Origin of the sequence: Streptomyces sp. NPDC051740, assembly GCF_044453165.1 — a bacterium.
In the GTDB taxonomy this organism is placed as follows: Bacteria; Actinomycetota; Actinomycetes; order Streptomycetales; family Streptomycetaceae; genus Streptomyces; species Streptomyces atrovirens.
Map to the genome: position 1 here is coordinate 279,703 of NZ_JBITCL010000007.1, position 55,776 is coordinate 335,478.

58 protein-coding genes and 2 pseudogenes (1 of these 60 only partly in view) are annotated in these 55,776 nt (G+C 71.3%); 31 read left to right on the top strand and 29 right to left on the bottom strand.

Annotated elements, in window-relative coordinates; all coding sequences use genetic code 11:
• Positions 1-29: 29 nt before the first annotated feature.
• Positions 30-662, bottom strand: coding sequence for an aerial mycelium formation protein (locus ACIA6T_RS14915; protein WP_399446904.1), 633 nt, complete (start codon positions 660-662; stop codon positions 30-32).
• Positions 663-839: 177 nt separating this feature from the next.
• Between ACIA6T_RS14915 and dtd the strand changes: the two genes are divergently transcribed.
• Positions 840-1,265, top strand: a complete 426-nt coding sequence (gene dtd, locus ACIA6T_RS14920; protein WP_399446905.1) for a D-aminoacyl-tRNA deacylase — start codon at positions 840-842, stop codon at positions 1,263-1,265.
• A 51-nt stretch (positions 1,266-1,316) separates the two neighbouring features.
• Here the strand turns inward: dtd and ACIA6T_RS14925 are convergent, their stop codons facing one another.
• The 6 genes from ACIA6T_RS14925 to ACIA6T_RS14950 form a co-directional block, all read right to left on the bottom strand.
• Positions 1,317-2,282, bottom strand: coding sequence for a YgfZ/GcvT domain-containing protein (locus ACIA6T_RS14925; RefSeq protein WP_399446906.1), 966 nt, complete (start codon positions 2,280-2,282; stop codon positions 1,317-1,319).
• 10 nt (positions 2,283-2,292) lie between these two features.
• Positions 2,293-2,730 (bottom strand): Fur family transcriptional regulator, encoded by a 438-nt coding sequence (locus tag ACIA6T_RS14930; protein WP_399446907.1) that lies wholly within the window; start codon positions 2,728-2,730, stop codon positions 2,293-2,295.
• 56 nt (positions 2,731-2,786) lie between these two features.
• Positions 2,787-3,362 carry an FABP family protein gene (locus ACIA6T_RS14935; RefSeq protein WP_399446908.1) on the bottom strand — a complete coding sequence of 192 codons (576 nt, stop codon included), beginning with the start codon at positions 3,360-3,362 and terminating at the stop codon, positions 2,787-2,789.
• Positions 3,363-3,588: 226 nt separating this feature from the next.
• Entirely contained in the window at positions 3,589-4,470 is an 882-nt protein-coding gene (locus tag ACIA6T_RS14940; RefSeq protein WP_399446909.1) for a hypothetical protein, read from the bottom strand.
• Entirely contained in the window at positions 4,467-5,285 is an 819-nt protein-coding gene (locus ACIA6T_RS14945; protein ID WP_399446910.1) for a hypothetical protein, read from the bottom strand. The genes ACIA6T_RS14940 and ACIA6T_RS14945 overlap by 4 nt, the downstream gene beginning before the upstream one ends.
• Positions 5,282-5,962: a hypothetical protein gene (locus ACIA6T_RS14950; protein ID WP_399446911.1), complete on the bottom strand. Its 681-nt coding sequence runs from the start codon at positions 5,960-5,962 to the stop codon at positions 5,282-5,284. The genes ACIA6T_RS14945 and ACIA6T_RS14950 overlap by 4 nt, the downstream gene beginning before the upstream one ends.
• Positions 5,963-6,251: 289 nt before the next feature.
• Between ACIA6T_RS14950 and ACIA6T_RS14955 the strand changes: the two genes are divergently transcribed.
• Entirely contained in the window at positions 6,252-6,614 is a 363-nt protein-coding gene (locus tag ACIA6T_RS14955) for a DsrE family protein (protein WP_385050533.1), read from the top strand.
• Between the two features lie 10 nt (positions 6,615-6,624).
• Here the strand turns inward: ACIA6T_RS14955 and ACIA6T_RS14960 are convergent, their stop codons facing one another.
• From ACIA6T_RS14960 to ACIA6T_RS14995, 8 genes are all read right to left on the bottom strand, one after another.
• On the bottom strand, positions 6,625-6,885 hold the full coding sequence (locus ACIA6T_RS14960) for a DUF3099 domain-containing protein (protein WP_399446912.1): 261 nt from the start codon (positions 6,883-6,885) through the stop codon (positions 6,625-6,627).
• Positions 6,886-6,972: 87 nt separating this feature from the next.
• Positions 6,973-7,260: a DUF1416 domain-containing protein gene (locus ACIA6T_RS14965; RefSeq protein WP_004986406.1), complete on the bottom strand. Its 288-nt coding sequence runs from the start codon at positions 7,258-7,260 to the stop codon at positions 6,973-6,975.
• A 42-nt stretch (positions 7,261-7,302) separates the two neighbouring features.
• Positions 7,303-8,148, bottom strand: coding sequence for a sulfurtransferase (locus ACIA6T_RS14970; RefSeq protein WP_399446913.1), 846 nt, complete (start codon positions 8,146-8,148; stop codon positions 7,303-7,305).
• A gap of 128 nt (positions 8,149-8,276) precedes the next feature.
• A complete protein-coding gene (locus ACIA6T_RS14975) occupies positions 8,277-8,384 on the bottom strand; it encodes a putative leader peptide (RefSeq protein WP_399446914.1) in 108 nt (35 codons plus the stop codon).
• A 197-nt stretch (positions 8,385-8,581) separates the two neighbouring features.
• Positions 8,582-9,325, bottom strand: coding sequence for a DUF2993 domain-containing protein (locus ACIA6T_RS14980; RefSeq protein ID WP_399446915.1), 744 nt, complete (start codon positions 9,323-9,325; stop codon positions 8,582-8,584).
• Positions 9,326-9,462: 137 nt separating this feature from the next.
• Positions 9,463-10,482 (bottom strand): hypothetical protein, encoded by a 1,020-nt coding sequence (locus ACIA6T_RS14985; RefSeq protein WP_399446916.1) that lies wholly within the window; start codon positions 10,480-10,482, stop codon positions 9,463-9,465.
• A gap of 3 nt (positions 10,483-10,485) precedes the next feature.
• Positions 10,486-10,740 (bottom strand): MoaD/ThiS family protein, encoded by a 255-nt coding sequence (locus tag ACIA6T_RS14990; protein WP_030864179.1) that lies wholly within the window; start codon positions 10,738-10,740, stop codon positions 10,486-10,488.
• 39 nt (positions 10,741-10,779) lie between these two features.
• On the bottom strand, positions 10,780-11,625 hold the full coding sequence (locus ACIA6T_RS14995) for an alpha/beta hydrolase (protein ID WP_399446917.1): 846 nt from the start codon (positions 11,623-11,625) through the stop codon (positions 10,780-10,782).
• A gap of 226 nt (positions 11,626-11,851) precedes the next feature.
• Between ACIA6T_RS14995 and ACIA6T_RS15000 the strand changes: the two genes are divergently transcribed.
• From ACIA6T_RS15000 to ACIA6T_RS15030, 7 genes are all read left to right on the top strand, one after another.
• Positions 11,852-12,619 carry a response regulator transcription factor gene (locus ACIA6T_RS15000; RefSeq protein WP_399446918.1) on the top strand — a complete coding sequence of 256 codons (768 nt, stop codon included), beginning with the start codon at positions 11,852-11,854 and terminating at the stop codon, positions 12,617-12,619.
• 42 nt (positions 12,620-12,661) lie between these two features.
• The gene (locus tag ACIA6T_RS15005) at positions 12,662-13,684 is read left to right on the top strand and encodes a LacI family DNA-binding transcriptional regulator (protein ID WP_399446919.1); all 1,023 of its coding nucleotides are present in this window, start codon (positions 12,662-12,664) and stop codon (positions 13,682-13,684) included.
• 132 nt (positions 13,685-13,816) lie between these two features.
• Entirely contained in the window at positions 13,817-14,956 is a 1,140-nt protein-coding gene (locus tag ACIA6T_RS15010) for a trypsin-like peptidase domain-containing protein (RefSeq protein ID WP_399446920.1), read from the top strand.
• Positions 14,957-15,025: 69 nt separating this feature from the next.
• Positions 15,026-15,760, top strand: a complete 735-nt coding sequence (locus ACIA6T_RS15015; protein WP_399446921.1) for a response regulator transcription factor — start codon at positions 15,026-15,028, stop codon at positions 15,758-15,760.
• Positions 15,757-17,214, top strand: coding sequence for a sensor histidine kinase (locus tag ACIA6T_RS15020; RefSeq protein WP_399446922.1), 1,458 nt, complete (start codon positions 15,757-15,759; stop codon positions 17,212-17,214). Before ACIA6T_RS15015 ends, ACIA6T_RS15020 begins: the two co-directional genes overlap by 4 nt.
• Before the next feature lie 76 nt (positions 17,215-17,290).
• A complete protein-coding gene (locus ACIA6T_RS15025; protein ID WP_399446923.1) occupies positions 17,291-19,369 on the top strand; it encodes a pectinesterase family protein in 2,079 nt (692 codons plus the stop codon).
• 38 nt (positions 19,370-19,407) lie between these two features.
• Entirely contained in the window at positions 19,408-19,587 is a 180-nt protein-coding gene (locus ACIA6T_RS15030; protein WP_399446924.1) for a DUF1737 domain-containing protein, read from the top strand.
• 66 nt (positions 19,588-19,653) lie between these two features.
• On the opposite strand, the gene ACIA6T_RS15035 is transcribed toward ACIA6T_RS15030, so the two are convergent.
• Positions 19,654-21,471, bottom strand: a complete 1,818-nt coding sequence (locus tag ACIA6T_RS15035) for a bifunctional metallophosphatase/5'-nucleotidase (protein WP_399446925.1) — start codon at positions 21,469-21,471, stop codon at positions 19,654-19,656.
• 148 nt (positions 21,472-21,619) lie between these two features.
• Between ACIA6T_RS15035 and mshD the strand changes: the two genes are divergently transcribed.
• Positions 21,620-22,546, top strand: coding sequence for a mycothiol synthase (gene mshD / locus ACIA6T_RS15040; RefSeq protein ID WP_399446926.1), 927 nt, complete (start codon positions 21,620-21,622; stop codon positions 22,544-22,546).
• Here mshD and ACIA6T_RS15045 read toward each other — a convergent pair.
• The 5 genes from ACIA6T_RS15045 to ACIA6T_RS15065 all read right to left on the bottom strand — a co-directional run bounded on the left by ACIA6T_RS15045 (position 22,506) and on the right by ACIA6T_RS15065 (position 27,493).
• The gene (locus ACIA6T_RS15045; RefSeq protein ID WP_399446928.1) at positions 22,506-23,183 is read right to left on the bottom strand and encodes an ABC transporter; all 678 of its coding nucleotides are present in this window, start codon (positions 23,181-23,183) and stop codon (positions 22,506-22,508) included. The genes mshD and ACIA6T_RS15045 overlap by 41 nt on opposite strands.
• Positions 23,180-24,703: an ABC transporter permease gene (locus tag ACIA6T_RS15050; RefSeq protein ID WP_399446929.1), complete on the bottom strand. Its 1,524-nt coding sequence runs from the start codon at positions 24,701-24,703 to the stop codon at positions 23,180-23,182. The genes ACIA6T_RS15045 and ACIA6T_RS15050 overlap by 4 nt, the downstream gene beginning before the upstream one ends.
• Positions 24,700-25,569: an ABC transporter ATP-binding protein gene (locus ACIA6T_RS15055; RefSeq protein ID WP_399446930.1), complete on the bottom strand. Its 870-nt coding sequence runs from the start codon at positions 25,567-25,569 to the stop codon at positions 24,700-24,702. Before ACIA6T_RS15055 ends, ACIA6T_RS15050 begins: the two co-directional genes overlap by 4 nt.
• 509 nt (positions 25,570-26,078) lie before the next feature.
• Entirely contained in the window at positions 26,079-26,954 is an 876-nt protein-coding gene (locus ACIA6T_RS15060) for a zf-HC2 domain-containing protein (RefSeq protein WP_399446931.1), read from the bottom strand.
• Positions 26,951-27,493 (bottom strand): RNA polymerase sigma factor, encoded by a 543-nt coding sequence (locus ACIA6T_RS15065; RefSeq protein ID WP_399446932.1) that lies wholly within the window; start codon positions 27,491-27,493, stop codon positions 26,951-26,953. The genes ACIA6T_RS15060 and ACIA6T_RS15065 overlap by 4 nt, the downstream gene beginning before the upstream one ends.
• A 109-nt stretch (positions 27,494-27,602) precedes the next feature.
• Here ACIA6T_RS15065 and ACIA6T_RS15070 point away from each other — a divergent pair, with 109 nt between their 5' ends.
• From ACIA6T_RS15070 to pstB, 10 genes and pseudogenes are all read left to right on the top strand, one after another.
• The gene (locus ACIA6T_RS15070) at positions 27,603-28,028 is read left to right on the top strand and encodes a GntR family transcriptional regulator (RefSeq protein ID WP_399446933.1); all 426 of its coding nucleotides are present in this window, start codon (positions 27,603-27,605) and stop codon (positions 28,026-28,028) included.
• Positions 28,025-28,519, top strand: a pseudogene (locus ACIA6T_RS15075) (ATP-binding cassette domain-containing protein); the annotation flags it as partial. The gene ACIA6T_RS15070 and the pseudogene ACIA6T_RS15075, both read left to right, overlap by 4 nt.
• A 383-nt stretch (positions 28,520-28,902) precedes the next feature.
• On the top strand, positions 28,903-29,892 hold the full coding sequence (locus tag ACIA6T_RS15080) for an ABC transporter permease (RefSeq protein WP_399446934.1): 990 nt from the start codon (positions 28,903-28,905) through the stop codon (positions 29,890-29,892).
• 268 nt (positions 29,893-30,160) lie between these two features.
• Positions 30,161-32,395, top strand: coding sequence for an RNA degradosome polyphosphate kinase (locus ACIA6T_RS15085; protein WP_399446935.1), 2,235 nt, complete (start codon positions 30,161-30,163; stop codon positions 32,393-32,395).
• Positions 32,376-33,599 carry a CHAD domain-containing protein gene (locus ACIA6T_RS15090; protein ID WP_399446936.1) on the top strand — a complete coding sequence of 408 codons (1,224 nt, stop codon included), beginning with the start codon at positions 32,376-32,378 and terminating at the stop codon, positions 33,597-33,599. The genes ACIA6T_RS15085 and ACIA6T_RS15090 overlap by 20 nt, the downstream gene beginning before the upstream one ends.
• Before the next feature lie 32 nt (positions 33,600-33,631).
• Positions 33,632-34,084 carry an NUDIX hydrolase gene (locus tag ACIA6T_RS15095; protein ID WP_399446937.1) on the top strand — a complete coding sequence of 151 codons (453 nt, stop codon included), beginning with the start codon at positions 33,632-33,634 and terminating at the stop codon, positions 34,082-34,084.
• A 256-nt stretch (positions 34,085-34,340) separates the two neighbouring features.
• Positions 34,341-35,465 (top strand): phosphate ABC transporter substrate-binding protein PstS, encoded by a 1,125-nt coding sequence (gene pstS, locus ACIA6T_RS15100; RefSeq protein ID WP_399446938.1) that lies wholly within the window; start codon positions 34,341-34,343, stop codon positions 35,463-35,465.
• Between the two features lie 104 nt (positions 35,466-35,569).
• Positions 35,570-36,568: a phosphate ABC transporter permease subunit PstC gene (pstC, locus tag ACIA6T_RS15105; RefSeq protein ID WP_399446940.1), complete on the top strand. Its 999-nt coding sequence runs from the start codon at positions 35,570-35,572 to the stop codon at positions 36,566-36,568.
• Complete coding sequence (gene pstA, locus ACIA6T_RS15110; protein WP_399446941.1) at positions 36,565-37,620, top strand: phosphate ABC transporter permease PstA; 1,056 nt, start codon at positions 36,565-36,567, stop codon at positions 37,618-37,620. The genes pstC and pstA overlap by 4 nt, the downstream gene beginning before the upstream one ends.
• Positions 37,621-37,674: 54 nt before the next feature.
• Positions 37,675-38,451, top strand: coding sequence for a phosphate ABC transporter ATP-binding protein PstB (pstB, locus tag ACIA6T_RS15115; protein WP_399446942.1), 777 nt, complete (start codon positions 37,675-37,677; stop codon positions 38,449-38,451).
• Positions 38,452-38,771: 320 nt separating this feature from the next.
• Here the strand turns inward: pstB and pitH are convergent, their stop codons facing one another.
• On the bottom strand, positions 38,772-39,770 hold the full coding sequence (gene pitH, locus ACIA6T_RS15120; protein WP_399446943.1) for a low-affinity phosphate transporter PitH: 999 nt from the start codon (positions 39,768-39,770) through the stop codon (positions 38,772-38,774).
• Positions 39,771-39,777: 7 nt separating this feature from the next.
• Positions 39,778-40,398 (bottom strand): DUF47 domain-containing protein, encoded by a 621-nt coding sequence (locus ACIA6T_RS15125; RefSeq protein WP_006136311.1) that lies wholly within the window; start codon positions 40,396-40,398, stop codon positions 39,778-39,780.
• 239 nt (positions 40,399-40,637) lie between these two features.
• Here ACIA6T_RS15125 and ACIA6T_RS15130 point away from each other — a divergent pair, with 239 nt between their 5' ends.
• Positions 40,638-40,997 (top strand): metal-sensitive transcriptional regulator, encoded by a 360-nt coding sequence (locus tag ACIA6T_RS15130; protein ID WP_385057388.1) that lies wholly within the window; start codon positions 40,638-40,640, stop codon positions 40,995-40,997.
• Between the two features lie 9 nt (positions 40,998-41,006).
• On the opposite strand, the gene ACIA6T_RS15135 is transcribed toward ACIA6T_RS15130, so the two are convergent.
• From ACIA6T_RS15135 to ACIA6T_RS15155, 5 genes are all read right to left on the bottom strand, one after another.
• Positions 41,007-41,192 (bottom strand): hypothetical protein, encoded by a 186-nt coding sequence (locus tag ACIA6T_RS15135; protein WP_078914047.1) that lies wholly within the window; start codon positions 41,190-41,192, stop codon positions 41,007-41,009.
• Positions 41,193-41,297: 105 nt separating this feature from the next.
• A complete protein-coding gene (locus ACIA6T_RS15140; RefSeq protein ID WP_399446944.1) occupies positions 41,298-42,134 on the bottom strand; it encodes a hypothetical protein in 837 nt (278 codons plus the stop codon).
• Between the two features lie 432 nt (positions 42,135-42,566).
• The gene (locus ACIA6T_RS15145; RefSeq protein ID WP_399446945.1) at positions 42,567-43,271 is read right to left on the bottom strand and encodes a phosphatase PAP2 family protein; all 705 of its coding nucleotides are present in this window, start codon (positions 43,269-43,271) and stop codon (positions 42,567-42,569) included.
• Between the two features lie 211 nt (positions 43,272-43,482).
• Entirely contained in the window at positions 43,483-44,430 is a 948-nt protein-coding gene (locus ACIA6T_RS15150) for an NlpC/P60 family protein (RefSeq protein WP_399446967.1), read from the bottom strand.
• 156 nt (positions 44,431-44,586) lie between these two features.
• On the bottom strand, positions 44,587-45,030 hold the full coding sequence (locus tag ACIA6T_RS15155) for an ATP-binding protein (protein ID WP_399446946.1): 444 nt from the start codon (positions 45,028-45,030) through the stop codon (positions 44,587-44,589).
• Between the two features lie 174 nt (positions 45,031-45,204).
• Between ACIA6T_RS15155 and ACIA6T_RS15160 the strand changes: the two genes are divergently transcribed.
• The 8 genes from ACIA6T_RS15160 (at position 45,205) to ACIA6T_RS15195 (ending at position 53,925) form a co-directional block, all read left to right on the top strand.
• On the top strand, positions 45,205-46,077 hold the full coding sequence (locus tag ACIA6T_RS15160) for a helix-turn-helix domain-containing protein (RefSeq protein ID WP_399446968.1): 873 nt from the start codon (positions 45,205-45,207) through the stop codon (positions 46,075-46,077).
• A gap of 11 nt (positions 46,078-46,088) precedes the next feature.
• Positions 46,089-46,481: a DUF397 domain-containing protein gene (locus ACIA6T_RS15165; RefSeq protein WP_399446947.1), complete on the top strand. Its 393-nt coding sequence runs from the start codon at positions 46,089-46,091 to the stop codon at positions 46,479-46,481.
• A 224-nt stretch (positions 46,482-46,705) separates the two neighbouring features.
• A complete protein-coding gene (locus ACIA6T_RS15170) occupies positions 46,706-47,014 on the top strand; it encodes a hypothetical protein (protein ID WP_004929725.1) in 309 nt (102 codons plus the stop codon).
• A 200-nt stretch (positions 47,015-47,214) separates the two neighbouring features.
• A complete protein-coding gene (locus tag ACIA6T_RS15175) occupies positions 47,215-48,027 on the top strand; it encodes a hypothetical protein (protein WP_399446948.1) in 813 nt (270 codons plus the stop codon).
• Complete coding sequence (locus ACIA6T_RS15180; protein ID WP_399446949.1) at positions 48,017-49,348, top strand: hypothetical protein; 1,332 nt, start codon at positions 48,017-48,019, stop codon at positions 49,346-49,348. The genes ACIA6T_RS15175 and ACIA6T_RS15180 overlap by 11 nt, the downstream gene beginning before the upstream one ends.
• Positions 49,345-50,904, top strand: coding sequence for an SCO6880 family protein (locus ACIA6T_RS15185; RefSeq protein ID WP_399446950.1), 1,560 nt, complete (start codon positions 49,345-49,347; stop codon positions 50,902-50,904). Before ACIA6T_RS15180 ends, ACIA6T_RS15185 begins: the two co-directional genes overlap by 4 nt.
• A gap of 13 nt (positions 50,905-50,917) precedes the next feature.
• Positions 50,918-52,327, top strand: coding sequence for an ATP-binding protein (locus ACIA6T_RS15190; RefSeq protein ID WP_399446951.1), 1,410 nt, complete (start codon positions 50,918-50,920; stop codon positions 52,325-52,327).
• A gap of 11 nt (positions 52,328-52,338) precedes the next feature.
• Entirely contained in the window at positions 52,339-53,925 is a 1,587-nt protein-coding gene (locus tag ACIA6T_RS15195) for a type VI secretion protein (protein WP_399446952.1), read from the top strand.
• 31 nt (positions 53,926-53,956) lie between these two features.
• Here ACIA6T_RS15195 and ACIA6T_RS15200 read toward each other — a convergent pair.
• Positions 53,957-54,425, bottom strand: a pseudogene (locus ACIA6T_RS15200) (GNAT family N-acetyltransferase).
• Positions 54,426-54,519: 94 nt separating this feature from the next.
• Here ACIA6T_RS15200 and ACIA6T_RS15205 point away from each other — a divergent pair.
• Both ACIA6T_RS15205 and ACIA6T_RS15210 read left to right on the top strand, forming a co-directional pair.
• Entirely contained in the window at positions 54,520-55,440 is a 921-nt protein-coding gene (locus tag ACIA6T_RS15205) for an ABC transporter ATP-binding protein (RefSeq protein ID WP_399446953.1), read from the top strand.
• A protein-coding gene (locus ACIA6T_RS15210) for an ABC transporter permease (protein ID WP_399446954.1) crosses the window boundary here: on the top strand, positions 55,437-55,776 show its start. The gene runs 446 nt beyond the window's last position; the window shows 340 of its 786 coding nt (coding positions 1-340); it begins with the start codon at positions 55,437-55,439; its stop codon lies off the right edge, out of view. Before ACIA6T_RS15205 ends, ACIA6T_RS15210 begins: the two co-directional genes overlap by 4 nt.

Below are 55,776 nucleotides of genomic sequence, written 5' to 3' on the forward strand. Positions count from 1 at the left end.
GGGTGTCGAAGAGGTTTCCCCCGGCCCGCTCACACGAGCAGGTCGTCCACCTGCGCCTCCCCGTCCCGGTACCGGCGCGCGATCTCCGCGCCGCACTCGTCGGCCGTACGCTGCAGCCGCTGCCGCCGCCGGGACACCTGCTGCTCGTACCGCACGAGCCGCCCCATCGCGGTGCTCAGCTCCCCGTCCGTGCGGGCGCCCAGGTCGGACAGCTCCACCTCGGCGAGCGTCTCGGCCGCCAGCCGCCGGTACTCCTCGCCCCGCGGCGTCCCCAGCGTCACGTGCCGGGCGGAGGAGCGGTGCCGGGCCGGGGTGTCCCGCAGGATCTCCCCCAGCCGCTCCACGACGGACACCTCCCCCGGCGCGACGACCGAGGGCGCCTCCTGAGGGAGGCGCCGGGCCAGCTCCGCCCGCAGGATGTCGATCCGCCCCTGCAGCAGCCGCCGTACGTAACTGAGGTCGGCCTCGTCACGCTGCGCGTCGCGCCGCACCGTCCGCAGCTCGGGCAGGCTGAGCACGATCAGATCGTGCACCGCCCGGTCCTCGGGCAGCACCGGGCTGTCCGTGCGCTGTGCGGGCGGTCGGCAGAACTCCCGTTCCCCGATTCCCGCCTGGGCCGACGGGACAGCCCCGAGCGGCTGTCCGATCCCTGGTGTGCTCATATGCCTCAACCGTCCCCTCGACCGGCATGTGCCAGCATCGTGCCACCCCTAGCGGCCACATTGTGAGCGAGTGCCCCCGATCCGCCCCAGATGGGCGTTAAGGAGTAAAAATAGCCCGGCCGGGGCCCTCCGTGGGCCGCCGTCGGCCGCCTGTTCGCCGACCGGCATGATGGTCGTATGCGAGCAGTGGTGCAGAGGGTCGACGGCGCGAGCGTGGTCGTGGACGGCGAGACGGTGGGGGCGATCGAGGGCGAGGGGCTGTGCGTCCTCGTCGGCGTCACCCACGAGGACACCGAGGAGAAGGCGGCGCAGCTCGCCCGCAAGCTCTGGTCGGTCCGGATGCTCCAGGACGAGAAGTCGTGCAGCGACCTCGACGCCCCGCTGCTGGTGATCAGCCAGTTCACCCTTTACGGCGACGCCCGCAAGGGCCGCCGCCCCACCTGGAACGCCGCCGCCCCCGGCGACGTCGCCGAGCCGCTGGTCGACGAGGTGGTCGCGCAACTGCGCGCGCTGGGCGCGACGGTGGCGACGGGCCGCTTCGGCGCGAAGATGAGCGTGTCGCTGACCAACGACGGCCCGTTCACCGTCCTGCTGGAGATCTGAGCCGTACGGCTCGGGGCTGAACCATATGGCTCGGGACTGAGACCGTACGACTCAGGGCTCGACGACGGTCTCCTGCGCCGCCGCCGTCTCCCCGGCGAGCAGCCGCGCGTCCACCGGCACGTTCCGCTTCACCAGCGCCAGCGCGACCGGCCCCAGCTCGTAGTGGCGTACGGACGTGGTGACGAACCCGATCTTCCGCCCGTCGGAGCCGTCGTCCGCGACCCGCAGCTCGGTCCCCGCCACCGGCAGGTGCACCTCGCTGCCGTCCAGGTGCAGGAAGACCAGCCGGCGCGGCGGCTTCCCCAGGTTCTGCACCCGGGCGACCGTCTCCTGCCCGCGGTAGCAGCCCTTCTGCAGGTGCACGGCGGTGCCGATCCAGCCCAGCTCGTGCGGGATGGTGCGGTGGTCGGTCTCGAAACCGAGCCGCGGCCGGTGCCGCTCGACCCGCAGCGCCTCGTACGCGAGGATCCCGGCGGCGGGGCCGGCCTTCTCCGCGTACGACTCCAGCTCGCCGCGCGGCAGGAACAGGTCCCGCCCGTACGGCGTCTCGCGGACGGCGGCCCCCTCGGGCACCTCCGTGATGGACCCGGCCGGCAGGTGCACCACCGCGATGTCGGCGGTGCGGTCGGCGACCTCGACCCGGTAGAAGAACTTCATCGACTCCAGGTACGCGATCAGCGCCTCCTGGGTGCCGGGCTCGACGTGCGCCCAGACCGTCTCCCCGTCGTCGACCAGGTACAGCGCGTGCTCGATGTGGCCGTTGGCGGAAAGTATCAGCGCCTCGGTGGCCTGGTGCGGCGGCAGGTCGCTGACGTGCTGGGTGAGCAGCAGGTGCAGCCAGGCCAGCCGCTCCGGACCGGTCACGGTGACGACCCCGCGGTGGGACAGGTCGACGAAACCGGTGCCGTCGGCGAGGGCGCGCTGCTCGCGGAACAGGTCGCCGTAGTGGGCGGCCACGCCTTCGTCCACGCCCTCGGCGGGAACGGCGCCGGGCAGGGTCAGCAGGGGGCTCTTCATACGCCTAAGCCTACGACTCGGTACTTGAAGCCTTCAGGGAGCAGTCCTCGCACCGGCCGAAGATCGCGAAGTGCCTCATGTCGGTGTCGAACCCGAACTGCTCGCGCAGCTTGGCGGTGAACTCGGCGGCCACCGAGAGGTCGGCCTCGATCACGTTCGTGCAGTCCCGGCAGACCAGGTGGATGTGGTGGTGCCGGTCGGCGAGGTGGTACGTCGGAGCGCCGTGCCCGAGGTGGGCGTGGCTGACCAGCCCCAGCTCCTCGAGGAGCTCCAGCGTGCGGTACACGGTGGAAATGTTGACCCCCGACGCCGTCTTCCTCACTTCGCCGAGGATGTCGTCGGGGGTCGCGTGTTCCAGGGTGTCCACGGCTTCGAGCACCAGCTGCCGCTGCGGGGTCAGCCGGTAGCCGCGCTGCCTGAGGTCGCTCTTCCAGTCGGTGCTCACCACACCCACGAGTCTAGGGGGTGTCGTCCGGATCGGGCCGGAACCTCTTGGACGGGGGCCTACTTGAAGAAGGCGATCCCGTCGTCGGGCATGTCGTCGGGCAGGGCCTTGGCCCAGCGCTCGACCTCCTCCGGGGTGACGACCTTCTTCAGGTGCGCCGACATGTAGGGGCGCAGCTCGACCTCGGGGGTCTGCTTCTCGCCGACCCACATCAGGTCGCTCTTGACGTAGCCGTACAGCCGCTTGCCGCCGTTGTAGGGGCCCGAGGCGGCGGTGCGCGCGACCGCGTCCGTCACCAGGTCGATCTGCGGCTTCTGGTGGGCGAGCTCGCCGTACCAGATCTCGATGACGCCGTCGTCGCGGGTCATCGTCACCTCGACCTTGCGGTCCGCGTCGATCCGCCAGAAGCCGTGCTCCGACTCCAGCGGGCGGACCTTGTTGCCGTCGCCGTCCAGCACCCAGGTGTGGGAGGCGTACTCCAGGAAGTCCCGGCCGTCGTGGGCGAACGTGACCTCCTGGCCGAAGTTGCACTTCTCGGCACCGGGGAAGTCGTGCACGCCCGCGCCGGCCCAGTCGCCGAGCAGGAAGGCGAGCGGGACGAGGTCCTTGTGCAGGTCGGACGGGATCTCGATCATGAGCGGAACTTCCTGGCGTCGGTGATCAGCGCTGGCCCTGGTACAGCTTCTTCACGGTCAGCCCGGCGAAGGCGAGGACGCCGACGGCGACCAGGACCAACAGAATGCTGAAGAAGAGTTCCACGGAGTGCTCCTTGGGCGGGGGTGCGGTGGTGTGCACAGGGCCGGACCCCAGCTTACGCGGCCGGGTCCGGCCCCTGTCGTGCGAGGTGGTGCCTGCCGTGCCTCAGCCCAGCAGCTGGCTCTGCAGCACGACCGTCTGCCGGAACGGCACGGCGGGCGCGGTGCCCTTCCGGGACTGCAGCACGACGGCGAGGACGTCACCGGCGGCGAGGTAGGCCTGGCGGTCCTGTTCCTCCCCGTACGGCTCGGTCTCGACCTGGGCCGAGCGCTGGACCCCCGCGACCTCCGACTCCACCGGGAACGACTCGTCGTTGTCGGTGAAGTCGGCGCCCTTCACCGAGTAGGCCGAGGTGTACGAGAAGTGGGGCTTGAAGAAGGCGTCCTCCACCACGGCCGCGGTGTCGAACCGCAGCAGGTAGATCCTCGTCCGGGTGCCGTCCCCGGTCGTCCAGCCGCGGGCCGCGATGTGCCGCAGCCCGGCGTCGACGAGTTCCTGCCGGAAGGTGTCCCGGTCGTCGTCCTCCGCGTACTCCTCGAGGAAGTCGTCCGTCGCCAGCCAGCCGTCCTCGCCGCGCAGCGCCTTGTTCTCCTCGGCGCCCGCCGGGGCGGGCAGCAGGAGGGCGCGCAGGTCGGCGTGGTGGGTGCCGGCCGGGTTGGACTCCGCCTGCGGTCCGGGGCTGCCGGCGGGCAGCGGCGGCTTCGTCAGCTCCGGGTAGTCCCACCGCCCGTCGGACGCGGTCGCCAGGCCGGGTACGTCCGTCCGTTCCATCCGGGTGATCCCGTACGCCGTGCCCGCGCCGGCCACGGCGAAGACCACGACGGCGGCGGTCCAGCGCAGGGCGGCACGCAGCACCCGGCGGTCCTTGCGCGGCGGCGGCCCGGGATCGGCCACCGCCTCCGGTACATCCGGTGCGGCCGGTACATCCGGTGCGGCCGGTGGCTCCGTGGGCGGGGCGGGTACGAGGCTCTGCGGCTGCTCGGTCATACGGCCTTCCCCGGTTCGTCGATACGGTCGAGCTGCTCGCGGAACAGTGCGGCGACACTCTTGGTGTCCAGCGGCTTCGCACCGTCCGCGGTGAGGGTGACCAGGACGTTCCCGACACGGGCGGAGCACTGCATCATGTCGAGGTCGGTCTCCGCGTCCGCGGGCGGCAGGAAGCACCGGGCGTCCTTGTGGCCCTTGATCTCCGGCCCCTCGCGGAAGATGTCGAGGGCCTCGAGGAACTCGGTCTGGAACCGCGCGAAGTCCCGCACGGCCGCCTTGTTCTCCATCCGGGCGAGCACGATGCCCACGGTGAAGATCTCGTCCTCCTGGTAGATGCTGACCGACCCGCTGGTGTAGCTGCGCATCGCCATGCCCTCGATGCGCCAGCTGTCGATCTCCTTCTCCAGCCGCTTGCGCTGGGAGCGCGGCAGATCGCTCAGCGACTCCTTCTGCAGCGCCGTGGCCCGGCCGCCGCTGAGCTGCGCGTCCGAGCCGAACTCACCGAGGTCCGGTCCTCGAAGCCAGTTGTCGTGCCCGTACGGCACGAGCGTCCCGGCCAGCCCTTCCGGCTCGGCCTTCCTGTCCTCGGCCGCCGCCTCCTTCGGGAACTCCCACTCGGGCGCGGCGGCGTCGCGGTCGGCGCCGTCCACGGTCACGACGGTGTACCCGACGCCCGTGACGACGGCCCCGGCCAGCAGCACGGAGCCGACGACGGACGCGACACGGCCCCACCGCACGGGCCGCTTCAAGAGGGCCGCGGCGGGGGTGTCATCGGGGACGGGCGGAACGGGTGCCGGGCTCTGTGTCTCGTTCACAGCCGCTCCATCTGCCGCTCGGCCAGGTCCATGATCATTTTCTTGGGGACGGGCTTGATTCCGTACACCCAGACCTCCATGGCGATGTCGCCTCGCCAGGCGTGCGCCTCCGCGCCGTACAGGGGTTCGTAGCCGGGTTCGGCGTCGGGGCTGTGGTGGACGTACGCCCGGCCCTCCTTGGTACCGGGGACGGCCCAGCTGTCCGTGTCCTCCACGTCCTCCGCCCAGTACTGGCCGTTGGCGACGCTGTCCGCGGCCGCCAGGACCTCCTCCTGGCGGAACTGGACCAGCCGGATCTCCACGCTGTAGTCGTCGTCGAGCCAGCCGACGACGGCCGCCCTTCGGAACTCGTCCGTGGCCATCCCTCCGAACGTCGAGCCGGGCGTCTCGTAGTTACCGGCGTACTCGGCAAGGTCCATCCAGCCGTCCTCGCCCATCGGCCAGGGGGCCTCCTGCGTCCCCCGGGGCTTCTTCAGCAGCAGCTCGCGCAGGTCGCCGTCGGTCTTCACACGGCGGTCCCGGGCTGCCGACAGCGGCTCGGGCGCCTCGCCCTTCGACTGCGCGAGCACCGGCTGCGACAGCGACGGCAGCCTGGTGGGCTCACGGTCGGCCTGGACGAGGTAGCCGGTGCAGGTGCCGGCGACCACGCCGAGCACGGCCGCGGCGGCGATCAGCACGGCCGTCCGCCCCCGTCGGCGTTTCCGGGGCGCACCCGGAGCCGGGACCTCCGGCGTTTCCGGAGTCTCGCCCACCGGTGTTTCCGGGACCTCGATCACCGGTGTTCCCGGAGCCGGGACGGCCTCCGGTACGTCCTCGGTTCTCGGTGCATCCGGGGCGTCGGCTGCTTCTTCGGGTTGTTCCAAGACGTCCCCCCCACAGAAGGTGAAGCGCGCATTCCGTCCACGCGCGCACAGGAGACCCACAGGCGTCGGCCGAAGTTGTAGCGATCATGATTACGATTCGGTCATGGCGAAGAAGCTTGTGATCAAAGTGACCGCGGGAACCGACGCACCCGAGCGCTGCTCGCAGGCGTTCACGGTGGCGGCGGTGGCCGCGGCCAGCGGTGTCGAGGTCTCCCTGTGGCTCACCGGCGAGTCCGCGTGGTTCTCCCTGCCGGGCCGCGCGGCCGAGTTCGAGCTGCCGCACGCCGCCCCGCTGCCCGACCTGCTGGACACGATCCTGGCCACCGGCCGGGTCACCCTGTGCACCCAGTGCGCGGCCCGCCGCGACATCACCGAGAAGGACGTCGTCGAGGGCGTACGGATCGCCGGCGCGCAGGTCTTCGTACAGGAGGCGATGGCGGACGGGACGCAGGCGCTCGTCTACTGAGCGGCCCGCCCTACCGGGGCCGCTTCCTGCCGTCCAGCTCGTCCCACCACTCGTCGGACTTCGGGTCGCCGGACGGATCGTCCCACCAGCGGTCCTCCGGCCCCCGCCGGTTGGCGACCATCGCGGCGACCGGCGGGATGACCATGGCCACGAAACACATGCCCACGGCCGCCGGCACCGACCACAGCCGCACCACGCCCCAGGCCAGGACGAACAGCCCGATGCAGGTGCCCATCATGGCGAAGTAGACGTGCCGCCTGCGCGCGTACATACGTCCAGCGTAGGTCCGGGCACGCCGAAGGGCCGCACCCCGGGCGTCCAACCCGTGGGGTGCGGCCCCTCGGCCGTTCCCGTGTCCTCAGACCGCGATCGCGACCTCGGCCAGACCGCCCTGCTGGGCGACGACCGTGCGGTCGGCGGTGCCGCCGGGCACCAGGGCGCGGACGGTCCAGGTGCCCTCCGCCGCGTAGAAGCGGAACTGTCCGGTGGCGGAGGTCGGGACCTCCGCGGTGAACTCGCCGGTCGAGTCCAGCAGACGGACGTAGCCCGTCACCGGCTCCCCGTCGCGGGTCACCTGACCCTGGATGGTGGTCTCACCGGGCTTGATCGTCGAGGCGTCCGGGCCGCCGGCCTTCGCACCGCACATGTCTTACTCCTGAAGGGGTCTGGAAAGGTCGGTCGGGAGGGACTACTTGCCGGAGCCGAGCTCGATCGGCACGCCGACGAGGGAGCCGTACTCGGTCCAGGAGCCGTCGTAGTTCTTGACGTTCTCCACGCCGAGCAGCTCGTGCAGCACGAACCAGGTCAGCGCGGAGCGCTCACCGATGCGGCAGTAGGCGATGGTGTCCTTGGCCAGGTCGACCTGCTCGGCCTCGTAGAGCGCCTTGAGCTCGTCGTCGGACTTGAAGGTGCCGTCGTCGTTGGCGTTCTTCGACCACGGGATGTTGGCGGCCGACGGGACGTGACCCGGACGCTGCGACTGCTCCTGCGGCAGGTGGGCCGGGGCGAGCAGCTTGCCGGAGAACTCGTCGGGCGAGCGCACGTCGACCAGGTTCTGGCTGCCGATGGCGGCCACGACGTCGTCGCGGAAGGCGCGGATGGACGCGTCCTGCGGCTTGGCCTTGTAGTCGGTCTTCGGGCGCTCCGGCACCTCGTCGCCGGGGACCAGCTCGCGGGCGTCGAGCTCCCACTTCTTGCGGCCGCCGTCGAGGAGCTTGACGTTCTCGTGGCCGTACAGCTTGAAGTACCAGTAGGCGTACGAGGCGAACCAGTTGTTGTTGCCGCCGTAGAGGACGACCGTGTGGTCGTTGCCGATGCCCTTGTCCGACAGGAGCTTCTCGAAGCCGGCCTGGTCGACGAAGTCACGGCGGACCGGGTCCTGCAGGTCCTTGGTCCAGTCGATCCGGATCGCGTTCTTGATGTGGTTCTTCTCGTAGGCGGACGTGTCCTCGTCCACCTCGACGATGGCGATGGTCGGGTCGTCCAGGTGCTCCTGGACCCAGTCGGCGTCGACCAGGACGTCGCTGCGGCTCATGCTTGTTCTCCTCCGGGGCAGTTGCGGCGGGGCGTGCGGGTGAGAGGGTGCGCGCGGCCTCACGGGGTCGGCGCACGGGTGCCCTCAGCGGGGGGGGGCGGGGCGGGAACGCGGACGTCGACGTCCGCTCAGAAGGAACGACAGAGCATGGCGGCGACACGGCACAGGTCCACTGCCCGCCGCTTCGTGAGATCCGCCTGTCCTCGCGACCGGAGGACGCTCGTCTGATGCTGCATGGGTCCGATCGTAAGGAGGGAGGGGCGGGCATGTCACCGGCGTGTCGCATGGTGAGACGGGATCGTCCACCATGCGGGATGACGCATCGCGGAAGCGTCCCTCCACGCTCCGCGGTCCCTTCGCGCCCCTCTCTCACATCTGCTCTACGGACGTCCCCGTCTCGCCTGTCGGACAGCTTCCCCCGTCAAACCACTCCCTACCCGACCAGACGGACGTCGGAACCCTTCACCGTGATGTCCACGCCGTTCTCCGCCGCCTCGACCTTGTCCAGCCGGATGCCGCCGGGCAGTCCGTCGATCCTCTGCTCGAAGTCGGTGACCCGCCGCACGCCGGACTCGACGATCTCGACCCCGCCGAACGCCGGTACCGCGTCGGCCTTCACGCGCACGGTGTCGCCGTCCACGACCGTCACGGAGCTGAGCACGGAGACCGGCTCGGGCAGCTCGGCGCCCAGCACGGTGGCTTCCAGCTCGACCTTGATCTTCCCGTTGCCGCCGTCGGACAGGCCGACGACCCCGGCGGTGACGCCGGGGGCCACCCGGCCCGGCTCGGACTTGCCGGCCGCCTTCAGCAGCTCGTCGTAGGCGATGGTGGCCGTGCCGGTGGCGCTGTCGGCGACGGCGGAGCTGAAGTCGGTGGAGAAGTCGACGCCGTGCATGTCCGCGCGCAGGTCGGCGATGCGGATCCGCTCGGCGCCGTCGCCGGTACCGGCCTCGTAGTCCTGGATGCCCACTTCCACCTCGTCGAGGGTGCCGTCGGCGAGCTGGGTGAGGAAGGGGAAGCCGTTGATCGACACGTCGGGGGTGCTCGCCAGGTTCTCGGTCGCCTTCAGGCGGTCCGCCGCCTCGCCCTCGGCGAAGTCGACGGCCACGCGGTCGACGATGACGAGGATTCCGCCGAGTATCACGATGACGATGAGCAGTATTCGCAGTGCGCGCATGCGGTGGCCCCCACCTGGCGTTTGACGACGGCGTTCGTCGACGACCGGGCGGCCGTCCCTGCGTGAGGGTAATGCCGAGGAAGGCGGGGGCCGGGGGATTGTGGATCACTTGTGACAGGAGGCCCGCCCGGCAGCCGTCAGGTGAGTACGCGGGCCAGGGCGTAGACCGCGGGGGCCGCCGCGGCCAGCGGCAGGGCCACGCCGGCCGTGAAGTGGACGAAGCGGGACGGGTAGTCGTAGGAGGCCACCCGGTGGCCGATCAGCGCGCAGACCGCCGCGCCCGCACCGAGCACCGCCCCCGCCGGACCGTCGACGGCGTACCCCGCCCCCGCCGCCGCCAGCAGCGCGACCACCACGGACACCGGCGTCGGCAACGGCAGCGCCCGTGCCACCACCCCCGCAGCCACGGCCACCGCGCCCACGGTCACCGCGGACGCGTCCGCCGCCAGGTACCCGCCCGCCGCGATCGCCAGCGCCGCCGCCACGACCGTCGCCATCAGGCCGTACATCCGCTCGTCGGGATCCGCGTGCGACCGCAGTTGCAGCATCAGCGACAGCAGCACCCACACCCCCAGCGTCCCCAGGATCGCCCCCGGCGACCGGTCGGACACCAGCAGCGCCGCGTCCGCGGCCAGCGCGCCGAGGAACCCCAGCGCGATGCCCTGCCGCGCCGGCCACATCCCGTTCAGCCGGAACCAGCCCGCCGCCGTGAGCCCCTGCAGCACCACCAACGGCACCAGCAGCGCGTACGTCCCCAGCGCCGCCCCGCCCGCCAGCAGCAGCCCCAGCAGCGCGGTGAGCGCCGCCGGCTGCATCCCGGGCTCGATGATCGGCGACCGCCCCTCGGCCCGCGCCCGCTGCGCGTCGGTGAGACGCGAGTTCCCGGCCAGCGTGGCCGGCCCGTACTCGGGTCCGGCCTCAGGAGACACCGGAGTCGGAGCCGGGTCCGGAGCCGGGGTCGGGGCCGGAGCCGCCGGAGCCGCCGCCACCGGCGGCTGCGTCTGCGTCTCCCACGTCTGCCCCTGCCACTGCTGCGTGTACTGCTGGTCCGCGTACGGATCCCCGTACGCCTGCTGCCCGGGCCACGCGCCCTGAGCGGCGGCCTGCCGCGGATCCTGGTACGACGGGTCGTACGCCCCGTACGGCTGGTTCGTCATCGCTCACCCTCCTGCGAACGGCGGAAGCACCTCGACCGTGCCGCCGTCGGCCAGCCGTACCGTCTCATGCGCGCGCTTCCCCACGGGATCACCGTCGACGAGGAACGAGCACCGCAGCAGCACGCGCGCGAGTTCGCCGGGATGCCGCCCGCGCACCGCGTCGAGCGCTCCGGCGAGCGTGGCCGCCTCGTACGCCTCCTCGGCCACCCCGGCCGCGGCCTTGGCTGCGGCCCAGTACCGCACCGTGACCTTTGCCATCTGCTGATCCTCAATCGGTCGACGACGAACACCGTCAGGCTAGCCCGCTCTGTCCACCACCCAGTCCCCGATCCGCTCCAGCAGCGCCTCCGGCGCCGCGTTCTCCGCGTGCCCCATGCCGGCCTCGACCCACAGCTCCCCGTGTCCGCCCGCGGCGGCCGCCAGCATCCGCGGGTGATCGAGCGGGAAGTACCCGTCCTGGTCCCCGTGCACGATCAGCAACGGCGTGGGCGCGATCCGCGGCACCGCCTCGACGGGTGACAGCGGCACCGGGTCCCACTGCCGGTGGTGGATCCGCGTCCGCAGCCCGTACCGCCCCACCAGCCGCCCGGACGGCCGGGTCACCAGCCAGTGCAGCCGCCGCATGGGGGCGGTCCCCCGGTAGAACCACCGCGCGGGCGCGCTCACGGAGACGACGGCGTCGACCCGGGTGTCCCGGCCGACCGCGGCGTGCCGCAGCACCACCGAGCCGCCCATGGAGAACCCGACGGTGGCCACCCGCGCGTACCCCAGCCCACGCGCCCATCCCACCACCGCCGCGAGGTCGAGCACCTCCCGGTCCCCCACGGTCGACCGCCCGCCCGACGCCCCGTGCCCCCGGAAGGAGAACGTCACGACACCGCCGTACCGCGCGAGGGCCCGCGCCGCCCGCCGCACGTGCGGCCGGTCCGCGTCCCCGGTGAACCCGTGCGCGACCACGAACACGAGATCACCGGAAGAACCGGTCCCCGGTTCGTATACGGAATCGATCGCCACTCCGTCCGCGGTGCGCAGGAACGTCCGCAAAGGCCTACCGCCCCGCGTTACGTCAGCCGTCTCGGAATATGGACGAATGGCGGATCGATCGGTGGATCGCGCCACATGACCTGCCGGACCGGTGCTCATGTCGGCTATTCTGCTGCGAAGAGGACTCGGGCAGTGAAGCCCCCGGGTCCTTTTGTGCTTTCGGAAGCGTTGTATACGAACGCGGGAAACCGCCGGTGTACGGGCCGTCGAACGCACGCAGCAATGCCGTAAACGTCCTCGCAGGGACCGAGGAGGAACCAGACGTTATGGGCGAGCGAACCGTGCACGAGCGAACGACGATGACGACCCGGGCCGGTGGGGTGCGATGAGCTCTCTGCTGCTCCTGACCAACGCGCTCCAGCCGTCGACCGAGGTGCTCCCCGCTCTCGGCCTGCTGCTGCACAACGTGCGGGTGGCGCCCGCGGAGGGCCCCGCCCTCGTCGACACCCCCGGCGCCGACGTGATCCTGGTCGACGGCCGGCGCGACCTCCCGCAGGTCCGCAGCCTGTGCCAGCTGCTGCGCTCCACCGGCCCCGGCTGCCCCCTCGTCCTGGTCGTGACCGAGGGCGGCCTGGCCGCGGTCACCGCGGACTGGGGCATCGACGACGTCCTCCTGGACACCGCGGGCCCGGCCGAGGTGGAGGCGCGCCTGCGCCTCGCCATGGGCCGCCAGCAGATCGTCAACGACGACTCCCCGATGGAGATCCGCAACGGCGACCTGTCGGTCGACGAGGCGACGTACTCCGCGAAACTCAAGGGCAGGGTCCTCGACCTGACCTTCAAGGAATTCGAACTGCTCAAATACCTCGCGCAGCACCCCGGCCGGGTCTTCACCCGCGCCCAGCTGCTCCAGGAGGTCTGGGGCTACGACTACTTCGGCGGCACCCGCACGGTCGACGTCCACGTACGGCGCCTGCGCGCCAAACTCGGCCCCGAGCACGAATCGCTGATCGGCACCGTCCGCAACGTCGGCTACCGGTTCGTCACTCCCGAGAAGCCCGAGAAGACGGAGAAGACGGAGAAGCCGGCCCGCGCCGCGGAGGACACCGAGGAGAGGGCGGACACCGCGGAAGCGGCGGAATCCAAGGTGTGATACGCCCTGCCCGTACCGGGTATATCCGCGTAGACTCCGCGCGTGGCCAAGGTAACCAGGGATGATGTGGCGCGGCTGGCGGGGACGTCCACCGCCGTCGTCAGCTATGTCATCAACAACGGACCCCGGCCGGTCGCCCCGGCCACGCGCGAGCGCGTCCTCGCCGCGATCAAGGAGCTGGGGTACCGGCCGGACCGGGTCGCCCAGGCGATGGCCTCGCGGCGCACGGACCTCATAGGCCTGATCATCCCGGACGCCCGTCAGCCGTTCTTCGGGGAGATGGCGCACGCGGTCGAGCAGGCCGCCTCCGAGCGCGGGAAGATGGTCCTGGTCGGCAACACGGACTACATCGCCGAGCGCGAGGTCCACTATCTGCGGGCCTTCCTCGGGATGCGGGTCTCCGGCCTGATCCTGGTCAGCCACGCGCTCAACGACCAGGCCGCCGCGGAGATCGAGGCGTGGGACGCCCGGGTCGTGCTGCTGCACGAGCGCCCGGAGGCGATCGACGACGTCGCCGTCGTCACCGACGACCTCGGTGGCGCCCAGCTCGCCGTGCGCCACCTGCTGGAACACGGCAACGAGTACGTGGCCTGCGTCGGCGGCACCGCGGAGACCCCCGCCGTCGGCGACCCGGTCTCCGACCACGTCGAGGGCTGGCGGCGCGCGATGGAGGAGGCCGGGATACCGACCGAGGGCCGCCTCTTCGAGGCCCCGTACAACCGCTACGACGCCTACCGGATCGGCCTGGAGATCCTCTCCGGACCGGACCGTCCGCCGGCGGTCTTCTGCTCCACCGACGACCAGGCGATCGGCATCCTGCGCGCCGCGCGGGAGCTGCGCATCGACGTGCCGGGGGAGCTGGCGGTCGCCGGGTTCGACGACATCAAGGAGGCGGCGCTCGCGGACCCGCCGCTGACCACGGTCGCCTCCGACCGTTCGGCGATGGCCCGCTCGGCGGTCGACCTCGTCCTGGACGACGGCGTACGGGTGGCGGGTTCGCGCCGCGAGCGGCTGAAGGTGTACCCGTCCCGGCTGGTGGTACGCCACTCCTGCGGCTGCAAGTAAGCGGGCCCCGGCCGGGGCTCCGGCGGCCTCCACCGCGGCTCCGGCGGCCTTTATATCGGGCATACGAGGTTCTGCCGGGCTTCTCAGCACACACTCAGCTCGCTCTCATGGTCGGGCGCGAGGCTCGGAGCCATGACCGAGAGCCTCCGCCCCAGCGGCGAGTACGGAAGCCCCGCCCCGGTGAACCCCGAGTGGCCGCCCCCGCCGGCGTACGCGCCGCCCCGGCAGTCCGCGTCGGAGTTCGCGCGGGAGCCCGCGCCCCAGCCCACGACGGCGTTCGCGCGGGAGCCCGCCCCGCAGCCCGCGTCGGAGTTCGCGCAGGAGCCCGCGACGGAGCCCGCGCCCCAGCCCGCGTCGGAGTTCGCGCGGGAGCCCGCCCCGCAGTCCGCGAAGAGGAAGCGTGCCCGGGGTCCGGCGGCCCTGCTCGCCGCCGTGGCGATCGTCGCGGCGGCCGTGGGCGGCGGCACCGCCTACGGCGTGCAGGAGCTGACCGGCAACGACACCGTCGCCTCCAGCTCGACCAGCACCAACGTCGTACCGTCGAGTCAGAAGGGCACGGTGTCCGGCGTCGCGGAGGCGGTCACCCCGAGCATCGTCGAGATCAACGCGACCTCGAACGCCGGCTCCTCCACCGGCTCCGGTGTGATCATCACGTCCGACGGCGAGATCATCACCAACAACCACGTCGTGTCCGGGGCCTCGTCGATCGAGGTGCGGACCAGCGACGGCAAGACGTACACGGCGGAGACCGTCGGCACCGACAGCAGCAAGGACCTCGCCCTGATCAAGCTCCAGGACGCCTCCGGGCTGCAGACGGCCACCCTCGGCGACTCCGACGGCGTGCGGGTCGGCGACCAGGTCGTGGCGATCGGCTCCCCCGAGGGCCTGACCGGCACGGTGACCAGCGGCATCGTCTCCGCCCTCGACCGTGACGTGACGGTCTCGACGGACGAGAGCGAGGGTCAGCAGCAACAGCGGCAGGGCGGCGGCTGGCCGTTCGAGTACGGCGGCCAGGAGTTCAACGGCGACACGGGGAGCTCCACGACCACGTACAAGGCGATCCAGACCGACGCGTCCCTGAACCCGGGCAACTCCGGCGGCGCGCTGATCGACATGAACGGCAACATCATCGGCATCAACTCCGCGATGTACTCGGCGAGCGGCAGCGGATCGTCCTCGTCCGACGCGGGCAGCGTGGGCCTGGGCTTCGCCATCCCCGTCAACACGGTCAAGTCGGACCTGTCGGCGCTGCGCTCCGGCTCGACGGACTGACGCGCCGCCCGGCAACCGTGCGAGGCTGAAGGCCTGAAACCGTAGAGAGCCGTGAGGAACCCCGAGCCCATGAGTCCCGCAGAAGGCGACCGTGACCCCCAGCGCATCCTGATCGTCGACGACGAGCCGGCGGTGCGCGAAGCGCTCCAGCGCAGCCTGGCCTTCGAGGGGTACGGCACCGAGGTCGCCGTCGACGGCGCGGACGCCCTGGAGAAGGCGGCGGCGTACCGGCCCGACCTGCTCGTCCTGGACATCCAGATGCCCCGGATGGACGGCCTGACCGCCGCCCGCCGCATCCGCGCCACCGGCGACACCACGCCCATCCTGATGCTGACCGCCCGGGACACCGTCGGCGACCGGGTGACCGGCCTGGACGCGGGGGCGGACGACTACCTGGTCAAGCCGTTCGAGCTGGACGAGCTGTTCGCCCGTATCCGCGCGCTGCTGCGCCGCAGCTCGTACGCGGCGGCGTTGGCCGCCTCCGCCGAGTCGGACGACGTCCTCTCCTTCGCCGACCTGCGCATGGACCTGGCGACCCGCGAGGTCACCCGCGGCACCCGGCGGGTGGAGCTGACCCGTACGGAGTTCACCCTGCTGGAGATGTTCATGGCGCACCCGCGCCAGGTGCTCACCCGTGAGCAGATCCTGAAGGCGGTCTGGGGCTTCGACTTCGAGCCCTCGTCCAACTCGCTCGACGTGTACGTCATGTACCTGCGCCGCAAGACCGAGGCGGGCGGCGAGCCGCGCCTGGTGCACACGGTGCGGGGGGTGGGGTACGTGCTGCGGCAGGGCGGCGCGGAGTGAGCGGGCTGGTCCGCCGCGTGCGCGCCCTGCCCATCCGGGCCCGGCTGTCGCTGCTGGTGGCGGCGGCGGTGGCGTTCGCGGTGGCGGCGGTGTCGGTGACGTGCTGGTTCATCGTGCGGGGCAAGCTGTACGACGAGGTCGACGACGATCTGAAGTCGTCGGTCATCGAGCTCCAGCCGGAGGAATTCCGGCAGCTCACCGACAACTGTGTCCAGGAGCCGGCCGACACCGGCACCATCGGCCCGCGCAGCACGCAGTACGCGCAGCTGATGCGCCCGGACGGCAGCGTGTGCCTGTTCCCGAACTCCGCGGCCGCGGTCGACGTCACCGGCGGTGACAAGAAGGTGGCCGAGAACCCGGACCCGGGCGAGGGCGTCTTCCGCGACGGCACCGACAGCGACGGCAAGCGGATCCGCGTCCTGACGACGGCCGTCACCATCAAGACCGGACCCATGGGCCGGGGCGTGGTCCAGGACTACGCCTTCGTCGTCGCCCTGCCGCTGGACAACACCCGGTCCACCCTCAACGAACTGGCGCTGGTACTGCTCCTGGTCTCCGGTGTCGGCGTGCTCGGCGCCTCGGGCGCCGGCCTCGCGGTGGCCCGCGCCGGTCTGCGTCCCGTGGACAAGCTCACCGAGGCCGTCGAACACGTCGCCCGCACCGAGGACCTCACCGTCCGCATCCCCGTGGCGGACGACTCGGAGGACGAGATCGCCCGGCTCTCCCGCTCCTTCAACTCCATGACGTCCGCGCTGGCCAGCTCCCGCGACCTCCAGCAGCAGCTCATCGCGGACGCCGGCCACGAGCTGCGCACCCCGCTCACCTCGCTCCGCACCAACATCGAACTCCTCACCCGCAGCGAGGAGACGGGCCGTCCGATCCCGGAGGCCGACCGCAGGGCCCTGCTCGCCTCCGTGAAGGCGCAGATGACGGAACTGGCCGCGCTCATCGGCGACCTCCAGGAGCTGTCCCGCCCGGACACCGGCCAGCACGCGGACCGTGCGCAGATCGTCGCCTGGCAGGACGTCGTCGAGTCGGCCCTGCGCCGCGCCCGGCTGCGCGGCCCGGAGCTGACCATCACGGCGGACGTCCACCCCTGGTACGTACGGGCGGAGCCGTCCGCGCTGGAGCGGGCGATGGTCAACATCCTGGACAACGCGGTGAAGTTCAGCCCCGGGGGCGGCACGATCGACGTGCGCCTGACCGACGGCGTCCTCACCGTCCGCGACCACGGCCCCGGCATCCCCGCCGACGAACTCCCGCACGTCTTCGACCGGTTCTGGCGCTCCCCGAGCGCCCGCGCCCTCCCGGGCTCCGGCCTCGGCCTGTCCATCGTGGCCCGCACGGTGCAACAGACGGGCGGCGAGGTGTCCCTGACCCGCGCGGACGGCGGCGGCACCACGGCCACGGTCCGCCTGCCGGGCGCCCCGACCCCGCCACCGGAGGTTCCCTAGCGAAGACGGCGGCAACCTTTCCGTGCCGGGCGGCGACCGATCGTCGTCCCCACCCCCACACGGAACGGATCGCCGCATGAGCGAGCACCGCAGCAGGGCCCGGCACCGCAGGTCCGGGAAGTTCCTGGCCGTCGGCCTCCCGCTGGCCCTGACCGCCGCCGGAACACTGGTCCACGGCACGGACCTGCTCCCCCAGCAGGAGGCGTCCGCCGCGACGGCGACCGCCGCCGCCCCCGCCTGGGCCACCGCCACCGCCGACGGCTTCGCCTCCGTCGACGCGCTCGGCCAGAACGGCACGTACGGCGGCCGGGACGGACGGACCGTCACCGTCCGGACGCAGGCGGACCTGGAGAAGTACGCCACGGCCGCCGAGCCGTACGTCATCGTCGTGGCCGGGACGATCACCATGAACCCGGTCGGCAAGGAGATCAAGGTCGCCTCCGACAAGACGATCGTGGGCTCCGGCACGTCCGGGCACATCGTCGGCGGCGGCTTCTTCCTCGGCCAGGGCGTCCACAACGTGATCATCCGCAACCTGACGATCCGGGACGCCTACCAGGGCGTCTGGAACGACAAGGAGCACGACTTCGACGCGGTCCAGATGGACGGCGCCCACCACGTCTGGATCGACCACAACGACCTGCGGAACATGGCGGACGGCCTGATCGACGTCCGCAAGGACAGCACGTACGTGACCGTCTCCTGGAACGAGATGAGCCACAACAACAAGACGTTCGGCATCGGCTGGACCGAGAACGTGCTGACCGACATCACGATCCACCACAACTGGATCCGCGAGACGGAACAGCGCAACCCCTCCACCGACAACTGCGCGCACGCGCACCTCTACAACAACTTCCTGGAGGACGTCCCCGGCACGGACATCAGCTCCTCCTACGGCAACTACTCGCGCGGCGGCACCAGGATGGTCCTGGAGAACAGCTACTTCCAGGGCGTGAAGAACCCGGTCATCAAGGACACGACGGCGACGGTCGTCCAGCGCGGCAACGTCTTCTCGGGCACGTCGGGCCGCAACGAGAGCGGCGGTACGGCGTTCGACCCGAAGGCGTACTACTCCTACACGCTCGACAAGGCGGCCGACGTGCCGGACCTGCTCAAGTCGGGCACCGGACCGCGGAGTTCCATCGGCACGACGGCGGCGACGCCGGCGGAGGCCTCGGCGAAGGCCGCGGCGGCCACCACGCTCACCGTCGCCAAGGACGGCAGCGGCCAGTACAGGACGGTCCAGGCGGCCGTGAACGCCGTCCCCGCGAACAACTCCTCCCGCGTCGTCGTCTCCATCAAGCCGGGCACGTACCGCGAGACGGTCAAGGTCCCGTCGAACAAGCCGCACGTCACCTTCCAGGGCACCGGCGGCAGCCGCAAGGACACGGTGATCGTCTACAACAACGCGTCGGGCACGCAGAAGCCGGACGGCTCGGGCACGTACGGCACCTCCGGCAGCGCCACGGTCGCCGTCGAGGCGGACGACTTCCAGGCCCGCAACCTGACCGTCTCCAACGACTTCGACGAGGGCGCCAACCAGTCCCTCTCCGGCCACCAGGCGGTCGCCCTGCGCACGGCGGCCGACAAGATCCTCCTCGACGGCGTGATCGTCGAGGGCGACCAGGACACCCTGCTCCTGGACACGGCCGCCAAGGACAAGCTGGGCCGGGTCTACGTCACCGACTCCTACGTCGTCGGGAACGTCGACTTCATCTTCGGCCGGGCGACCGCGGTGATCGACCGCTCGGTCATCACCCTGAAGAAGCGCTGGAACGGCACCTCCGCCGGCTACGTCACCGCCCCCAGCACGGCCGCGAACCGCAAGGGCATCCTCATCGCCAACTCGGCGGTGAACGGCGACGTCTCCGACCGCACCTTCTACCTGGGCCGACCCTGGCACGCCGGCGGCGACGCCTCCCTGGACCCGCAGACCACGGTCCGCGACACCACCCTCAGCGCCGCGATCCGCACCACGCCCTGGACCGACATGAGCGGCTTCTCCTGGAAGGACGACCGCTTCGCCGAGTACCGGAACACGGGCGCGGGTTCGGGTTCGGCGAGCAGCGACCGCCCCCACCTGACGGACTCCCAGGCGGCCGACCAGGAGATCGCCGACTGGCTGGCCGGCTGGACCCCCACGGCGTCCTGACCCCTCCCGGGAAAAGGGGGTGTGGCACGCTTCCGGGTATGTCGACACCACCGGACGGGCTGCCCGTCTACCGCGTACTGACCGGTCCCGACGACCCGGCCTTCTGCCACCGGGTGAGCGAGGCGCTGGAGACGGGGTACCTGCTGCACGGAGGGCCGTCGGTCACCTTCGACGGTGAGCGGGTGATCGTCGCGCAGGCGGTCGTGTGGCCCGGGTAGGGGGACGGACACGCGTCGGGGCCGGTACGCGGCGGTGAACACGCCTCGTACCGGCCCCGACGGGGGTTACCCCACGATGGTGACGCGGTCCGCCTTCGGCGGGGCGATCGGGTTCGTCGCCGTCGAGTTGGCGGTCAGGTACTGCTCCAGGGCCGCCAGGTCGTCCTCGCCGACCAGGTCGTTCGTGCCCTGGCCCAGGGTCGGGAAGCCGTCGCCGCCGCCCGCGAGGAAGCTGTTCGTCGCGACGCGGTAGGTGGCGGACGGGTCGATGGGCGAGCCGCCCAGCCGGATCGAGTCCGTGACGACGCGGTCCGCGCCCGTCTTCGTCAGGTCCAGGGTGTAGGTCAGGCCGGAGGAGATCTGGAGGATCTTCGGGGCCGCCTCGTTCGCGCCGCTGACCTGCTCCTTCAGGGCCTGGATGACCTGCGCGCCCGTGAAGTCCTGGAGGTTGACCGTGTTGGCGAACGGCTGGACGGTGAAGCCCTCGGCGAAGGTCACCACACCGTCGCCCTCCGCACCGCCGGCCGCGTAGGTGAGCGACGCGCGGATGCCGCCGGGGTTCATCAGCGCCAGGTCGGTCTCCGCGTCCAGCGTCCTGCCGTACTCCAGCTGCGCGTCGGCGATGAGGTCGCCGAGCGGGGACTCGGTGCCGTCCTTCACGATGTCGCCGGAGATGTAGCCGATCGGGCGGTTGCCGATGGGCGCGGCGAGGGTGTTCCACTTGCCGATCAGGCGGGTCATGTCGCGCGCCTTGCGGACGTCCCGGGTGACGACGTGGTTCGCGGACTTCACCGCCGTACGGGCGATGTCACCCGTCCAGCGGTCGTATGTCAGCGTGGTGTCCGTGTAGAGGCGGCCGAAGGACGCGGCCGAGGTGACCGTGCGGGGCTTGCCCGCCGGGTCGGGGATGGTGCACACGTACGCGTTGTGGGTGTGACCGGTGACCAGCGCGTCCACCTGCGGCGAGACGTTCTTGGCGATGTCCGCGATCGGGCCGGAGATGCCGTCGCCGGCGCCCGGGGAGTCGCAGTCGTAGTTGTAGGAGGACGAGGCCGGGAAGCCGCCCTCGTGGATGAGCGCCACGATCGACTTCACGCCCTGGCGCTGGAGCTCCTCGGCGTACTTGTTGATCGTCTCGACCTCGTCCTCGAAGGTGAGGCCCTTCACGCCCTCCGCCGAGACGATGTTCGGGGTGCCCTCCAGGGTCACGCCGATGAAGCCGACGTTGACGCCGTTCCGTTCCCACACCCAGTACGGCTCGAGGAGCGGCTTCTTCGTCTTCTCGTCGAGGACGTTCGCCGCCAGGTACGGGAAGTCGGCGCCCTTGAACTCCTTGTCCGTGTAGCAGCCGTCGACCGGGTGACAACCGCCGTTCTGCAGGCGGCCCAGTTCGGCGGCGCCCTCGTCGAACTCGTGGTTGCCGACGGAGGTGACGTCCAGGTCGAGCTTGTTCAGCGCCTCGATCGTGGGTTCGTCGTGGAAGAGGCCCGAGATCAGCGGGGACGCGCCGACCATGTCGCCGCCGGCGGCGGTGACGGAGTAGCGGTTGCCCTTGCGGGCCTTGCGCAGGTGCGTGGCGAGGTACTCCACGCCGCCCGCGTCGACGGTCTTCGTCGTGCCGTCGGGCTGGAGTTCGGTGACCCGGCCGGAGGAGCCGGACGGCGGCTCCAGGTTGCCGTGCAGGTCGTTGAAGGACAGCAGCTGCACGTCCTGGTAGCGGCCGTGCGACGTGCCCTTGTCGCCGTGGTCCTCGCCCGCGCTCGCCGACCCGGGCAGGGCGGCCGCGGCCAGCGCGCCGACGGTGAGCACACCGGCGGCGGTCGCGAGAAGACGGTTCGTACGGCGTCTGCGGCGCTGGTGGTGCGCCGGGGATGTGGCTGGCATGCGCCCCCCTGAGGGTCCGAGTGGGTACCGGCGCAGCCTAGAGTCAACGCGCGTAGCGCGACAGGGTGTTCAAGGTTACGGCCTGGTTTAACTTTCGCCGACACCGTTGCCGTCCGTTTTGCGCCCGCCTCCCCTTAACCTCGTACGCATGACCAGCGACGACTTCGCACGGCCCGGCCGCCCCCGCTCGCTCCAGACGTATGCCGCGCTCGGCCCCGGGCAGACCGAGACGGTGCTCGCCCTGCTCGCCGAGGCCGCCCGGACCGACGGACAGCAGGCGGTGTCCGAACAGGGGCGGTTGCAGCTGCGCGGCGGGGAGCGGGACGGGGTCTCGCACCTGCTGCTCTCCGTCGACGACGAACTCGTCGGATACGCCCAGCTGGAGGACACCGATCCGGTGGAACCGCCCGCCGCCGAGCTCGTCGTGCACCCCTCGTACCGGGGCCACGGGCACGGGCGGGCGCTCGGTTCGGCGCTGCTCGCCGCCTCCGGGAAGCGGCTGCGGGTGTGGGCGCACGGCGGTCACTCCGCCGCCCGGCACCTCGCGCAGGTCCTCGGGCTGACGCTGTTCCGGGAACTGCGGCAGATGCGGCGGCCGTTGGCCGGCTTCGAACTGCCCGACCCGGTGCTGCCGGAAGGCGTGACCGTACGCACCTTCGTGCCGGGCCGGGACGACGCCGCCTGGCTCGCGGTGAACGCCGCCGCGTTCGCCCACCACCCCGAGCAGGGCGCCCTCACCCAGCGCGACCTCGACGACCGCAAGGCCGAGGCGTGGTTCGACCCCGAGGGGTTCTTCCTGGCGGAGAAGGACGGCCGGCTCGTCGGCTTCCACTGGACCAAGGTGCACGCGGCGGAGCGCCTCGGGGAGGTGTACGTCCTCGGGGTGAGCCCCGACGCCCAGGGCGGCGGCCTCGGCAGGTCACTGACCACGATCGGGCTGCGGCACCTGGCGGCCCGGGGCCTGCCGACGGCCATGCTCTACGTCGACGCCGACAACAAGGCGGCGGTCTCCGTCTACGAGCGGCTGGGCTTCGTCACGCACGAGACGGACCTGATGTACCGGACGGAGACCTGAGCCCGCGGAGGGTGAGGCGGCGCCTCGGTTCCGTCGCGCACACCGCGCCCACCAGCAGCGCCGCGCACAGCAGTACCGCCCAACGGTCGTGGCCCGCCGCCCACCTCGTGTCGTCCGGGGTCGTGAACAGCGCCCAGCTCCCGGGGGTCAGCAGCGGACCCAGGACCGATCCGACGAGCAGGAACGCGGCGACCGCCTGACCCGGCCGGGCGCCGTCCCCGCGGCGGATCGCGAACGCCGACCCTGCCAGGGCGAGGGCGAGGGCCGCCGCCGCCTCCAGGGTGATCGCGGCGGCCGGGGGGCGTACGGGCGCGGGCACCAGGAGCAGCGCGGCGGTCCACCACACGGCGGCGACCGGGGCCACGAGGAGGACGCGCAGTCCGTGGCGGACGGCCCGCCGGACGGGGACGGCGGCGGTGGTGTGCCGGGCCGGGTCGTCCAGCACGAAGGCCGTCCCCAGCGCGAAGGCCACGGCGGACGCCCGCAGCACGTTCAGCGCCAGCCGGCCGTCCGCCCCCTCGCCCATCAGCCTAGGCACGGCGGCGAGCAGCAGGCCCAGGGCCCCGGCCGCTCCGATCGCCCTCCAGGGCATGGTCCGTACGGTCGGCCGCAGCAGAGCCGCGTCGACGGTCCTCACAGGCACTCGTCCTTCGCCTCCGGTTCGTCCAGGCCCAGCAGTCGCGCGACCCGGTCCGTCGTCACCTCCGGGGCCGTCAGCTCGGCCCAGTGCGCCCTCACCTTCGCGGCGGTCCCGTCCTTGGGACGCTGCAGCAGCTCGCGCACCACCTCCGTCTGCGCGGCGGTCATGGACAGCGGGTTCGTCTGCGAGAGGACGACCGCGGAGCCCGTGTCGCTGTCGTCCAGGCGCACCCGCCGCAGGTCCGACATCGGGTCGGGCCGGTCGGCGAGCGCCAGCCACATCACGGTGACCATCCGGCCGTCGCACATCTCGCCCGTCTCCGCCTCGGTGCCCGTGACCAGCACACCGGCCACGGCGGCGGCGAACTCCGGGACCCGGTTGCCGCCCCAGGACGTGCCGACGGTGACCTCGCCGGGGCGGGTGGCCGGGTCGATCGCCGCGTCGCTGTCCAGTCCGTACCGCGCCTCGACGCGCTGCCGTACGACGAGCGGCCGGTCCTGCGCGGTGCCGCCCGCGAGGGAGCGCACGCCGTTCAGGACCTCCGCCCAGTCGTCGGTGCGCGCTCCCCACTCCGGGAAGGCGCAGTACGTCGTGGCGTCCCGCTCGGCGCACCGCTGCTCCTTCTCCGGGGTGGCGGAGTACCGCGTACGCGCCTCGGTCGTCTCCGGCGGCACGCCCTGGGACTGGGCCACCGCGCCCACCAGGGTCAGCAGCACGGCCCCGGTGACGCCCGCCCGCACGGTCCGCAGCCGCGCGCCCCCGGAGACCAGCACCGCGAGCAGGGCCGCGCTCAGCGCGAGACCCGTGAGGTAGAGGGCGTGCCGGGCGGCGGGGCGGCCCAGCAGCTCGGACGGCAGCGTGTTGGAGGTGTTCTCGCCGACCGTCAGCGACAGCCACCGCGTCCACCCCTCGCCACCGGCGTCGGTGATCAGCAGGGAGAAGGACAGGAGGAGGACGAGCAGCAGCGGGGCCGCGAAGGGAGCGGCCAGCAGCCGGCCCAGCAGCACCCCGAGGGCACCGAGCACCAGGACGGACAGCGGCCCGGCCAGCAGCTCGCCCGGCGAACCGTGCCCGACCGCGCCGGGCTTGAGCGCCTCCCAGGTGAACTGGCCGGCCACGCACACCCCGGTGAGCAGCGCGACGGCCGCGACGGACAGCAGGTGCGCGGCCGTACGGCGCCACGGCTGGACCACCAGCACGTCGAGGTGCCGGTCGGTGTCGTACCGGCGGGAGCGCAGCACGGCCTGGTTGACGCAGAGCAGCACCGCGAGGCCGACGAGCAGGGGCGCGTTCTGGGTGGCGCGGTCGGCGTCCTGCAGCGCGGGGAAGCCGTCCCAGGAGGTGCGGGTCTTCCACACCGTCGCGCCGAGGTACACCGCGAAGGCGATGAGGACCGGCACCCGCAGCAGGAGCCGGCGGGTCTCGAAGCGGGCCAGGGTGAACACGGCAGCCCAGGAGGTGCGGGGGTCGGCCGCCGTGACCGTGGCGACCGGGGTCCCGGTGGTGAGCGTGGTCATGCGGCCGCCTCCGTGTCCGTGCCGTCGAGGCCGTCGAGGGTGAGCAGGTAGCCGTCCTCCAGGGTGGGTTCGAGGAGGTCCGCGCCGGCGGGCGGGTCGCCCACGTTGCGGAAGGCGCCGAGCCCGGTGCGCCAGCCGGCCTTCGCGCCCGGGTCGCGTTCGGTGCTGCTCCACACCCGGCCGGCGGCCCGCGCGGTCAGCTCGGCGGGGGTGCCGTCGAAGCGGACGGTGCCGTCGGCCAGGACGACGACCCGGTGGCAGAGCATCGCCACGTCCTCGGTCTGGTGCGTGGACAGCAGCACCGTGCGGCCCTCACCGGCCCGCGCGATCAACTCACGGAACCGCATCCGCTGTTCCGGGTCGAGTCCGACGGTGGGCTCGTCGAGGACGAGGAACGCGGGATCGCCGACGAGCGCCGCCGCCAGCGCCACCCGCTGCCGCATCCCGCCGGAGAGCTTGCGGATCCGCTTGCCGCGTACGTCGACGAGGCCGGCCTCGTCGAGCACCCTGCGCACCTCGCGGTGGCGGGCGGCGCGGTCGGTGAGCTCCTTGAGGATCGCCACGTAGTCGACGAACTCGAAAGCGGTGAAGTCGGGGTGGAAGCCGGGCGTCTGCGGCAGGTAGCCGAGGTTGCGCCGGACCTCCTGCCGGCCCCGCGAGGTGCCCGGGTCGTGACCGAGCACCGTGAAGGAGCCCCGGTCGGCCGGTACGGCGGTGGCGAGTACCCGCAGCAGCGTGGTCTTGCCCGCGCCGTTGGGCCCGAGCAGCCCGGTGACACCGGCGGACAGCCGCAGCGACACGTCGTCGAGGGCGCGGACACCGCCGTAACGGAGGCTCAGCCCGGAGGCGGAGACGGTGGGGGTCATACGGAACTCCCGTACAGGTGGGGACAGGTGGATGGAGTCTGGAGACAGGTGGACGGAGCCGAAGGCGGCCGGACCGCGATTCCCCGGGCCGGGGGCGGACGGCTGGTGGGTCGTGGCCGACAAGGCGCCGGGGCGGTCGGCCGGGGTTCCTGACCGACCGAGCACCGGGGCGGACGGCCAGGAACCTCTGGTCAGCCAGGTACCGGGGCGGACGGCCCGAGGACCTCTGGCCGTCCAGCCACCGGGGCGGACGGCCGAGGGTCCCTGGCCGACCACGCACCCGGGCGGACAGCCAGGAACCTCTGGTCAGCCAGGTACCGGGGCGGACGGCCCGAGGACCTCTGGCCGTCCAGCCACCGGGGCGGACGGCCCGAGGCCCCCCGACAGTCCAGGCACCGGCGCGGACGGCCGGATTTCCCGGCCGAGGCCGTCGGCCCGCCCCCGGCGGAGGGGAGGGGGCCGGAGCCGTCAGGCCGCGTCGCCCCTCCCGGCGGAGAGCCGGGCGGCCGTCAGGGCGTACTTCGGCTGCTGAGGTCGAAGCGGTCCCGGAGCAGGACGAGCAGGGCGGCGGCGAGTGCGGTGACCACCGCCGACACGCCCTGCCCGGCCGCGGTGAACGGGGCGAGCGGGCCGTCCCCGCCGGCCCGGGCGGCGTCCGCCGTGAGCAGTAGCGCGATCCAGCCGCCGCCGACGAGGGACGGGGCGAGCACCGGACCGAGCCGGGCGGTCAGCGCGAGTCCGGTCGCGGTGAGCGCGAGGGCGGGCAGCAGCCAGGCCAGGGCGCGCAGCCCGTACCCGGGCAGGGCGAGCGTGGCCAGCCCGTTGAGGCCGAGCCCGGCGCCGAGTACCGCCACCGTGCGGATCATCAGCAGCCGGAAGCCGTGCGTCGGGGCGACGACCGCCATCTCGTACGTAGGGTCCAGCGCGGGCCCGTACGACAGCGCGACCCCGGCGAGCGGCAGCAGCGGGGCGAGGGCGAGGAAGAGGGTGGGCGAGCCGCCGGTGCCGTGAACGGCGGTGACGGCCACCGTGAGCAGGAGGACGGCGGTGACCGCGCCCAGCCAGGAGCGGCGCAGCGCCGGGGTGGCGACGAGCAGCCGAGCGGTGTGGTCGGCGATGCCGAGCCGCAGCAGCAGCGACTCCAGGAATCCGGGCCGGGGCACGTCCAGTTCGGCGTCGAGCCGTTCCCATCCGGCGTCGAGGGCGACGGGGTCGCTCACCCCGGCGAGGACGGCCCGGCAGTGCGCGCAGGCGGTGAGGTGGGTGTCGGCCGACCACAGCAGGGGCGCCGGGAGGCCGCCCCGCGCGTAGGCCCGCAGGTCCTCCTCGGACACGTGCCAGCCGGTGCCGCCCCCGGACGTACCGCCCGTTGTTCCGTACGTCATGCCAGCGCCTCCCGGAGTTGCCTGCGGGCCCGCATCGCCCGCGTCTTGACCGTGCCCGGCGGGATGCCGAGCAGGACGGCGGCCTCACGGGTGGTCAGCCCGTCGATGACCGTCGCCTGGAGCACCGCGCGCAGTTCCGGCGACAGCCGGACCAGCGCACCGGCGAGGTCCCCGTGCTCCACCCCCGCGAGCACGCGGTCCTCCGCCGACGCCTCGTCCCGGTGCCGCAGCCGCGCCAGCGTCTGCCGCAGCCGGCCCCGCGCACCGGCGCCGCGCAGGGCGTCGACCAGCCGGCGCGAGGCGATCCGCCACAGCCAGCCGGCCGCGTCCCCGTCCTCCCGGTACCGCGCGCTCCCCCGCCACACCGCCAGGAAGGTCTCCTGCACGACGTCGTCGACGATCCCCGCGTCGGCGCACCGGCCGCGCATCCGGGCGGTCAGCCACGGCGCGTACCGCCGGTACAGCTCCTCGAAGGCGCGCCGGTCCCCGTCCGCCGCGACGGCGCGCAACAGCTCCCCGTCGCTTCTCGTTTCGCTCACATCCCCTCATCGGACGACCCCCGCCGACCGGTTCACGGGAGCGCGGTTGACTTTCCCACCACCCTGCACCACCCTTTCACTACTCAATTAGTGAAAGGGTGGTTGTCGAGTGATCGACTACCGCATCGACCGGCACAGCGGCGTGGCCACCTATGTCCAGATCGTGCAGCAGACCAAACAGGCCCTGCGCCTGGGACTGCTGGCGCCCGGCGACAAGCTGCCCACGGCCCGGGAGGTCGTCGAGGCCACCGCCGTCAACCCCAACACCGTGCTGAAGGCCTACCGCGAGCTGGAACGCGAGGGCCTGGTGGAGGCCCGGCGCGGCCTCGGCACCTTCGTACGGCGCTCCCTGGGCGCCGCCCCCGCCGACTCCCCGCTCCGCGCGGAGCTGGAGGACTGGGCGGCGCGGGCCCGTGCGGCCGGCCTGGAGCGGGAGGACGTGGCCGCGCTCTTCACCGCCGTGCTCGAAACCCACTACCCGGTACGAACGCCGGACCCCGCACCTCCGAAGACCTCTCAGGGAGACCCGTCATGACCGTCCCGGCCATCGAGGCAGGTGCGCTCGGCAAGCGCTTCGGCCGGCGCGCCGCGTGGGCGCTGCGCGACTGTTCCTTCCGACTGCCCGCCGGCCGCGTCTGCGCCGTCGTCGGCCCCAACGGCGCGGGCAAGTCCACACTGCTCGCGATCGCCGCCGGGCTGCTCGCCCCCACCGACGGCACGATCACCGTCCTCGGCACCGACCCGGCGTCGGCCCGCCCCCGGGTGGGCTTCGTCGACCAGGACAAGCCGCTGTACCCGCAGCTCACGGTCGACGAGACGCTGCGCATGGGCGCCGATCTGAACCCCGGCCGCTGGGACGCGGACACCGCGCGGCGGATCGTGGCCGGCGGCGACCTGGACCCGGGCGAGCGCGTCCGCTCCCTCTCCGGCGGCCAGCGCACCCGCGTCGCTCTCGCGCTCGCTCTCGCCAAGTGCCCCGAACTGCTGCTCCTGGACGAGCCGATGGCCGACCTCGACCCGCTGGCCCGGCACGAGCTGATGGGCGTACTGATGGGTCAGGCCGCCGCGCACGGCACGACGATCGTGATGTCCTCGCACGTCGTCGCCGAGCTGGAGGACTCCTGCGACCACCTGCTGCTGATCGGCGGCGGCCGGGTCCGCCTGGCCGGTGAGATCGACGACCTGCTGGCCGCCCACACCCGCGTCTCCGCCCCGGCGGCGACGGACCTGGCCCCGCACGACGTCGTGGAGTCCCGCACCACCGGCCGCCGGCTCAGCGCGCTGATCCGCCCGTCCGGCCCGCTGCCCGGCGACTGGCGCACCGGCGCGCCGTCCCTGGAGGAGCTCGTCCTGTCCTACCTGCGCAACCCCGAGGCCCCCACCCCGGCCGACCCCATGGAGGCCGCCGCATGAGCGCCACCCCGACCGCCCCGGCCACCACCGACCGCCCCGCCCCCGCGCCCCGGCAGCTGCGCTGGCTGTACCGGCTGCACCGCCCGGCCCTCCTCACCGGTGCGGCGATCACGCTGCTGCTCGGCGCGGCCCTGCTGTGGCTCGGCGGCCCGCTCACCGACGCCTCGGCGGCGGCCTGGAAGCAGTACAACGCCTGCGGCATCACCGGGAGCTGCACCTACGACCAGAGCTCGATCCTGCTCTACAAGGACGTCTACACCTACACGACCTTCGCCGTGCTCGCCGTGCCGTTCCTGGTCGCCGCCTGGGCCGGCGGCTCGCTGACCGGCCGCGAGATGGAGTCCGGCACGGCCCGCCTCGCCTGGACCCAGAGCGTCTCCCCGGCCCGCTGGCTGGCCTCCCGGCTCGCCTTCCCGGCCGTGCTGACCGCCGCCGCGACCGGTCTGCTGGTCTCGCTGCACCGCCTGGCCTGGACGGCGGCCGACGGCCGCGTCGACACCGCCCTGTCGTGGGACCACTACCCCACGTTCTACGCCAACGGCACCGTCCCGGTGGCCCTCGCCCTGGCCGGACTGGCCGCGGGCGTCCTCGCGGGGCTGGTGCTGCGCCGCGCCCTGGCCGCGCTCGCCACGGCCGCCGTCGCGGTCGGGGCACTGTGGGCGGCCGTCCACACCGCCCTGCCGCATCTGTGGCCCGCGGTCACCAGGATCAGCAGCCTGCGGGACGGCCCGGCCGGGGAGGGCCTCTGGGTCGGCCAGGGCGTCCTGACCGCCGACGGCGACCGGCTGCCCACTCCCTGCTACAGCAGCATGATGCCCGAGTGCGAGGCGGCACTGGCGGACCTCGACGCCGTCGGCTTCTACCGCGACCTCCACCCCGCCGCCCACTACTGGCCGCTCCAGCTGGTCGCCTCCGGCATCCTGCTCGCCGTCGCCGCGCTCCTGGCCCACGCGGCCTTCCGGCTGCTGCGCCGCCGCACGGTCTGACCCCCACGCCCGTACGTCCCTCCCGGCGGGGGAGGGACGTACGGCCCCCCGCACCCCCGTGAGCCGCCGCCCGATATCCCGGACGTCATGTCTCCGTAACCATCGATTCAGACAGGCTTGCGACGCTCGGCCAATGAATCCCGCCGTGCCAGAGGCTTCACCGCCCCGAAGGGTGAACGGGGAGAACGGAAACGCCTCAGGACCACCACCGCTCCCACCCGCGTTCTCCGACGCGCCCGTGACGCCGGTGGCGCGGAACAATGGGGTCATGAGCCAGCCCAGCACCCAGGCACAGGTACAGCACCCGCAGCCCTCCGTGGGCTCCATCGCCGCCCACCGCCCGCACACCGTGGCCGGAACGGTCTCCGACCTGGAACCCGACATCGACGCGGACCTCGACGGTTACGAGGAATCCCTGACCGACGGCGCCACCCCGCTCCCGCAGGGCCGTTTCCTCGACCGGGAACGAAGCTGGCTCGCGTTCAACGAACGCGTCCTCGAACTCGCCGAGGATCCCGACACCCCGCTGCTGGAGCGCGCCAACTTCCTCGCGATCTTCGCCAGCAACCTGGACGAGTTCTTCATGGTCCGCGTGGCCGGACTGAAGCGCCGTATCGCCACCGGTGTCGCCACCCGCTCCGCCTCCGGTCTCCAACCGCGCGAGGTGCTGGAGATGATCTGGGCCCGCTCCCGCGAGCTGATGGCCCGGCACGCCGCCTGCTACCACGAGGACGTCGCCCCCGCACTCGCGGAGGAGGGCATCCACCTGGTCCGCTGGAACGAGCTGGCGGAGAAGGAGCAGGCCCGCCTGTTCACCCTCTTCCGGCACCAGATCTTCCCGGTCCTCACCCCGCTCGCGGTCGACCCCGCGCACCCCTTCCCGTACATCTCGGGCCTGTCGCTGAACCTGGCCGTGGTCGTACGCAACCCGGTCACCGGGCACAGGCACTTCGCGCGGGTCAAGGTGCCGCCGCTGCTGTCCCGCTTCCTGGAGAGCTCCCCCGGCCGGTACGTCCCCATCGAGGACGTCATCGCCGCGCACCTGGAGGAGCTGTTCCCGGGCATGGAGGTGCTGCAGCACCACGCCTTCCGGCTCACCCGCAACGAGGACCTGGAGGTCGAGGAGGACGACGCGGAGAACCTGCTCCAGGCGCTGGAGAAGGAGCTCATGCGGCGCCGCTTCGGGCCGCCGGTGCGCCTGGAGGTCGAGGAGTCCATCGACCGCGAGGTGCTGGACCTGCTGGTGCGCGAGCTGAAGGTCGGCGAGGCGGAGGTGTACCCGCTGCCGGGCCCGCTCGACCTCACCGGCCTGTTCCGCATCCACGGCCTGGACCGGCCCGAGCTGAAGTACCCGAAGTTCATCGCCGGCACCCACCGCGACCTGGCGGAGGTCGAGTCGGCGTCCCAGCCCGACGTCTTCGCCGCCCTGCGCAGCCGGGACGTGCTGCTGCACCACCCGTACGACTCGTTCTCCACCTCCGTGCAGGCGTTCCTGCAGCAGGCGGCCGAGGACCCCGACGTGCTGGCCATCAAGCAGACGCTGTACCGCACTTCGGGCGACTCCCCCATAGTCGACGCGCTGATCGACGCCGCCGAGGCCGGCAAGCAGGTGCTGGTCCTGGTCGAGATCAAGGCGCGTTTCGACGAGCACGCGAACATCAAGTGGGCGCGCAAGCTGGAGGAGGCCGGCTGCCACGTCGTGTACGGCCTGGTCGGCCTGAAGACCCACTGCAAGCTGTCCCTGGTGGTCCGTCAGGAGGGCGAGACGCTACGGCGCTACAGCCACGTCGGCACCGGCAACTACCACCCGAAGACGGCCCGCCTCTACGAGGACCTCGGGCTGCTCACCGCGGACCCGCAGGTCGGCGCGGACCTCTCCGACCTGTTCAACCGGCTCTCCGGCTACTCCCGCCGCGAGACCTACCGGCGCCTGCTCGTCGCCCCCAAGTCCCTGCGGGACGGCCTGGTCTCCCGCATCGACAAGGAGGCCCAGCACCACCGCGCCGGACGGCCCGCCTACGTCCGCATCAAGGTCAACTCGATGGTCGACGAGGCCGTCATCGACGCCTGCTACCGGGCGTCGCAGGCCGGCGTCCCGGTGGACATCTGGGTGCGCGGCATCTGCGCGATCCGGCCGGGCGTGGCGGGCCTGTCGGAGAACGTGCGGGTACGGTCCGTCCTCGGCCGCTTCCTCGAACACTCCCGCGTGTTCGCCTTCGGCAACGGCGGCGAGCCCGAGGTGTGGTTCGGCAGCGCGGACATGATGCACCGCAACCTCGACCGCCGTATAGAGGCGCTGGTACGGGTCACCGACCCCGCGCACCGGGCGGCTCTGAACCGCCTGCTGGAGACCGGCATGTCGGACACCACCCAGTCCTGGCACCTCGCCGCGGACGGCGAGTGGACCCGGCACGCGACGGACGCGGACGGCCAGCCCCTGCGCAACGTCCAGGAGATGCTCATAGACGCCCGGAGGCGCCGGCGTGGCACAGCGACACCCTGACCCGACGGACCCCGCGGCCCTGGCCGGCTATCTGCGGGCCCAGGCGACCGAGTTCCTCCGCGCGCTGCGCCTCCACCGGGAGACCGGTGCGGGCGCGGCGGCGTCGGAGGGCTCCGTCGGGGCGGCCCGCGCGCTGCGCCGCGCGGCCCGCCGCGTCAGCGCGAGCCTGCACACCTTCCATCCGGTCCTGGACCCCGACTGGTCGGAGGCGATGCGCCCCGAACTGGCCTGGGTCTCCGGCACCCTGGCCCTGGAACACGCCTACGCCTCCCGCCTGGACCAGCTCCTCCTCGCCCTCCACCGCCTGTCGGGGGCACCGCCGTTGTCGGCTCTGCCGCACCCCGCACGCCCGCAGCCCGCGGGCAGTCGTGCCGCCGGGGCGGCACGGGTGGGCGCTGGGGGCACCCCCTCCGGGGGAAGCACCTCGTCGGCGCCGAGCAGCGCGACCCCGCCCCGCACCCCGGCCGCCCCGGCACCCGAAGCGGCGGGCACCGAACCCGGTGCTTACGGCAGCAAGGGTGCCGCCGCCACCGGTGTTCTCGCCGACTCCGTCAACGGAACCGTCGTCCCCACCCCGGACCGGGGAAACCTGACCGTCGGCGCCGCCAAGGCCGGCGCGCTGCTGGACCGCCAGCTGACCCTGGCAAGGACCCGTGCGCACTCCACCGCCCTGCAGGCCCTCGGCTCCTCCCGCTTCCACGCGATCGCCGACAAGGTCGCCGTACTCGCCAGCGAGGTCCCCCTCTCCCCGGCAGCGGCGGCGGCCGGCGCCGACCTCCGCCCGCTCGCCGACGCCGCGCGCGGGCGCCTCGCCGACGCCGTCGCCGCACTGCCCCTGCTCACCGCGGGCAGCCCGTACAACGCCGAGGCGCTGATCCACGGTCTCTCCCCGGACCCCGCCCCGCACCCGCAGGACGCCCCCTGGCACCAGGTCCGGCTCCTCCTGCGCCTGCACCGCTACGCCCTGGAGGTCCTCCAGACCGGCCCGGACCCGGCCCTCCTCGCCGCCGGCGAGGCACTGGACCGGCACCGCGACGCCTCCGAGGCCGCGGCCGCCGCCGCGCAGGCGGCCCGCACCCCGCGGATCGCCCCGGCCACGGCGTACGCGCTGGGCGTGCTCCACGCCGACCAGCGGCATGAGGTGGAGGCGGCGCGGTACGCGTTCCAGCGGGCCTGGCGGAAGGAAGCCGCCGGCACGTTATAGGAAGCCGCCGGCACGTCACAGGGAGGCACCCGGTGAGCACCCCGCGCTCCGCGCACGCCCGCGCACCGCACCCCACCCTCACCGTCCAGGCCGCCGGCTGCGTCCTGTGGCGCCGCTCCCCCGTGACCGGCGGGCTCGAGCTCTGCCTCGTGCACCGGCCGAAGTACGACGACTGGTCCTGGCCCAAGGGCAAGCTCAAGCCCGGCGAGGACCCGCTGGCCGGCGCCCTGCGCGAGGTCGCCGAGGAGACGGGCCACACCGCCGCCCCGGCCGCCGAACTCCCCAGCGCGCACTACCTGGCCAAAGGCCGCCCGAAGCGGGTCCGCTACTGGGCGGCCGAAGCCGTCTCCGGCACGTTCACCCCGAACGACGAGGTCGACCGCATCCTCTGGCTCCCCCCGGAGGCCGCCCGCGCCCGCCTCACCGAGCCCCGGGACGCCGGCCTGGTGGACGCCCTCCTCGCCACCCTCCGCCCGGCACGGTGAGTGTCCCGTTCCCGTCCGGTATCTCCCTGTGTCCTCGACGTGAGCGTTCCGTGACCTCACCGCACCGTCCGCAGGGGTTCACCCCACGTTCATTTACGCCCATCGGCAGCTTCACCTGATCTGCCTAATTTCGGCCTTACCGATACGGGGCGCAGCCCTACAACGCGTCAGTATCACCCAGTCTTGATCGTCTTCAACGCCACTCCTCGCACGCCGCCGGATTCAGGACGGCGGCTTCTGGAAGGAACTCCCTCAAGTGAAGCTTCAGCGCAAGAACCGGCGGGCCCTCGCTCTCGGTGCTCTCGCCGTCTCCGGCGCCCTGGCCCTCACGGCGTGCGGCTCCGACGACACCGGTGACAGCGGCAGCGGCGACGCCACCACGAGCACGCAGGCCGGCAACATCAAGTGTGACGACGCCAGTGGCCAGCTCCTCGCCGACGGCTCGTCCGCGCAGAAGAACGCGATCGACGCGTGGGTGAAGCAGTTCGCCGCCGCGTGCAAGGGCGTCCAGATCAACTACAAGGGTGGCGGCTCCGGCGCCGGTATCACCGCGTTCACCCAGGGCACGGTCGGCTTCGCCGGCTCCGACTCCGCGCTGGACCCCGAGGAGATCACCGCCACCAAGGAGGTCTGCTCCGGCGGCCAGGGCATCGACCTGCCGATGGTCGGCGGCCCGATCGCCGTGGCGTACAACCTCGAGGGTGTCGACAACCTCGTCCTGGACGCGCCGACCCTGGCGAAGATCTTCAGCGACAAGATCAAGAACTGGAACGACCCGGCGATCGCGAAGCTGAACCCCGACGCCGACCTGCCCGACCTCAAGATCCAGGCGTTCCACCGCTCCGAGGACTCCGGCACCACGGACAACTTCACCAAGTACCTGATCGAGACCACCCCGGAGAACTGGAAGTACGAGGGCGGCAAGGCCTGGACGGCCCCCGGCGGCCAGTCCGCGTCCGGCTCCTCCGGTGTCGCCCAGCAGGTCAAGCAGACCAACGGCGCGATCAGCTACATGGAGCTCTCCTACGCCAAGGGCTCCTCCGTGGTCGCCATCGACACGGGTGCCGCCGAGCCCGTCCAGGCCTCGGTCGACGGTGCCACCAAGGCCATCGCGGACGCCAAGGTCGTCGGCACCGGCAAGGACCTGGCCCTGGAGCTGAACTACGCCACCAAGGCCGAGGGCGCCTACCCGATCACCCTGGTCACCTACGAGATCGTCTGCGACAAGGGCAACAAGGCGGAGAGCCTGCCGACCGTCAAGGCGTTCCTGAACTACATCGCCAGCGAGGACGGCCAGCAGCTCCTCGCCGACAACGACTACGCCCCCATGCCCGCCGAGATCATCACCAAGGTCCGCAGCACCATCGAGGGCCTGAGCTGACCTGAGTGTGCGGCCCGGTCCCCCCGCGGGACCGGGCCGCACCGTCCGGTGCACCGCCGCCAGGAGCCCCGCGCACAGCAGGGCGCCGCAGACCGGAGAACCCGATGGACATAACCACGAAGACACCTCCTTCCCCACCACAGCCGACCGTGGCCGAGCACAAGCGCACCGTCCGCGGCGCCACCCGTCCCGGAGACCGCGTCTTCCTCGGTCTCGCCCGCGGCTCGGGCATCTTCCTGCTGGTGATCATGGCCGCCATCGCGGTCTTCCTCACCTGGCGTGCCGCCATCGCCATCAGCGAGAACGAGGGCAACTTCCTCACGACCTTCGAGTGGAGCACCAGCGGCACCGAGCCGGTCTTCGGCATCGCGGTCCTGGCCTACGGCACGATCGTCTCCTCGATCATCGCCATGGTCATCGCGGTCCCGATCGCCGTCGCCATCGCGCTGTTCCTCACCCACTACGCCCCGCGCAGGCTGAGCGGCCCGATCGCCTACGTGATCGACCTGCTCGCCGCCGTACCGTCCATCGTGTACGGCCTGTGGGGCGCCCTGATCCTCGTACCGCACATGAACGGCCTCTTCGGCTGGCTGAACGACTACTTCCGCTGGACCGGCATCTTCTCGTGGGAGGAAGGCCCGGCCCGCTCGATGCTCACCGTCGGCATCCTGCTCGCGATCATGATCCTGCCGATCATCACCAACGTGAGCCGCGAGGTGTTCAGGCAGGTCCCGCAGACGAACGAAGAGGCCGCCCTGGCCCTCGGCGCCACGCGCTGGGAGGTCATCCGGATGTCGGTGCTGCCCTTCGGCCGCTCCGGCGTGATCTCCGCCTCGATGCTCGGCCTCGGCCGCGCGCTCGGCGAGACGATGGCCGTCGCCACCGTGCTCTCCCCGGACTTCCTGATCCACGGCAGCCTGCTCAACCCGGGCGGCGGCACCTTCGCCCAGAACATCGCCAGCAAGTTCGGTGAGGCGAACGAGTTCGGCCGTGACGCGCTGATCGCCTCCGGTCTCGTCCTGTTCGTCATCACCCTGCTGGTCAACGGCGCGGCCCGCATGATCATCGCCCGCCGCAAGGAGTACTCGGGGGCCAACGCATGAGCACCACGACCGTCCAGCACCCGAGCACGCTCCAGGGCGCCCGGCTGCCGAAGTGGTCCCCCTGGGCCATCGCCGCGGGTTCGCTCGCCGTCTCCATCGGCCTCGGCCTGGCCACCGGCATCGAGAGCAAGGTCCAGTGGGGTCTGATCGCCGCGCTGCTCTTCGTCCTCGGTACGTACTTCATCGCCTCCGGCGTCGAGGGCAAGCGCCAGGCCAAGGACCGCGTCGCGACCTCGCTGGTCTGGGTCGCGTTCCTGCTCGCCGTGGTGCCGCTGGTCTCCCTGGTGTGGACGACCGTCGCCCGCGGTGTGAAGGTCCTCGACGGCTACTTCCTGAGCCACTCCATGGGCGTCGTCGCCGACACCGAGGCCGGCGGTGGTATCTACCACGCCATCATCGGCACCGCGGAGCAGGTCGGCATCGCCACCCTGATCGCCGCGCCGATCGGCGTGCTCACCGCGATCTACCTGGTCGAGTACGGCCGCGGTCACCTGGCCCGCGCCGTCACCTTCTTCGTCGACGTGATGACCGGCATCCCGTCGATCGTCGCCGGTCTGTTCATCCTCAGCCTCCTGCTGATCTTCGACATGGGCTTCTCCGGCTTCGCGGGCGCCCTCTCCCTCGCGATCCTGATGATGCCGGTCGTGGTCCGCTCCACGGAGGAGATGCTCAAGCTCATCCCGAACGAGCTGCGTGAGGCGTCCCTGGCGCTGGGCGTGCCCAAGTGGCGCACCATCCTGAAGGTGGTCCTGCCGACGGCGATCGGCGGTATCACCACCGGTGTGATGCTGGCGGTCGCCCGTATCGCCGGTGAGACCGCGCCCGTCCTGCTGCTGGTGTTCGGCAACCCGTTCATCAACAACAACCCCTTCGACGGGGCGCAGGCGTCGCTGCCGCTGTACGTCTACCAGCAGTACGCGAACAGCGCGGGCTCGGAAGCGGCGTACGACCGCGCCTGGGCCGCGGCTCTCACCCTGATCGCCTTCGTGATGATCCTCAACCTGGCGGCCCGCGGGATCGCCCGCTGGAAGGCCCCGAAGACCGGTCGCTGACGCGGCCATACAGCGACCGATCGCAAGACTTTCCCGAAAGAAGCAGTGATTCGCATGGCCAAGCGCATTGATGTCAGCGGCCTCAACGCCTACTACGGCTCCTTCCTGGCCATCGAGGACATCTCGATGACCGTCGAGCCCCGCTCCGTGACGGCCTTCATCGGCCCGTCCGGCTGCGGCAAGTCCACCTTCCTGCGCACGCTCAACCGCATGCACGAGGTCACCCCCGGCGGCCGGGTGGACGGCAAGGTCATGCTCGACGACGAGAACCTCTACGGCGCCGGCATCGACCCGGTGTCCGTGCGCCGCGAGGTCGGCATGGTCTTCCAGCGCCCGAACCCGTTCCCGACGATGTCGGTCTACGACAACGTGGCGGCGGGCCTGCGCCTGAACGGAAAGTACAAGAAGTCCCAGCTGGACGACATCGTCGAGAAGTCCCTCAAGGGCGCCAACCTCTGGAACGAGGTCAAGGACCGCCTGAACAAGCCGGGCTCCGGCCTCTCCGGCGGTCAGCAGCAGCGCCTGTGCATCGCGCGGGCGATCGCGGTGGAACCGAAGGTCCTCCTCATGGACGAGCCCTGCTCCGCCCTGGACCCGATCTCCACCCTCGCCATCGAGGACCTGATCGGCGAGCTGAAGGAGCAGTTCACGATCGTCATCGTGACGCACAACATGCAGCAGGCGGCCCGCGTCTCCGACCGCACCGCCTTCTTCAACCTGGCGGCCGTCGGCCAGCCCGGCAAGCTGATCGAGCTCGACGACACGGAACGCATCTTCTCCAACCCGTCGGTCCAGGCCACGGAGGACTACATCTCCGGCCGCTTCGGCTAGACCGCGAAACTCCTCGCGGTGCTGCATGGCGGTGCCACCGCGAGGCCAAAGGGCCCGCCCCCGAAACCGGGGACGGGCCCTTTCACATACCCACGTACCTGCGTACCTGCGTACCTGCGGGCACCATTGCCGCCCAACTGCGGGCAATCGTGCCTCCCCCAGTGCCTTAAAGGCCTGGGAGGTACCCCCAGGGCGGCACGGGTGGGCGGTGGGGGCACCTCCCGCTCGAGCGAAGCCGAGAGTGGGGGAGGCACCCCGCAAACGCCGGGCTGCGCAACACCCCCCGCCCGGCACCAACGCGCAGCACCGACCAAGGCCGGCTACAGCACAGCCAGATTCACCAGCCCGAACGACAACGCGGCCACAGCAGCCGCCGCAGGCATGGTGATGAACCAGCCGAGGACGATGTTCTTGGCGACGCCCCACCGCACGGCGTTGACCCGCTTCGTCGCACCGACACCCATGATCGCCGAAGTGATCACGTGCGTGGTGGAGATCGGAGCGTGGAAGATGAACGCCGATCCGAACATGATCGAGGCGCCCGTGGTCTCCGCGGCGAACCCCTGAGGCGGATCAAGCTCGATGATCTTCCGCCCCAGCGTCCGCATGATGCGCCACCCACCGGCGTACGTCCCCGCGGACAGCATCAGCGCACAAGCGATCTTCACCCACACCGGAATCGGATCGCCGTAGTCCTCGACATCCGCGATGACCAGCGCCATCACCACGATGCCCATCGTCTTCTGCGCGTCCTGCAGACCGTGCCCCAGCGCCATCCCCGCCGCGGAAACGGTCTGCGCGATCCGGAACCCCCGCTTCGCCTTGTGCGGATTGGCCCGCCGGAAGATCCACAGGATCACGGTCATCACCAGATACCCGGCGAGCAGACCGACGACCGGCGACACGAACATCGGGATGACGATCTTGTCGACCACCCCGTTCCAGTAGACGGTCGTCCCCCCGGCCAGCGCGGCCCCGACCATGCCCCCGAACAGCGCGTGCGACGACGACGACGGCAGCCCGAAGTACCAGGTGATCAGGTTCCAGACGATCGCCCCGACCAGCGCGGCGAAGAGGATCCCCATCCCCTTCGACCCCTCGGGTGTCTGGATCACACCCTCACTGACGGTCTTGGCGACCCCGGACCCCATGAACGCGCCGGCGAGGTTCATCACGGCCGCCATCGCCAGCGCCGCCCGGGGCGTCAGCGCCCGGGTCGACACGGACGTGGCGATCGCGTTCGCCGAGTCGTGGAAGCCGTTCGTATACGTGAAGAAGAGCGCGACGCCGATGGTCACGACCAGAGCGAAGGTGTCCATGAAGGGCTCAGGACTCCTTGACGGCGATGGTCTCCACCGTGTTCGCCACGTGCTCGAAGGCGTCGGCCGCCTCCTCCAGTACGTCCACGATCTGCTTGAGCTTCAGCACCTCGATCGCGTCGTACTTGCCGTTGAAGAGGTGGGCCAGCAGCTTGCGGTGGATCTGGTCGGCCTGGTTCTCCAGCCGGTTGACCTCGATCCAGTACTCGGTGAGGTTCTCCATGGTGCGCAGGTGCGGCATGGCCTCCGCGGTCAGCTCCGCCGCCCGCGCCAGGACCTCGATCTGCTGCTCGACGCCCTTGGGCAGTTCCTCGACGTTGTAGAGGACGACCAGGTCGACGGCCTCCTCCATGAAGTCCATGATGTCGTCGAGGGAGGACGCGAGGGAGTAGATGTCCTCGCGGTCGAACGGCGTGATGAACGAGGAGTTCAGCTGGTGGAAGATCGCATGCGTGGCGTCGTCACCTGCGTGTTCCGCGGCCCGCATACGCTCTGCGATCTCGGCCCGGGCGGAGGGGTCCGCCCCGAGCAGTTCCATCAGGAGCTTCGAGCCCGTGACGATGTTGTCCGCGGACGCGGCGAACATGTCGTAGAAGCTCGTCTCCCTGGGGGTCAGACGAAAGCGCACGTGGGGTCCTCGGTGAGCATCGGTTTCGGTCAGGCTGATGCTAGGCGCATCATCCGGCCACGACGAACGGGCCGCCAACCAGTGTCGCCCATCGGGCAGAGTGATGAGTACGGGGGCGGTCCGAGGTCCGTTTCCGGCCGCTGCGCATGTCATCGGCCAAGAGGCCTATACCCAGCAAAGTTCGCTACCATATACCCACCAGGGGTATGTGTCGCCCGTCAGTGCACCAGGAGGACGCGATGACGACCACCGAGACCGGCGCGGACGCGCCCTTCGCCCCGGACGCGACGGGCCTCGTGACCGATCACGACCACGGCGTCCACGGCTACCACAAGCAGAAGCAGGAGCACCTCAAACGCCTGCGCCGTATCGAGGGCCAGATCCGCGGCCTGCAGCGCATGGTCGACGAGGACGTCTACTGCATCGACATACTCACCCAGGTGTCCGCCTCCACCAAGGCGCTGCAGTCGTTCGCGCTGCAACTGCTGGAGGAGCACCTGCGCCACTGCGTCGCGGACGCGGCCGTCAAGGGCGGCGACGAGATCGACGCGAAGGTCAAGGAGGCGACGCAGGCCATCGCCCGTATGCTCCGGACCTGACCGGCCGTGTCAGGGACGGTCCGGCTCCGTCCGCGCCTCGGCCACCCTCAGCACCTCGTCGATGCTCTCCAGGCTGAGCCGCTCCTCGGCGTTGGAGGCGGCGATGATCAGCTCCCCGCAGAGTTCGATCTCGGCGAGCGCCACGTGGTCCTGTACCGGAACCGTCCCACCGCCGAGCGGTGCCACGCGCCTCACCTCGTCCCTGTCGTCACCGACTTCCTAGAGTAGGGAGCGCCCCACACACCGCGCATGGCACGGAAGGGCTAGTTCAGGCCGGTCACTCCCGGCCTCCTCCTGACCTCACTCATGGCCTCGCTCCGCGGCGATCCGGCCCGCGTAGATGTCCTCGCCCTCGGGAAGCCGTACGTCGGCCGGGACCCCGAAGTCGTACAGCAGCGTGGTCGAGGCGACCGCGACGGGTTCGTCCTGCCGGCCGTTGACGAAGCTGAACCGGTGGCGGAGCTTGCGGATCCGCCCCTCGTCGTCGAGGTAGGCGTCGAACGGCACCCGCGCGGTGGCGAACCCTTTCGCCGCCGCGCCCAGCGCCTCCCGGTTCGCCTCCGAGGCGTCCCGCGAGGCGTGCCGCAGGTCGGCGGTCCCCCGGTAGTGGCGCACCTTCGCCCCCGCGACCTCGGTCCGCTCCACGAACGTCGCCGACCGCGTCCCGCGCAGCACCTCGGCGGCGGCGAACGGATCGGTGGCCCCGCCGGTGACGAGGTTCCCGTCGGACAGCGTCCCGGTGTCCACCCGCACCCACTTGTCGGCGGGCACCCCGGCCCCCCGGTTCTTCATGAAGAGCGCGCCGGGTGCGAGCAGTTCGGTGATGGGCCGCCGGACGACCTTCCCGGCCGGATCCCGCGGCAGCAGCACCCTCAGCCGCCCGAGCCGCTTGCGGTAGTCGTACACGCCCTCGCCCCGGATGGTGACCCGGGTCCCGCCGGTCGCCATCTCCAGGGAGGTGGTCGCCTTGGAACTCCCGGCGTCCACGAGCGCGTCGGCGGCCCCCCTCAACACCCGCACCGGGTCCCCGACGGGAACCTCTTGGCTCAAGGCGTCACTTCTCGCACAGCCCACGCCACCGAGCCCCAGACAGCACACCACCCCGATCCCAGCCACCACGCCGCGCATCCGAGCCATGCCCGGTTAACGACCGATAAAAGGCCCCGTCACGCCGGCGAGCAGGGCGCTACCGTGGTCGACGTGCCGCACCAGGACGACGCCCCGCCCCCCGCCCCCCACTCCACGACCACCACCGAACAGGGCCCCTTCTGCACGGCCCACTGCACCTGCGGCTGGCGAGGCCCAGCCAGAAGAGCCAGAAGCCAAGCCAGAAAAGACGCCGCGAACCACACGGGCGAGTGACCCGACTGCACGTCGCTGCGGGCACCCCTGCCGCGTAACTGCGGGCAATCGTGCCTCCCCCAGCGCCTTAAAGGCCTGGGAGGTACCCCCAGGGCGGCACGGGTGGGCGGTGGGGGTACCTCCCGCTCGAGCGAAGCCGAGAGTGGGGGAGGCACCTCGTAAGCGCCGAGCCGCGCAAACCACCCCCCGCCCGGCAACAGAAGCGGCTCAGGCCGCCAGGTCCCGCTGCTCCGCCCCCGGCGCCCCACTCCGCGAGGCCCCCGGAGCAACCCGCCCCCGCTCGACCTTCCGCCGCGCGGAAACCAGCCACCCACCCCGAGGCGACCGCTCGATCGCCCGCATCAACGGCGTCAGCAACGCCATGGCAACGGGCGACAACAGCAACGCGACAGCCGTACCGAGCGCAAGCCCACCCACGACGTCCGTCGGATAGTGCACACCCATGTAGACCCGGATGAACCCGCCCAACACCCCCAGCACCAGCCCGACAACCCCGAGCCGCCGGTTGACCAGGAACAACCCCACCGCCAACGCCATGCAGAGCGTCGCGTGGTCACTGACGAACGAGTAGTCGTTCTTCCCGTCGACCAGGACCTCGAGCCCCTCATGGTCGAGGAAGGGCCGGCGCCTCTCCACGAACCCACGTATCGGCACGTTCACCAGGACCGCGACGCCCGCCGCGAGCGGGGCCCACACCAGACCCGCCACGGCCGGAGCCGCATCCTCGCCGCCCCGCCGTCTGACACCCCACCAGCACCACACCAGCAGCCCCACCAAGGCGAACAGCAGGCCGAACTCGCCCACGAACTCCATGACGTGGTCGAACCACGTCGGTGCGGCCTTCGCCAGGCCATTGATGTCATAGAGCAGGTCGACGTCGGGGTTCGACCCGGAATCGGCGAGTCCAGCCATGGTGCTGCGGCCCCTTCGTCATGTCTTCCGGCGCACGGTTCGCACGCCGCTCCTGCCACCCCCGTGGTTTGTAGATCCGCTCGTTCGATCGGCTACGACAACAGGAACGCACGGCCCCCGTTGATACGTTCCACACTCCACCGAATGATCACGCAGACGTTATCGAAGAGAGATACGTCTCCGCAGCTCAGGGGGTGGGTTGACGTTCCGCTCACACCGTGGTGGGCAGTGCTTTCGCGCCATCTTCGGTGACCCGGGTGGCACCGAAGTAGTCAGGTGTGTCGATCGGGTCGAATCGGATCACGGCCCCGGTCCGGGGCGCGTCGATCATGTACCCACCGCCGACATAAATGCCCACATGCCGGATGGCCCGGGAATTGGTGAGGTCGTCCGAGAAGAACACCAGGTCACCCGGCAGCAGTTCGTCCCGGCTGGGATGCGGCCCCGCGTTGTACTGATCGTTCGCCACACGCGGCAGCGTGATCCCCACACTCTCGTACGCGGCCTTGGTCAACCCGGAACAGTCGAACCGTCCGCCCTGCTCAGGCGTACCGTTACCGCCCCACAGATACAGCGTCCCGAGCTTCGACTGCGCGTACGAGATCGCCCCGGCAGCCTGCTTCGACGGATCCACCCGCCCCACCGGCGCGGCGAAGCTCTCCTCCAGCGCCCGGATCCGCTTGACGTAGTTCTGCGTCTCCTTGTACGGCGGCACGCCCCCGTACTTGATCACCGCGTAGGCCCCCGCGTTGTACGAGGCGAGCATGTTTTCGGTCAGATTCCCGCCGACGTCCTTCACATAGGACGCGAGCGAGCAGTCGTACATCGCCGCCGACGGGATCGCGTCCGCCGGGTCCCATACGTCGCGGTCCCCGTCCCCGTCCCCGTCGATCCCGTGCGTGGCCCACGTACCGGGGATGAACTGGGCGATGCCCTGCGCCGCCGCGTGGCTCTGCGCCTTCGGGTTGAACCCGCTCTCCTGGTAGAGCTGGGCGGCGAGCAGGGCCGGGTTGATGGCCGGGCAGGAATTGCCCCACTTCTGCACGAGCGCCTGGTACGCGGCCGGCACGCTCCCCTTGGCGAGGGTCTTGGCCGCCCCGCCCCCCACTCCGTTGACGAGGTTCCCGGCGACGACGTAGACCCCGACGGCAAGCAGCATCACGAAGGCGAGCGCGGAACTGACGGCGATCCCCGCCGCGACCCATGCCTTACGCACCGTCAACCGCCCCTCGTCGTCCGGCAGTCCACCGCCGCACGTCAGTGTAGAGGCGACACCCGCCCTTCGGAATGATCACAGAGGACTTTGGCGCGGTTGCTACGGCAGGCCGCTCCAGCCGCATTCCGCCCACAGCACCTTCCCGCCGGAGGGTCCTCCCTGTTCACCCAGCAGCGAGGCACCCCAGGAGTCGGCGTACGCCCGTACGAGGGCCAGACCCCGTCCGCCCTCCGAGGCTTCGTGCGGCATGACACCGTGAGCGAAGCCGGCGCCCAGCCCGGAGGGGACGGTCGGGTCCTTGTCCCACACGCCCACCCGGAGCCGGCCGGACCTGGTCGGGCGGATGTGCAGCGCGTACGGACCGCCGGTGTGCAGATGGGCGTTGGTCAGCAGCTCCGAGGCGAGCAGCTCGGCGGTGGGGGCGAGTTCGCCGAGCCCGTAGGCGGCCAGTACGGACCGCAGGGTGGAGCGGGCGATCCCCGGTGAGCGTGGATCGCGCGAGAGGTGGAGGGTGTAGGACCAGGGCGGGGCTACGGTGGACATGGAAGTCTCCGATCAGTGAGGGCGGTTGGGTGAGTGTGAACGGTTGCCCAGTGGCATGCCGACCCGTCGATCGGTGCGCTTCTGGGCGGGGCGCCTGCAACTAAGCTAGCCGGAAACGTAAAACCCTTTACACGGTTCTAACGAAACCCCACATACTGCACTCGTGTGAGTGACATGCACGGCAAGGAGGCGGACCAGCCCGTGAGAAGCAATCCGACGGGTCGCCAGCTTCGCTTGGGCGCTGAACTGCGCAAACTCCGGGAGCGCGCGGGCCTGACGGCCGTCGAGGCCGGTCAACTCCTCGGCGTCAAGCCGAACCAGATCAGCAACATAGAGGCGGGACGAGCGGGCGTGAGCCCCGAGCGCGTCCGCGCCATGGCCTGCCACTACGACTGCGCCGACAAGGCCCTCGTCGAAGCCATCGCCGGAATGACGGGCGAGCGCAGGCGCGGCTGGTGGGAGGAGTACCGCGACCTCCTGTCGCCCGCGCTACTCGACCTGGCCGAGCTTGAGCACCACGCCACCCACCTGCGCGGCTCCGTGACCGTCCACATCCCCGGGCTTCTGCAGACCACCGATCACGCCCGTTCCCTGTTCCGTCAGGTCGTGCCCGAACTCGCGCCGCCCGACATCGAGCACCGCGTCTCGTTCCGCATCAAGCGCCAGACCGTGATCTACCGGGACAACCCGACGCCGTACCTGGCACTCATTCACGAAGCCGCGCTGCGCATGCAGTTCGGGGGCTCCTCCATCGCCGGAGCACAACTGCGGCACCTGCTGGACATGAGCGAGCGGGAACACATCACCATCAAGGTGATCCCGTTCGCCGCCGAAGGCTTCCCGGGGTCGGGGCAGTCGATCTTCTACTCGTGCGGACTCGTCCCCCAGCTCGACACGGTCCACCTCGACCAGTCACACGGCCCCACCTTCCTCGATGCCGAGGCCCAGCTCGGTAAGTACCGCGCCGTCCTGGAGCGGGTGGAAACTCGCGCCCTCACCCCCGAGAAGTCACGGGACCTCATCCGCACCATCGCCCAAGACCTCTGAAGGGAACCGAGATGCCCCAGCTCACCTGGCAGAAGTCGTCGTACTGCGGCGAGGGCGACTCCTGCGTACACGTAGCCGCCACCCCCGCCGGGATCCACATAACCGAGTCCGCCGACCCCGGCGGAGCGATCCTCACCACCACCCCCGACGCCTTCCGCACCCTTCTCCACTCCCTCAAGGGAGAACCACGCCGGGACCCCCGGGCCCCCGCCCTCGAAGTGACCACCGCCGGCGACGACGACACCGTCCGCCTCCACGCCCCCGGCGCCCCCACCGTCACCACCGACCGCCGCCGCTGGGACGCCTTCGTGCAGGGCGTACGCGCGGGCGAGTTCGATCACTTCACGGCACAGCCCGATCAGGGCGCTCCAATGCCGAACGGAAGTCGTCACGGTTCGTTGTGATGAATCACCCAGCGTGATACACAGAGTGACGATACGACTCTTCACCCATCGGAACGCGCCCCTACCGGAGTACGGCGCGCGCCGGTGGCAAGCTATTCGTACGAAACCCGCCAACAGATGACGCCAAGTAGACATGCGACAGCCTCATCGTCGGCGACAATGAGGTCTGTCCCCTGCACCAACGCAGGGGGTGCAGAACTACCCATACAGGGGCGGTGACTTACATGTTCTTCGCGGCCGACGAGGGAGACATCAACACCATTATCGGCGGGATCGCTCCGGATTGGGGCCCCTTCGGCAGCCTGGGCAACGAGGCCAAGATCATGATCGAGGTGGTCATGGCGGTCGCCATCCTCCTCTGCCTGGGCATCGCCATCTGGGGGGCGGCCAAACAGCGCATCGGCGCCACCGCGTTGAGGGACACGTTCAGTGCCGAACAGGGCAAGGGCCTCATCATCGCGGGGCTCACGGGCGTCTTCATCATCGGCTCGCTCGGCACGCTGTTCACCATCGTGTACGGAATGGCCGTGTAGCCCCGTCCCATCGCTCCCGGCCGGGCACGCCCGGCACCCCCTCCATCCCACCCGCCCGTCGTGCCCACCGGCTGAGGTTGCGTTTCCCTGATGTCCAGTCACCACACCGCGTCCGCGCGGGGACCAGCACGGCTACCGTCGTACATGGAGTACGCGGAGTACGAGGTGTTTCCGCACGACGCTGAGGGGGCGTACGCGGTATGAGTCTCGGAGACGACACGGGCCAGACCCGCACCCGGATGCCGGAGCGGGGCGGCGATCCGTACGGCGGTGTGCGCAGAGGCGGCCGTTCGTCGTCGCGCAGCCTGGTGACGGTGGTCGGCGTGGTGGTCCTCCTGATCGCGGCGATCGCCTTCGCGAACCGTGGAGGCGGCGATTCCGCCGCGGAGGAGGGCGACGGCTCCGGCGACTCCCCCAAGTCGGCGGCGACGGCCCCGTCGGGCGAGAAGCCGGTGGACACGAAGGCGTCCGGCATCCCCTCGGGCTACGCCCACGACCGGCAGGGGGCGGAGAGCGCGGCGGCGAACTACGCGGTGGCGCTGGGCTCCGCCGAGATGTTCAACAAGGACCGGCGACACGAGATCGTCAACACCGTCTACACCCCGGATGCCGCCGCATCCCGGCAGGCCGACCTGGATCGGGCCTACTCGAACGCGGAGTTCCTGGCCAACATCGGCCTCGACAAGGACGGTCAAGCACCTGCCGGACAGACCTTCGTCTCCCGGGTTGTCCCCGTGGGCACCAAGGTGACGGCGTCCAGTGCGAGCGACGCCTCCGTCGAGGTTTGGTACACGTCGCTGTTCGGTCTGTCCGGCGAGGGCTCGACCAACCCGGTGATCGAGAGCTGGTACACCACCACGTACCAGCTGAAGTGGATCGACAACGACTGGAAAGTCACCGACTTCCAGCAGAAGGACGGACCAGTCCCGGTCGGGCGCGACCAGAAGGCCTCCACCGCCGACGACATGACGAAGGCTGTTGAGGAGTACGGAGGGTTCACGTATGCGCGCTAACCACCGCTTCCTCAAGTTCACGGCCGTCGTCGCCGCTGTGCAGGCCACGGCGGTGATGTTCGCCGCACGAGCCGCCGCCGCCCCGACTCCGACGCCGACTCCGACGGACAGCAGCGACCCCTGTGACCTCATCCGCGGCCCCGCCAAGGACTACTGCGAACGAGGCGAAAACGGCGGCGCCTCAACCGACGGCCCCTCCACCCTCAACGACCCCACCACCGCCCTCGACCCCCTCGCCTCCCTCGCCCAGGGCTGTGCCGACGCGGCGTCCTGGACCGTCAAGCAGCTCAGCAAAGCCGTCGACGAGACCGCGAACGTCGACTTCACGAACGCCCAGTTCCGTCAGCAGTACGCCATCGTCTTCGCGGCGTCGGCGATCCTCACCCTTGTGCTCTGGCTGCTCGCGGTCACCAAGCGGGCGGTGCGCGGTGTCCCCTTCACCACCGCCCTCTCCGAAGCCATCGGCTTCCTCTGGCTGACCGTGCTCGCCTCCGCCTTCACCCCGCTGATCCTCTACACGGTCGTGTCGGCGACCGACGGCGTCTCCGAGGTCCTGGCCAAGGCGACCGGCGCCCAGACGGACACGTTCTTCGGCACGTTCTCCGCCGCCCTCGAAAAGGGCGACGACATCGGCGGCGGCCCGATCATGCTGATCGTCGTCTCCCTCGTGTCGATCCTCGCCGCCGGCGTCCTCTGGCTGGAGCTCGTCATCCGCGCCGCCCTGCTCTACGTCGGCGCCCTCCTCGGCACCGTCGTCTACGCCGGCCTCGTGGACAAGAACCTGTGGGGCCACGTCCGCCGCTGGGCGGGCATCATGATCGCCGTGATCCTCGTGAAGCCCGTGATCGTGATCGTGCTCGGCCTCGCCGGGGCACTGTCCGCCGAGGACGGGCCCGGCGCCTTCTCCGCCGTGGTCTCCGGACTGGCGATCATCCTGCTCGCCATCTTCGCCTCCGCGATGATCTACCGCTTCGTCCCCGGCTTCGGTGACGAACTGGCCAACTCCCGCAACAACCGCCTCATGCAGGGTGCCGAAGGCAAGGCCGCCGCGGTCATGAGCTCCCCGGCGAGCCTGGTCTCCCAGGGCATCAAGACCCACAGCACCCGCGCCGACAACAACCACGGAGGCGGCGGCAGCCAGTCCACCGGCCCCCGCCCCTCCAACCCCGCCTCCGGCGGAGTCGCCGCGCACAGCTCGCGCCCGTCGAACGGCGGCGGAGCCGCCGCACCCGCACCCCGCTCGAGCAGCCCGGTGAACACCCCCCACGCCAGCAACACCCGCAACAGCAGTACCAACAGCACGGGAGGTGAAGGGCGTTGACGACCGAGTCCCACTTGTCCCATCCGGTCACGCCCCGCCGTACGTATCTGATCGGCCGCGCCCGGCCGAACGCGATCGTCGGCCGTAATCGCGAGACCGGTGAGATCGCGCTGATCGTCGTGGGCGCGTTCCTCGGCATGATGTGCGGACTCCTCGTCCCCGTCCTGTCCGTGCGGATCGTGCTGCTCGCGGGCCTCCCGATGCTGGCGCTGGCCGCGGTGTACGTGCCGTACAAGGGCCGCACCTTCTACAAGTGGTTCGAGATCAACCGCAGCTACAAGCGCACCGTGCGCCGCGGCACCACCTACCGCTCCGGCGCCGTCGAGGCCGGCACCCGGCTGGACGGGCGCGAGGTGGAGATCGGAACGCCGCCCGGAATCGGCAGGATCACCTGGCTCGCCGCGCCGTTCGGCCCGGACGAGATCGCCGTACTGCTGCACGCGGACCGCAAGACCGTCACCGCCGCCATCGAGATCGAGGGACCGGGCGTCGGCCTGCGCGACTCCGAGGACCAGGAAGCCCTCGTCGACCGCTTCGGCACCCTGCTCAAGCACGTCGCCAACGGCGACGGCTTCGTGACCCGCATCCAGATGCTGGCCCGCACCCTGCCCGCCGACCCCGACGCCCACGCCAAGGACGTCTCCGTCCGCGGCGACGACAAGTCGCCGCCGTGGCTGCAGCAGTCGTACGACCAGCTCCAGTCGATGGTGTCGACCAGCAGCGAGCAGCACCGCGCCTACCTCGTCGCCTGCATGCACTACACGCGCGAACTGGCCGCCGAGGCCAACGCCATGGCGCGGGCGATGCGCAGCCAGGGCGGCGGCAAGGTGGACCGGGACGCGGGGCTCGCCGTCGTCATGGCCCGTGAACTGACCGACATCTGCTCCCGGCTCCAGGAGGCCGACATCCGCGTACGGCAGCCGCTCGGCCAGAGCAGGCTGTCCTCGCTGATCCACGGCATGTACGACCCGGACCACCCGATCGACCACATCCAGGCGATGACGCAGCGCAACGCCTGGCCGGCCGAGCTGGACGCCATGGAGCCCACCTACCTCCAGGCCAAGACCCGCGAGTCCGCCACCCGCGCCCCCTGGTGCCACGCCACGGCCTGGATCAAGGAGTGGCCGATGACCCCGGTGGGCGTCAACTTCCTGGCCCCCCTCCTCGTCCACACCCCGGACGTGATCCGCACGGTCGCCGTCACCATGGACCTCGAACCCACCGAGGTCGCCATCGAGCGGATGCTGACCGAGAAGACCAACGACGTGGCGGAGGCGTCCCGCGCCGCCAAGATGAACCGCACCGTCGACCCGCGCGACATGGCCGCCCACAGCCGCCTGGACCAGCGCGGCGAGGACCTCGCCAGCGGCGCCGCCGGCGTCAACCTGGTCGGCTACATCACCGTCTCCTCCCGCAACCCCGAGGCCCTGGCCCGCGACAAGCGGACCATACGGGCGTCGGCCGGAAAGTCGTACCTGAAGCTGGAGTGGTGCGACCGCGAGCACCACCGCGCCTTCGTGAACACACTCCCGTTCGCCACCGGCATTCGAAGGTAGGGGCTGAGCCGATATGCGGGATCCGCTGTCCGTCGTCACCGACGCCTTCACGTCCTTCCTGTTCGGGAAGGTCGAGACGACACGGCTGCCGGTACGCACGTCCACCGGCCAGGCGCAGGCGGTCTACCTTCCGACCGCCGCCCCCGGCCTCGGCGACTCCGGCGTCATCATCGGCCGCGAGGTCTACTCCGGCAAGGGCTACATCTACGACCCCTTCCAGCTCTACGGCCAACAACTCCCCGCCCCGCACTGGTTGGTCCTCGGCGAGTCCGGCAACGGCAAGTCGGCCCTGGAGAAGACGTACGTCCTGCGGCAACTGCGCTTCCGCGACCGCCAGGTCGTCGTCCTGGACGCCCAGGGCGAGGACGGCGCCGGTGAGTGGAACCTCATCGCGCAGGAGCTGGGGATAACGCCGATCCGCCTGGACCCGATGGCCGCGCTCGACAAGGGCATCCGGCTCAACCCGCTGGACCCGTCGATCACGACCACCGGGCAGCTGGCGCTGCTGCGGACCATCATCGAGGTCGCGATGGGGCACGGCCTGGACGAGCGTTCCGGCTTCGCCCTCAAGGTCGCGCACGCCTACGTCAACGAGTCCATCGTCGAACGCCAGCCCGTCCTCTCCGACATCGTGGAACGGCTGCGCCACCCGGAACCGGAGTCCGCGGAGGCGATGAACGTCCCCATAGACGACGTACGGGCGTGGGGCCTGGACGTCGCCCTGGTCCTGGACCGCCTCGTCGACGGTGACCTGCGCGGCATGTTCGACGGCCCGACGACCGTCGGCATCGACCTCGACGCGCCGCTCATCGTCTTCGACCTGTCCCACATCGACCGCAACTCCATCGCCATGCCGATCCTCATGGCGATCGTCGGAGTGTGGCTGGAGCACACCTGGATCCGCCCCGACCGGAAGAAGCGCATCTTCCTGGTCGAGGAGGCCTGGCACATCATCAACAGCCCGTTCGTGGCGCAGTTGTTCCAGCGGCTGCTGAAGTTCGGGCGGCGGCTCGGTCTGTCGTTCGTCGCGGTCGTCCACCACCTGTCCGACGTGGTGGACGGGGCGGCGGCGAAGGAGGCCGCGGCCATCCTGAAGATGGCGTCGACCCGGACCATCTACGCCCAGAAGGCGGACGAGGCGAGGGCGACGGGCCGGGTGCTCGGCCTGCCCAGGTGGGCGGTGGAGATCATCCCGACGCTGACGCCCGGTATCGCGGTGTGGGACGTCAACGGCAACGTCCAGGTGGTCAAGCACTTGATCACCGAGACCGAACGCCCGCTGGTCTTCACCGACCGCGCGATGACCGAGTCCTCCGCCGACTTCAACGACGACGCCCTGCGCGCCGCCGAACGGGAGGCGGAGGAGCGGGCGGCGGCCTTCGTGGAACAGCACGTCGGCGACTCCGAATCGACGGTGGCGTAGAGGGAGCACGCGTGAGACCGGACGACCACCGTGAGCACGGCCGGGCCGGCGGCCAGGGCGGCGGCATCCCCGACGGGCTGCTGATCGGCATCCTCGCGTTCCTCATCGGCGTGACCACCATGGTGTGGACGGCCACGGGCCTCGCGGGCCTCCTCGCCCACGGCCACTGGCCGTCCGGCGTCACCTTCGCCCGCACCCCGGTGGCCATGCGCCACCTCGTCGCCGACCCGCAGAACCTCCCCGCCGCCTGGCCGGACACCCCGGAGGCCGACCTCTCGGGGTACGGCCTCGTCTGGGGCCTGCTCATCGGCCAGCTGATGATCCTGACCGTCCTGACGGTGTTCGCCGTGGGCACGGTGGCCCGCTGGAGAGCGGTACGGGCACGACGCCGGGCGGAACGGACGACGGGCGGCACGCAGCGGCGGCCGAAGCCGGAGCACCCGTACGAACGGGGGAGCCGGCCGGAGGCGGAACACCTGCCCGAACAGGAACCGCGGCCGACGCCGAAGCACCTGCACGAGGTACCGACCCCGAGAGGGCCCGAGCAGGAGACGCCGGCACCGGAGCCGGTGCGGGCACCGGCACCTCAGCAGTCACCCACACCGCAGGAAGCGGCGTTCACTTCCCTGTCCGAGGGTGAACGGACGGGCGGGCGGGAAACACCCCGCCCCGAAGGCGCGGGGCTGCTCTACGGCCCCCCGGCCACCCGCCACACCACCGCGACCCAGGCCGTACGCGACGCGGAGGGCCCCGCCCTCGTCCTCACCTCCAACCCCACCCTCTGGCACGACACCAAGGACGCCCGCGCCAAACTCGGCCCCACCCACCTCTACGACCCCACCCACCTCTGCGACACCCCGGCCCGCCTCCACTGGTCCCCCACCGCCGGCTGCGAGGACAAACGAACAGCCGCCGCCCGCGCGGCAGCCCTCCTCACCCCCGTCCGCCCCACCTCCCGCCTCGACCAGGCGGTCAGCGACACCGCGGAGACCCTGCTCCGCAGCTACGTCCACGCCGCCGCCGTGGACGGCCGTACGATCCGCCACGTCCACCGCTGGTCCCAGGGCCTCCAGGTACACGACGCCGTACGCATCCTCCGCACCAACCCCAAGGCCGCCCCCGGCGCCGCCGGCGAACTCGAGGCGGCCCTCACGGCGCACCCCGAGCGCCGGGACATGGCCCAGCAGCTGACCACCCGCGCCCTGGCCGCGCTCTCCACGGTCAATGTCCGCGAGGCCTGCACTCCCAACCGAACTGATGCCCTCGCCTTGGATTCCTTTGTCCACGAAGGGGGCACGCTTTATGTCGTGGGTGAATCCATCGAGGACCCCCGTACCAGTCCGGGCGCGATGCCCCTGCTGACGGCCCTCGCCTCACACGTGGTCGAGCACGGCCGGCGCATGGCCGAACGGTCATCCTCCGGTCGGCTCGACCCACCACTCACCCTCGTCCTGGACGACGTGGCGGCCGTGGCCCCACTCCCCCAGCTCCCGGACCTGCTCACCACCGGCACGCACCACGGCATGCCCACCCTGGCCCTGCTCCGCTCCCGCGAACAGGCCAGATCCCGCTGGCCCCACACCGAACTACCGGTCTGACCTGCCCTGCCGGTCTGCCCTGCCGGCCTGTCTACCGGTCCGGCACCGGCCGCTCCACGGCCAGCTCCAGTTCCAGGTCGTCCGGTTCGTCCCCCAGCGACATGGTCACCCCGGTCTCGACGAAACCCGCCTTGCGGTAGGACCCCAGCGCCCGTGCGTTGTCCGCGTGCACGAGGAGCCGCACACGCTCCGCCCCGCGCCCACGCCCACTCCAGCGCGGTCTCGAACAGCGCCTTCGCCAGCCCGCTCCCCCGGTACCCGGGAGCCACGTACACGCCCACCAGATGCCCCTGCCGCCGCGCGACGACGGACCCGGTCCAGTCCGTCGTACCGGCCTCCTCGATCAGCACGGCCGCGTGGGCGACCCAGCTCCCGTCCCCCGCCTCGGCGATGTGCGCGACCGGGTCCCGCAGCGCGGTGAGCCGCAGTTCCCTCGACGCGGCCCACTCCTCCGCGCGTACCGGCCGGATCACACAGTCATCGACGGACATCGCGTTCATGGCCGCCACCGTAGTACCGGGGTACCACCGCCCTCACCCGGAATACGGCCCGCGGTCCGACGCCCACCGCCCCCGCGTGGACGAGCATCGAAGCATGATCACGGCACAGGACCTCACCAAACGCTATGGCGACCGGACCGTCGTCACCGATCTGTCCTTCACCGTCCGCCCCGGCACCGTCACCGGCTTCCTCGGTCCGAACGGCGCCGGCAAGTCCACCACCATGCGGATGATCCTCGGCCTGGACGCCCCCACCCGCGGCCGTGCCACCGTCGGCGACCGCGCCTACGCCGCCCACCCCGCGCCCCTCACCGAGGTCGGCGCCCTGCTGGAGGCCCGCTCCGTCCACCCGGGCCGCACCGCCCGCCACCACCTGCGCGCCCTCGCCCTCACCCACGGCATCCCGAAGAGCCGCGTCGAGCACGTCCTGGGCCTCACCGGCCTCACCGAGGTGGCGGACCGCCGGGTCAAGGGCTTCTCCCTCGGCATGGGCCAGCGCCTCGGCATCGCCGCCGCGCTGCTCGGCGACCCGGCCACCGTCATCCTCGACGAGCCGGTCAACGGCCTCGACCCGGAGGGCGTCCTGTGGATCCGCACCCTCCTCAAGTCCCTGGCCGCCGAGGGCCGTACGGTCCTGGTCTCCTCCCACCTGATGAGCGAGATGGCCCTCACCGCCGACCACCTGGTCATCATCGGCCGCGGCCGGCTCCTCGCCGACACCACGGTCACCGACTTCGTACGCCACTCCGGCGCGGGCACCGTCAAGGTCGTCACCCCGGACGCCGCCGATCTCGTACGCCACCTCACCGCGCCCGGCGTCACCGTCACCGCCGACGCCCCCGGCAGCCTCACCGTGCACGGCACCGACGCCGAGCACATCGGCCGCACGGCCGCCGCCCACGGCATCCCCCTCTTCGAACTCACCCCGAACACCGCCTCCCTGGAGGAGGCCTTCATGGACCTCACCCACGACGCGGTCGAGTACTCCACCACCCTGGAAGGAGCAGCCGCGTGACCACCGCCACCGCCGACCGGCCCCACCGGATCACCCCGGCCCGCGTCCTGCACTCCGAATGGCACAAGCTGTGGACGCTCCGCTCCACCTGGGTCAACCTCTCCGTCACCGGCGCCCTCACCGTCGGCATGGGCGTCGGCATCAGCGCCGCCTACGACGGCACCGGCGAGGGCGGCCTCGACCCGGTCGTCTTCGTCCTCCTCGGCACCCAGTTCGCCACCATCACCCTGGCCGTCCTGGGCGTCCTCGCCACCGCCGGCGAGTACTCCACCGGCCAGATCCGCGCCACGATGACGGCCGTCCCGCGCCGCCTGCCCGTCCTGTGGTCCAAGGCCG

Bases quoted from the DNA above. Each gene is read 5' to 3' on its own strand.
- ACIA6T_RS15050 (WP_399446929.1), bottom strand. From the start codon at position 24,703: ATGACCACGCTCACCACCGGGACCCCGGTCGCCACGGTCACGGCGGCC.
- ACIA6T_RS15140 (WP_399446944.1), bottom strand. From the start codon at position 42,134: ATGGCTCGGATGCGCGGCGTGGTGGCTGGGATCGGGGTGGTGTGCTGT.
- ACIA6T_RS15010 (WP_399446920.1), top strand. From the start codon at position 13,817: ATGACCGAGAGCCTCCGCCCCAGCGGCGAGTACGGAAGCCCCGCCCCG.
- ACIA6T_RS14980 (WP_399446915.1), bottom strand. From the start codon at position 9,325: ATGCGCGCACTGCGAATACTGCTCATCGTCATCGTGATACTCGGCGGA.
- ACIA6T_RS14970 (WP_399446913.1), bottom strand. From the start codon at position 8,148: ATGAGCCGCAGCGACGTCCTGGTCGACGCCGACTGGGTCCAGGAGCAC.
- ACIA6T_RS15085 (WP_399446935.1), top strand. From the start codon at position 30,161: ATGAGCCAGCCCAGCACCCAGGCACAGGTACAGCACCCGCAGCCCTCC.
- ACIA6T_RS15035 (WP_399446925.1), bottom strand. From the start codon at position 21,471: ATGCCAGCCACATCCCCGGCGCACCACCAGCGCCGCAGACGCCGTACG.
- ACIA6T_RS14940 (WP_399446909.1), bottom strand. From the start codon at position 4,470: ATGACCGAGCAGCCGCAGAGCCTCGTACCCGCCCCGCCCACGGAGCCA.
- ACIA6T_RS15205 (WP_399446953.1), top strand. From the start codon at position 54,520: ATGATCACGGCACAGGACCTCACCAAACGCTATGGCGACCGGACCGTC.
- ACIA6T_RS14965 (WP_004986406.1), bottom strand. From the start codon at position 7,260: ATGTGCGGTGCGAAGGCCGGCGGCCCGGACGCCTCGACGATCAAGCCC.
- ACIA6T_RS15160 (WP_399446968.1), top strand. From the start codon at position 45,205: ATGCACGGCAAGGAGGCGGACCAGCCCGTGAGAAGCAATCCGACGGGT.
- ACIA6T_RS14975 (WP_399446914.1), bottom strand. From the start codon at position 8,384: ATGCAGCATCAGACGAGCGTCCTCCGGTCGCGAGGACAGGCGGATCTC.
- ACIA6T_RS15145 (WP_399446945.1), bottom strand. From the start codon at position 43,271: ATGGCTGGACTCGCCGATTCCGGGTCGAACCCCGACGTCGACCTGCTC.
- dtd (WP_399446905.1), top strand. From the start codon at position 840: ATGCGAGCAGTGGTGCAGAGGGTCGACGGCGCGAGCGTGGTCGTGGAC.
- ACIA6T_RS15175 (WP_399446948.1), top strand. From the start codon at position 47,215: ATGAGTCTCGGAGACGACACGGGCCAGACCCGCACCCGGATGCCGGAG.
- ACIA6T_RS15025 (WP_399446923.1), top strand. From the start codon at position 17,291: ATGAGCGAGCACCGCAGCAGGGCCCGGCACCGCAGGTCCGGGAAGTTC.
- ACIA6T_RS14995 (WP_399446917.1), bottom strand. From the start codon at position 11,625: ATGAGCACCGGTCCGGCAGGTCATGTGGCGCGATCCACCGATCGATCC.
- ACIA6T_RS15180 (WP_399446949.1), top strand. From the start codon at position 48,017: ATGCGCGCTAACCACCGCTTCCTCAAGTTCACGGCCGTCGTCGCCGCT.
- ACIA6T_RS14955 (WP_385050533.1), top strand. From the start codon at position 6,252: ATGGCGAAGAAGCTTGTGATCAAAGTGACCGCGGGAACCGACGCACCC.
- ACIA6T_RS15055 (WP_399446930.1), bottom strand. From the start codon at position 25,569: ATGACCCCCACCGTCTCCGCCTCCGGGCTGAGCCTCCGTTACGGCGGT.
- ACIA6T_RS15060 (WP_399446931.1), bottom strand. From the start codon at position 26,954: ATGACGTACGGAACAACGGGCGGTACGTCCGGGGGCGGCACCGGCTGG.
- ACIA6T_RS15080 (WP_399446934.1), top strand. From the start codon at position 28,903: ATGAGCGCCACCCCGACCGCCCCGGCCACCACCGACCGCCCCGCCCCC.
- pstB (WP_399446942.1), top strand. From the start codon at position 37,675: ATGGCCAAGCGCATTGATGTCAGCGGCCTCAACGCCTACTACGGCTCC.
- pitH (WP_399446943.1), bottom strand. From the start codon at position 39,770: ATGGACACCTTCGCTCTGGTCGTGACCATCGGCGTCGCGCTCTTCTTC.
- ACIA6T_RS15190 (WP_399446951.1), top strand. From the start codon at position 50,918: ATGCGGGATCCGCTGTCCGTCGTCACCGACGCCTTCACGTCCTTCCTG.
- ACIA6T_RS14960 (WP_399446912.1), bottom strand. From the start codon at position 6,885: ATGTACGCGCGCAGGCGGCACGTCTACTTCGCCATGATGGGCACCTGC.
- ACIA6T_RS14935 (WP_399446908.1), bottom strand. From the start codon at position 3,362: ATGATCGAGATCCCGTCCGACCTGCACAAGGACCTCGTCCCGCTCGCC.
- ACIA6T_RS15150 (WP_399446967.1), bottom strand. From the start codon at position 44,430: ATGCTGCTTGCCGTCGGGGTCTACGTCGTCGCCGGGAACCTCGTCAAC.
- ACIA6T_RS15170 (WP_004929725.1), top strand. From the start codon at position 46,706: ATGTTCTTCGCGGCCGACGAGGGAGACATCAACACCATTATCGGCGGG.
- ACIA6T_RS15130 (WP_385057388.1), top strand. From the start codon at position 40,638: ATGACGACCACCGAGACCGGCGCGGACGCGCCCTTCGCCCCGGACGCG.
- pstA (WP_399446941.1), top strand. From the start codon at position 36,565: ATGAGCACCACGACCGTCCAGCACCCGAGCACGCTCCAGGGCGCCCGG.
- mshD (WP_399446926.1), top strand. From the start codon at position 21,620: ATGACCAGCGACGACTTCGCACGGCCCGGCCGCCCCCGCTCGCTCCAG.
- ACIA6T_RS14990 (WP_030864179.1), bottom strand. From the start codon at position 10,740: ATGGCAAAGGTCACGGTGCGGTACTGGGCCGCAGCCAAGGCCGCGGCC.
- ACIA6T_RS14915 (WP_399446904.1), bottom strand. From the start codon at position 662: ATGAGCACACCAGGGATCGGACAGCCGCTCGGGGCTGTCCCGTCGGCC.
- ACIA6T_RS15000 (WP_399446918.1), top strand. From the start codon at position 11,852: ATGAGCTCTCTGCTGCTCCTGACCAACGCGCTCCAGCCGTCGACCGAG.
- ACIA6T_RS15030 (WP_399446924.1), top strand. From the start codon at position 19,408: ATGTCGACACCACCGGACGGGCTGCCCGTCTACCGCGTACTGACCGGT.
- ACIA6T_RS14925 (WP_399446906.1), bottom strand. From the start codon at position 2,282: ATGAAGAGCCCCCTGCTGACCCTGCCCGGCGCCGTTCCCGCCGAGGGC.
- ACIA6T_RS15155 (WP_399446946.1), bottom strand. From the start codon at position 45,030: ATGTCCACCGTAGCCCCGCCCTGGTCCTACACCCTCCACCTCTCGCGC.
- ACIA6T_RS14985 (WP_399446916.1), bottom strand. From the start codon at position 10,482: ATGACGAACCAGCCGTACGGGGCGTACGACCCGTCGTACCAGGATCCG.
- ACIA6T_RS15015 (WP_399446921.1), top strand. From the start codon at position 15,026: ATGAGTCCCGCAGAAGGCGACCGTGACCCCCAGCGCATCCTGATCGTC.
- pstC (WP_399446940.1), top strand. From the start codon at position 35,570: ATGGACATAACCACGAAGACACCTCCTTCCCCACCACAGCCGACCGTG.
- ACIA6T_RS15165 (WP_399446947.1), top strand. From the start codon at position 46,089: ATGCCCCAGCTCACCTGGCAGAAGTCGTCGTACTGCGGCGAGGGCGAC.